49 protein-coding genes (2 of these 49 running past the window's edge) are annotated in these 57,671 nt (G+C 47.7%); 16 read left to right on the top strand and 33 right to left on the bottom strand.

Annotated features, from left to right (window positions below):
* Positions 1-944: the 5' portion of a zinc metallochaperone GTPase ZigA gene (gene zigA, locus ACOQOZ_RS16975; RefSeq protein ID WP_420592429.1), read on the bottom strand. It extends 265 nt beyond the left edge of the window; 944 of the gene's 1,209 nt are visible here — the first part of the coding sequence; it begins with the start codon at positions 942-944; its stop codon lies beyond the left edge, outside the window.
* Positions 945-1,101: 157 nt separating this feature from the next.
* On the bottom strand, positions 1,102-2,151 hold the full coding sequence (locus tag ACOQOZ_RS16970) for a lipin/Ned1/Smp2 family protein (RefSeq protein WP_420589340.1): 1,050 nt from the start codon (positions 2,149-2,151) through the stop codon (positions 1,102-1,104).
* A 386-nt stretch (positions 2,152-2,537) separates the two neighbouring features.
* On the opposite strand from ACOQOZ_RS16970, the gene ACOQOZ_RS16965 reads away from it, so the two are divergent.
* The gene (locus ACOQOZ_RS16965; RefSeq protein WP_420589339.1) at positions 2,538-4,790 is read left to right on the top strand and encodes a ricin-type beta-trefoil lectin domain protein; all 2,253 of its coding nucleotides are present in this window, start codon (positions 2,538-2,540) and stop codon (positions 4,788-4,790) included.
* Positions 4,791-4,869: 79 nt separating this feature from the next.
* Here the strand turns inward: ACOQOZ_RS16965 and ACOQOZ_RS16960 are convergent, their stop codons facing one another.
* A complete protein-coding gene (locus tag ACOQOZ_RS16960; protein ID WP_420589338.1) occupies positions 4,870-5,913 on the bottom strand; it encodes an AraC family transcriptional regulator in 1,044 nt (347 codons plus the stop codon).
* A 594-nt stretch (positions 5,914-6,507) separates the two neighbouring features.
* The gene (locus ACOQOZ_RS16955) at positions 6,508-8,259 is read right to left on the bottom strand and encodes an alkaline phosphatase D family protein (RefSeq protein ID WP_420589337.1); all 1,752 of its coding nucleotides are present in this window, start codon (positions 8,257-8,259) and stop codon (positions 6,508-6,510) included.
* Between the two features lie 271 nt (positions 8,260-8,530).
* On the opposite strand from ACOQOZ_RS16955, the gene ACOQOZ_RS16950 reads away from it, so the two are divergent.
* From ACOQOZ_RS16950 to ACOQOZ_RS16925, 6 genes are all read left to right on the top strand, one after another.
* Entirely contained in the window at positions 8,531-9,418 is an 888-nt protein-coding gene (locus tag ACOQOZ_RS16950) for an MbnP family copper-binding protein (RefSeq protein ID WP_420589336.1), read from the top strand.
* A 140-nt stretch (positions 9,419-9,558) separates the two neighbouring features.
* On the top strand, positions 9,559-10,818 hold the full coding sequence (locus ACOQOZ_RS16945) for an MbnH family di-heme enzyme (protein ID WP_420589335.1): 1,260 nt from the start codon (positions 9,559-9,561) through the stop codon (positions 10,816-10,818).
* On the top strand, positions 10,815-12,062 hold the full coding sequence (locus tag ACOQOZ_RS16940) for a hypothetical protein (protein WP_420589334.1): 1,248 nt from the start codon (positions 10,815-10,817) through the stop codon (positions 12,060-12,062). Before ACOQOZ_RS16945 ends, ACOQOZ_RS16940 begins: the two co-directional genes overlap by 4 nt.
* A gap of 55 nt (positions 12,063-12,117) precedes the next feature.
* Positions 12,118-13,494 carry a leucyl aminopeptidase family protein gene (locus ACOQOZ_RS16935; RefSeq protein ID WP_420589333.1) on the top strand — a complete coding sequence of 459 codons (1,377 nt, stop codon included), beginning with the start codon at positions 12,118-12,120 and terminating at the stop codon, positions 13,492-13,494.
* Positions 13,494-14,153, top strand: a complete 660-nt coding sequence (locus ACOQOZ_RS16930) for a trimeric intracellular cation channel family protein (RefSeq protein ID WP_420589332.1) — start codon at positions 13,494-13,496, stop codon at positions 14,151-14,153. Before ACOQOZ_RS16935 ends, ACOQOZ_RS16930 begins: the two co-directional genes overlap by 1 nt.
* A 73-nt stretch (positions 14,154-14,226) precedes the next feature.
* Positions 14,227-15,126 carry a hypothetical protein gene (locus tag ACOQOZ_RS16925; RefSeq protein WP_420589331.1) on the top strand — a complete coding sequence of 300 codons (900 nt, stop codon included), beginning with the start codon at positions 14,227-14,229 and terminating at the stop codon, positions 15,124-15,126.
* Between the two features lie 151 nt (positions 15,127-15,277).
* Here ACOQOZ_RS16925 and ACOQOZ_RS16920 read toward each other — a convergent pair whose 3' ends face one another.
* Both ACOQOZ_RS16920 and ACOQOZ_RS16915 read right to left on the bottom strand, forming a co-directional pair.
* Complete coding sequence (locus ACOQOZ_RS16920; RefSeq protein ID WP_420589330.1) at positions 15,278-15,955, bottom strand: carbonic anhydrase; 678 nt, start codon at positions 15,953-15,955, stop codon at positions 15,278-15,280.
* A gap of 248 nt (positions 15,956-16,203) precedes the next feature.
* Positions 16,204-17,139 carry a sodium-dependent bicarbonate transport family permease gene (locus ACOQOZ_RS16915; RefSeq protein WP_420589329.1) on the bottom strand — a complete coding sequence of 312 codons (936 nt, stop codon included), beginning with the start codon at positions 17,137-17,139 and terminating at the stop codon, positions 16,204-16,206.
* Between the two features lie 120 nt (positions 17,140-17,259).
* Between ACOQOZ_RS16915 and ACOQOZ_RS16910 the strand changes: the two genes are divergently transcribed.
* Both ACOQOZ_RS16910 and ACOQOZ_RS16905 read left to right on the top strand, forming a co-directional pair.
* Complete coding sequence (locus ACOQOZ_RS16910; RefSeq protein WP_420589328.1) at positions 17,260-18,213, top strand: LysR family transcriptional regulator; 954 nt, start codon at positions 17,260-17,262, stop codon at positions 18,211-18,213.
* Between the two features lie 377 nt (positions 18,214-18,590).
* A complete protein-coding gene (locus tag ACOQOZ_RS16905; protein WP_420589327.1) occupies positions 18,591-21,011 on the top strand; it encodes an SIR2 family protein in 2,421 nt (806 codons plus the stop codon).
* A gap of 320 nt (positions 21,012-21,331) precedes the next feature.
* Here ACOQOZ_RS16905 and ahpF read toward each other — a convergent pair whose 3' ends face one another.
* The 13 genes from ahpF to ACOQOZ_RS16840 form a co-directional block, all read right to left on the bottom strand.
* Positions 21,332-22,885, bottom strand: coding sequence for an alkyl hydroperoxide reductase subunit F (ahpF, locus tag ACOQOZ_RS16900; protein ID WP_420589326.1), 1,554 nt, complete (start codon positions 22,883-22,885; stop codon positions 21,332-21,334).
* A gap of 377 nt (positions 22,886-23,262) precedes the next feature.
* The gene (ahpC, locus tag ACOQOZ_RS16895; protein WP_420589325.1) at positions 23,263-23,820 is read right to left on the bottom strand and encodes an alkyl hydroperoxide reductase subunit C; all 558 of its coding nucleotides are present in this window, start codon (positions 23,818-23,820) and stop codon (positions 23,263-23,265) included.
* 178 nt (positions 23,821-23,998) lie between these two features.
* Positions 23,999-24,784, bottom strand: coding sequence for a potassium channel family protein (locus ACOQOZ_RS16890; RefSeq protein WP_420589324.1), 786 nt, complete (start codon positions 24,782-24,784; stop codon positions 23,999-24,001).
* Between the two features lie 45 nt (positions 24,785-24,829).
* Positions 24,830-26,329 (bottom strand): carboxypeptidase M32, encoded by a 1,500-nt coding sequence (locus tag ACOQOZ_RS16885; protein ID WP_420589323.1) that lies wholly within the window; start codon positions 26,327-26,329, stop codon positions 24,830-24,832.
* Positions 26,330-26,342: 13 nt separating this feature from the next.
* Positions 26,343-26,891: a hypothetical protein gene (locus ACOQOZ_RS16880; protein WP_420589322.1), complete on the bottom strand. Its 549-nt coding sequence runs from the start codon at positions 26,889-26,891 to the stop codon at positions 26,343-26,345.
* Between the two features lie 14 nt (positions 26,892-26,905).
* Positions 26,906-32,332 carry a DNA repair ATPase gene (locus ACOQOZ_RS16875; RefSeq protein WP_420589321.1) on the bottom strand — a complete coding sequence of 1,809 codons (5,427 nt, stop codon included), beginning with the start codon at positions 32,330-32,332 and terminating at the stop codon, positions 26,906-26,908.
* Positions 32,333-32,448: 116 nt separating this feature from the next.
* Entirely contained in the window at positions 32,449-34,395 is a 1,947-nt protein-coding gene (locus ACOQOZ_RS16870) for a hypothetical protein (protein WP_420589320.1), read from the bottom strand.
* A gap of 59 nt (positions 34,396-34,454) precedes the next feature.
* Entirely contained in the window at positions 34,455-35,126 is a 672-nt protein-coding gene (locus ACOQOZ_RS16865) for a DUF1449 domain-containing protein (RefSeq protein WP_420589319.1), read from the bottom strand.
* 37 nt (positions 35,127-35,163) lie between these two features.
* On the bottom strand, positions 35,164-35,415 hold the full coding sequence (locus ACOQOZ_RS16860; protein ID WP_420589318.1) for a hypothetical protein: 252 nt from the start codon (positions 35,413-35,415) through the stop codon (positions 35,164-35,166).
* 11 nt (positions 35,416-35,426) lie between these two features.
* Complete coding sequence (locus ACOQOZ_RS16855) at positions 35,427-36,116, bottom strand: PspA/IM30 family protein (protein WP_420589317.1); 690 nt, start codon at positions 36,114-36,116, stop codon at positions 35,427-35,429.
* Positions 36,117-36,134: 18 nt separating this feature from the next.
* Entirely contained in the window at positions 36,135-36,782 is a 648-nt protein-coding gene (locus ACOQOZ_RS16850) for a YjfI family protein (RefSeq protein ID WP_420589316.1), read from the bottom strand.
* Positions 36,783-36,879: 97 nt separating this feature from the next.
* A complete protein-coding gene (locus tag ACOQOZ_RS16845) occupies positions 36,880-37,950 on the bottom strand; it encodes a mechanosensitive ion channel family protein (RefSeq protein ID WP_420589315.1) in 1,071 nt (356 codons plus the stop codon).
* 26 nt (positions 37,951-37,976) lie between these two features.
* Complete coding sequence (locus tag ACOQOZ_RS16840; protein ID WP_420589314.1) at positions 37,977-38,855, bottom strand: LysR family transcriptional regulator ArgP; 879 nt, start codon at positions 38,853-38,855, stop codon at positions 37,977-37,979.
* Between the two features lie 116 nt (positions 38,856-38,971).
* Between ACOQOZ_RS16840 and ACOQOZ_RS16835 the strand changes: the two genes are divergently transcribed.
* The 3 genes from ACOQOZ_RS16835 to ACOQOZ_RS16825 all read left to right on the top strand — a co-directional run bounded on the left by ACOQOZ_RS16835 (position 38,972) and on the right by ACOQOZ_RS16825 (position 43,073).
* Positions 38,972-39,598 (top strand): LysE/ArgO family amino acid transporter, encoded by a 627-nt coding sequence (locus ACOQOZ_RS16835; RefSeq protein WP_420589313.1) that lies wholly within the window; start codon positions 38,972-38,974, stop codon positions 39,596-39,598.
* A gap of 202 nt (positions 39,599-39,800) precedes the next feature.
* Positions 39,801-41,627 carry a phosphoethanolamine transferase gene (locus tag ACOQOZ_RS16830; RefSeq protein ID WP_420589312.1) on the top strand — a complete coding sequence of 609 codons (1,827 nt, stop codon included), beginning with the start codon at positions 39,801-39,803 and terminating at the stop codon, positions 41,625-41,627.
* 297 nt (positions 41,628-41,924) lie between these two features.
* Complete coding sequence (locus tag ACOQOZ_RS16825) at positions 41,925-43,073, top strand: AraC family transcriptional regulator ligand-binding domain-containing protein (protein ID WP_420589311.1); 1,149 nt, start codon at positions 41,925-41,927, stop codon at positions 43,071-43,073.
* On the opposite strand, the gene ACOQOZ_RS16820 is transcribed toward ACOQOZ_RS16825, so the two are convergent.
* From ACOQOZ_RS16820 to ACOQOZ_RS16805, 4 genes are read right to left on the bottom strand one after another with little or no spacing between them, the layout of a single operon-like run.
* Positions 43,021-43,269, bottom strand: coding sequence for a hypothetical protein (locus tag ACOQOZ_RS16820; protein WP_420589310.1), 249 nt, complete (start codon positions 43,267-43,269; stop codon positions 43,021-43,023). The genes ACOQOZ_RS16825 and ACOQOZ_RS16820 overlap by 53 nt on opposite strands.
* Positions 43,244-43,921 (bottom strand): DUF6160 family protein, encoded by a 678-nt coding sequence (locus tag ACOQOZ_RS16815; protein ID WP_420589309.1) that lies wholly within the window; start codon positions 43,919-43,921, stop codon positions 43,244-43,246. Before ACOQOZ_RS16815 ends, ACOQOZ_RS16820 begins: the two co-directional genes overlap by 26 nt.
* Positions 43,908-44,810 carry a hypothetical protein gene (locus ACOQOZ_RS16810; RefSeq protein WP_420589308.1) on the bottom strand — a complete coding sequence of 301 codons (903 nt, stop codon included), beginning with the start codon at positions 44,808-44,810 and terminating at the stop codon, positions 43,908-43,910. Before ACOQOZ_RS16810 ends, ACOQOZ_RS16815 begins: the two co-directional genes overlap by 14 nt.
* On the bottom strand, positions 44,810-45,730 hold the full coding sequence (locus tag ACOQOZ_RS16805; RefSeq protein ID WP_420589307.1) for a hypothetical protein: 921 nt from the start codon (positions 45,728-45,730) through the stop codon (positions 44,810-44,812). Before ACOQOZ_RS16805 ends, ACOQOZ_RS16810 begins: the two co-directional genes overlap by 1 nt.
* Before the next feature lie 316 nt (positions 45,731-46,046).
* Between ACOQOZ_RS16805 and ACOQOZ_RS16800 the strand changes: the two genes are divergently transcribed.
* Positions 46,047-47,360: an acetyl-CoA hydrolase/transferase family protein gene (locus tag ACOQOZ_RS16800; RefSeq protein WP_420589306.1), complete on the top strand. Its 1,314-nt coding sequence runs from the start codon at positions 46,047-46,049 to the stop codon at positions 47,358-47,360.
* Positions 47,361-47,400: 40 nt separating this feature from the next.
* Here ACOQOZ_RS16800 and ACOQOZ_RS16795 read toward each other — a convergent pair whose 3' ends face one another.
* Entirely contained in the window at positions 47,401-48,678 is a 1,278-nt protein-coding gene (locus tag ACOQOZ_RS16795; RefSeq protein WP_420589305.1) for an ATP-binding protein, read from the bottom strand.
* Positions 48,679-48,776: 98 nt separating this feature from the next.
* Positions 48,777-49,496, bottom strand: coding sequence for a winged helix-turn-helix domain-containing protein (locus ACOQOZ_RS16790; protein ID WP_420589304.1), 720 nt, complete (start codon positions 49,494-49,496; stop codon positions 48,777-48,779).
* 121 nt (positions 49,497-49,617) lie between these two features.
* Here ACOQOZ_RS16790 and ACOQOZ_RS16785 point away from each other — a divergent pair, with 121 nt between their 5' ends.
* From ACOQOZ_RS16785 to ACOQOZ_RS16775, 3 genes are all read left to right on the top strand, one after another.
* The gene (locus tag ACOQOZ_RS16785; protein WP_420589303.1) at positions 49,618-51,075 is read left to right on the top strand and encodes a S41 family peptidase; all 1,458 of its coding nucleotides are present in this window, start codon (positions 49,618-49,620) and stop codon (positions 51,073-51,075) included.
* A 78-nt stretch (positions 51,076-51,153) separates the two neighbouring features.
* The gene (locus tag ACOQOZ_RS16780; RefSeq protein WP_420589302.1) at positions 51,154-52,038 is read left to right on the top strand and encodes a hypothetical protein; all 885 of its coding nucleotides are present in this window, start codon (positions 51,154-51,156) and stop codon (positions 52,036-52,038) included.
* Between the two features lie 140 nt (positions 52,039-52,178).
* Entirely contained in the window at positions 52,179-52,844 is a 666-nt protein-coding gene (locus ACOQOZ_RS16775) for a hypothetical protein (RefSeq protein WP_420589301.1), read from the top strand.
* 2 nt (positions 52,845-52,846) lie between these two features.
* Here the strand turns inward: ACOQOZ_RS16775 and ACOQOZ_RS16770 are convergent, their stop codons facing one another.
* From ACOQOZ_RS16770 to ACOQOZ_RS16735, 8 genes are all read right to left on the bottom strand, one after another.
* Positions 52,847-53,887, bottom strand: coding sequence for a hypothetical protein (locus ACOQOZ_RS16770; protein ID WP_420589300.1), 1,041 nt, complete (start codon positions 53,885-53,887; stop codon positions 52,847-52,849).
* A gap of 106 nt (positions 53,888-53,993) precedes the next feature.
* Positions 53,994-54,620, bottom strand: a complete 627-nt coding sequence (locus tag ACOQOZ_RS16765; protein WP_420589299.1) for a class I SAM-dependent methyltransferase — start codon at positions 54,618-54,620, stop codon at positions 53,994-53,996.
* Positions 54,621-54,636: 16 nt separating this feature from the next.
* Positions 54,637-55,080, bottom strand: a complete 444-nt coding sequence (locus tag ACOQOZ_RS16760) for a hypothetical protein (protein ID WP_420589298.1) — start codon at positions 55,078-55,080, stop codon at positions 54,637-54,639.
* 110 nt (positions 55,081-55,190) lie between these two features.
* Positions 55,191-55,592: a GFA family protein gene (locus ACOQOZ_RS16755; protein WP_420589297.1), complete on the bottom strand. Its 402-nt coding sequence runs from the start codon at positions 55,590-55,592 to the stop codon at positions 55,191-55,193.
* Entirely contained in the window at positions 55,589-56,167 is a 579-nt protein-coding gene (locus tag ACOQOZ_RS16750) for a transglutaminase-like domain-containing protein (RefSeq protein ID WP_420589296.1), read from the bottom strand. The genes ACOQOZ_RS16755 and ACOQOZ_RS16750 overlap by 4 nt, the downstream gene beginning before the upstream one ends.
* Before the next feature lie 2 nt (positions 56,168-56,169).
* Entirely contained in the window at positions 56,170-56,574 is a 405-nt protein-coding gene (locus ACOQOZ_RS16745) for a hypothetical protein (protein ID WP_420589295.1), read from the bottom strand.
* Between the two features lie 162 nt (positions 56,575-56,736).
* Positions 56,737-57,084, bottom strand: coding sequence for a hypothetical protein (locus tag ACOQOZ_RS16740; protein WP_420589294.1), 348 nt, complete (start codon positions 57,082-57,084; stop codon positions 56,737-56,739).
* Positions 57,085-57,141: 57 nt separating this feature from the next.
* Positions 57,142-57,671: the 3' portion of a hypothetical protein gene (locus tag ACOQOZ_RS16735; protein WP_420589293.1), read on the bottom strand. It continues 139 nt past the right edge of the window; 530 of the gene's 669 nt are visible here — the last part of the coding sequence; the start codon falls outside the window, past its right edge; its stop codon occupies positions 57,142-57,144.

The following is a 57,671-nucleotide window of genomic DNA, read 5'->3' as shown; positions in this document are numbered from 1 at the left end:
TGGGCAATACCACCGGCCTGACTCCACTGACCAGCAAATTGCGGACGTGTTGCTAACCAGAAAAAGCCTTTAGAGCGAATCAACTTACCGTCTGGCCAATCCTGATGCAGGAAGTCATAAAACTTCTTAGGATGAAACGGTTTACGTGCTTCATAACTGAAACTGCTGATGCCGTATTCTTCGGTTTCAGGCACATGTTCGCCACGCATCTCTTTCAGCCAGCCCGGCGCCTGTTGTGCTTTATCAAAGCTGAAAGAATGAGTTGCCAGAATTTTACCGGTATCGATACGGCCGAATTCCGCTGTCATCTGCTCAGCATCCGGGTTAAGACTGCCAAGGATGCTTTTCAGCTCGGCAAGCTCAGTTGCACTGACACGGTCGGTTTTATTGATAATAATTTTGTCGCAAAACTCGACCTGATCGACCAACAAATCAGCAACACTGCGTTCATCATCTTCCCCCAGAGATTCTCCGGTTTCCTGTAACATCCGTGCTTCGCGGAAGTCTTTCAGAAAATTAAACGCATCCACCACGGTCACCAGCGTGTCCAGCCGAGCGATGTCGGCCAGACTGGTGCCATCTTCATCAGCGAAGGTGAAGGTTTCTGCAACCGGTAACGGCTCAGAAATACCGGTCGATTCAATCACCAGATAATCAAAACGCTCGTCTTTTGCCAGGCGACTGACTTCCAGCAGCAAATCTTCCCGCAGGGTGCAGCAGATGCAGCCGTTGCTCATTTCCACCAGTTTTTCTTCGGTGCGATTAAACGATATTTCGTTTTTGACCTGGGCCGCATCGATATTGATTTCACTCATATCATTCACGATCACAGCCACCCTGAGCGCATCGCGATTATGCAGAATGTGATTCAGCAAGGTTGTTTTACCAGCGCCGAGAAAACCGGATAACAAGGTCACCGGTAAGCGTTTATCGACAGTGTTCATCATCGTTCTCTTCAAGCTTATCTTATAGTAAATGTTATATTATAACATTTACTATCCAGATCCAATCGCACAAAAAAACCCCGGCTGACCAGGCCATTAAATGGCGAGGTCAGCCGGGGCTGATGTGCAACCGCTTTCCGGGAAAGCTGAAGAGAAGTTAGTTACAACCGCTGTGTGGCGTGCTCAGAACAACATCAGAGATGTGCTGCTCATAACCTTCGGTCGTGATTGGCTGAGTGCCGTTGATACCGGCTTTGTCACCGATGATGTAAGTCTGTGATAGCGGAATGCCAGCATTGTTGAAGGCTTCGGCATCGGTATCGGCGTTACCGTAAGCGCGGAAGAACTCAAGGCCCGCAGCCTTCATTTCATTCATCACTTCGGTTTTATATTGTGCCGTTTCAAACAGGCCCTGTTCGTTGGCCAATGTGGTACGCAGAGTGAAGTCCGGCAGATTCAGGGTGTCGCGTAACCAGCGACGGCTGTCTTTGGCGTACCAGTAGCTACGCGCAGTAATAAATACCGGATGGTAACCACGATCCAGATATTCCTGAACTAACTGACCCGCAGCCGGGCGTGCTTCGGCAGCTTCGATACCGGTGTAATCGAGAATCTGTTCCAGATCACTTTTGGTCAGAGTTTCATCGATATCAAATACCACGGCTTTTTTGCCTGGCTCAATCGCAGTGATATAGGCATCGGCGTAGGTCAGATCACCCATCACTACCATACGTAATACGTACTGGCCTTCCTGCTGACCGTCCACCGGTACGAAGATTTTGCCATCGCTGTTGGTGGTGAACTCGCCCAGGTAATCCCAGCCGTCTTTGCCTGTGCCACTGAGGTAAGCACGTACTTTTTCGTCTTCCAGATCTTTGTGCAGGATGGCGCCATAATCGAACTTACCGGTAACGGTTACCGCTTCACCGGCTTTGGTCACACGGTCGTGGCCCATGTGATACGGGGTGCTGCGCGCCGTAATACGGCTGCTGAAATGATCGAAGCTCTGTTTCGCCGGAAACTGGAATGCCGCCGGATTCTGACCAGCATCGAAGTCGGTACAGTTAACCACGCCGTCCAGTACGATATCGATATCATCGCCGGAAATATCATCAACGGCTTTCGGATCAGACATGGCAAAGCTGCTGCTTGCTGCCAGTGTCAGAGCGGCAGCCAGTGTTGTTTGGGTGAGAGATGGAACACGCATAAAAAACCTCGGGTTGTTGTTGTCGAACGGTTGGTTTGGCGCTTTTTCGTGAACCGTTATTATCTTTATTGTTGTGACAGTTACATGACTGTTTTGTGGTTCGGCCGACATTCTGTCAATAAAAATCATTCTCAGATAGGAACGATCGCGCCAAAACAGCGTAAAGTTATCCCGTTGCGTCGCATCCAATTGAGCCAAGTTGTTAATGAAGCATCGCTGACTTATGCAGTAATGAGCTGTTTAGATAAGCCACTGACACAACAAACCCGCAACCCCGGTTAAAACCTGTTGTTCCGCCACCGAAAAGCGGACTGATCTGCACTCCGTTCGATACACCCGGAGAGCTACCCTTGGCGCAGCCATAACAAAATAACAACAGGTGATTTATGAAGTTCCCCTCTCTGAAGCAGCTACCGCTGCTGGCTGCATTGAGTGGCTGTAGTATTGCAGCCGTCGCGTTTGATTACTCCGATAGCCACACGTTCAGTATTCCCGATAGCCTGCATGACAAGCCGATTAACCAGATTACTCTGCCAGGCAGCCACAACAGTTTTAACCGCAGCGGCACCAGCCCGAGTAGCTGTGCCGACAATAATTTTTTATTAGGCGACAATAAAAACGTACACCGCTCCATCGCTGAGCAGATTGATATGGGCTTACGTTTTCTGGAAATCGATGTGTATCAGGAAGGCGATCGCTGGTGCGTTTATCACGGCAGTGATGGTCGTCCATGGCTGGACGGCAATTCCTATTATTTCAAAGATATTCTGAAAGAAATCACCGATGGCCTGAGTCGTATCGGCAACGAAGTTATCTTTATTAAAATGGATGGCTTTGGTCACTGGGAAGCGCCGCAGGAATTTGAAGCACGTCAGGAATATATGTTCCGGGAGCTGGAAAAACTCGGTTATGGCGACGCCGTATATAAACGCGAAGATTATGAAACCCGCCCTCCCACGATTAATGAACTGGCGGCACGGGGCAAACGCCTGATTTTTGTTTCCGGTACCCGAGGTCATTCCTGGGGCTGGAAAACGGCAGGCACCTCCACCAAACACACCGAACGCAGCGGCCCGTTTGGCGACCGTATCGACAACCCCAACGGTGTCGATTTTATTCGCTTTAACGCTTTTGCTTTAGCCGACGCGGCGGGCTGGGGCTCTACCGGTGACGCTGATTTTATTCACGCCCGGTTAGTTGGTCACAGTATTGAGAAATGGATTGAAGCAGGCCACCGGATCAGCCACTTAAATGTCGACTTCCCCAGTCGTCGCAGTGTGAATATGACGGCAATGCGGGCCGCCAATATTCTTAATCAGGTGCCATCGGCTTATGGTGAGGTCAAAGATCCGGACGGCAACGTTTTAAACAAAGTGGGTTATTCGGTACGTCTTGATAATCTGAATTTGAACGATGGTGAAAACTGGTTTGACTGGAACGGTTACCATGGCCGCACCGTTGTTACTCCAAACGGGCCGGGGAAATTTGATTTTCCACGTCCGCATGGTCAAACCGTTTCCATCCGTCCATTCAAAGAAGGCTTCCGTTTCGAACCCGAAGCCATCTATATCCCGTCAGAAAGCGTGGCCACCGATATTGAACTGAGCTTCACCGCAATTCCGTCGCGTTCATTACAGGACATCGCCGAGTCCAGTAGTTTTATTTATAAAAAAGGCCCGGTAAAGCTGGCAGCTGGACTGGGGCTGGACCACAACGGTGATGTCGTTGTTAACGATGTTACCCGTCAACCTGGTTTTGCCATTGTTAATAAAGGCTCGGGGCTGTGTGTCGGCCTGAGTAAAGGTCACCTGAGCAATGGCACCAAAGTGTACATGCAACATTGTGACGCTTCGATCGAGCAGCGCTGGAGTTACAACCCGGACAACGGCTACATTAAATCGATGAAAGGCAATTATTGTCTGGATACTCAGGGCAATGGCAACAGCGGTCATCGTATGCAGGTGTATACCTGTTTGAGTAACCCTCACCCGAATCTGCAATTTAACGTGATTGGCCAACAGCTGGTTCCGTCTCATACCGACGCCAACGCACTCGACAGCCACGACACTCAGGCCGGCGCTCCGTTAATCGTCTGGAATCGCAGCAGTGAACACAACAATCGTAAGTGGATTTTCGAAAAACATTTTGCCGTCAGCAGCACCGGCGAAAATCAGGTAACGGATGCCAGTCGTGACCATAAGCATCAGTACTTTGCTCTGGTAAACCACAACCATCATTGCTTAACAGCCGATGGTGGCTGGCGAACCGCCTACATCAAAGCGAAAAACTGCCGTACTCATACCATTTCCGGCAACGCCGATAATATGTTGTGGTTCGAAGAAAACGGACAAATCAAATTAAAAGCTAATCATGGCGCCTGTCTCGATAATAAAGGTCAGCTATGGGCAGAAACCGAACCACATATCTGGGACTGTATTGCCAACCACGCCAACATGAGCTGGAAAATTAATATGCCGTATTGGGGTGGTTATGCCCGCACCCGCGAAGCGTTATCCATTTTCCCGGAGAATAATCACAACGTTGTGCTGGATCATCCACGCGACAACCTGGTGCGCCTGGCCAATTGGGAAAACAAGGTAGGAAATCAGGGCTGGCATGTTCTTCCGGTTGAGCGTTAATTTATTGCCAGAAATAAACACTCATTAAGGCTCGCTATAAAATCTCCCCCGCAGCAGCGGGGGTTTTTATTATGATGTTTTAACACGCTGTACGCCGATACTGATCGCGATACTGTTGCGGCGACATATTGGTCCACTGACGGAACGCCCGTGAAAAGGTGGATGGCTCCTGATATCCCAGGTCGTAACAGATTTCTTTAATCGATTTATCAGAGTTCTGTAAATAATCGACTGCTATTTCCATACGTACTTCGTTGAGAATTTTCTGATACGACGTATTGTACTCACGTAATTTACGTTTGATGGTACTGGTGCTGGTATTCATCTTTTCAGCGGTCAGCTCCAACGACGGAAATTCATGTTGTGGCGCCACCAGCAGTCCACGAATTAAACCAATAATACCTTCGTGATTGGCAACCCGGCGAAACAATTTGCGTACCTGCTCTTCCAGGGCCTGTGCAGCAACGCTGTTTGAGATCATAATCTTCCGCTGAAAATAAGCGGCGTCGGAACGCATACGATTGCGGGGCTGTGAAAACAAAAGCTGAGGGCCCAGATATTTCTGATACTCTTCAATGCCTTTTTCGTCGACTGTGTACTTAAAATAAAAACGAATCCAGCAATTCTCGTCACACGTCAGTGTTCGAAATCCCGTCATAAAGCTGGAGTACAACACTTCGGTAAAAAACTGCTCCAGTTCTTTAAAACCTAATGCTTCTTCAACCGCAACTTCAACCTCGTCAGCCGCAGGTAACAGCGACAAAGTGGTGATCGGCGAAACCGCTTTTTTGTATTTAATGGCGGTATTAACTGCGTCAGCAACGGTTGGCTGATTCAGTACCGTAAGGCCAATTAAACCATGACTATGAACACTTAATTCTTTGCCGAATGCCAGCCCCAGAAACGGATCACCGGTTTGCTCAAGACAGTTTTTTACCAACTGTGCATATTGCTGGTAACTGATCATTAAGTCGGGGTTTTGAAACTGGGAAACAGTGATTCCACTATTGTCGAGAAGTCTTTCGATATGACCGTTGCGGTCACGCAGAACGTAATTAATTAAGGTCAGTGGATGGTGCTGAAAAGGTATGACCTTATCGTTCACACTGATAATTCGTTGCATAATAACAACCAGTTTTTATTTTTTGGGATTATTACATGTGGCATCGGAGCCACATAAATAAGCGCTATATTCTACATGCAAATTAGCTATTCAGCTTGCAGATCAGCCTGACATTCTGACCGGAAATACACTGTTACGGATTTGCGACAATCATCTGGCCGCAGTTAACAAGCCCTTCTCCAGCAGCACACCAACCATTGTTGATAAACCCTTCAGCCGAACTGCATAACATCCACAAGAATTTAGCCAAACCCCTTGCAGAAAGTTTATCTACAACAGATTCCACTGTATTTCCCAAGAATAATCACAGACTTTTCCACAGCACATCTGATATCCGTGAAGAAATCATCAAACACTTTTGAAGCGCCTCAAGACATTGATTTTCTTTGATAAATTGCTTGCAAGGCCAGACGGGGTGTGCACTCCGGAGAAATGTGACAGATAGGTTAAAATTTCACCGATTTAACAAAAGGGGCCATGTTATGCGGGCTGGCGACAACTACCCCAAACTTATCCAAAATCTTATCCACAGAAAGGGTGGAAAACTTGAGTTATTCAATACAGACCTGGGCACACATCAGCCTGAGTGGATGACTATCGGCTGACAGAACTCAGTAAGAGCTCATTGCCAATCATTTGTGTAGCGGTTGGCTTTGTTATCCGTCCTCCACGCCACTGCCGCAAATAAGCAAAGGATGATGAAAATGCAGGCGCCAGCGGCGCAGAAGATTTGGCGCGGCTTATGTCTGCTACGGGCTGCAACTGTGACTTACCCGCAGGAATGGTCAGAGCACGCAGGCAGTCACTGGCGTAACGCGGACTTTCAACCGTATCCACAACCCACCATTCGGCCTGAATACGTTCGGGTTTAATATCCAGCAGCACATAACCACGGTGGAAGAATTCAACAAAGTTAAGATGAGGCAGGAGTGATTCCAGTGAAGCCGCTGCAAGTGCGGCTCGGGTCTGACTTTCAATACCTGGCGACGTTACCGCTGGGGTTACTAATTCAACGCCAAACGCTTCACCGCTGCTTTCATTGAACGGATCATCTTTTAACTCCAGCGCCCAGCTGGAATGGATGTCGCCGGTCAGTACCACAAAGTTGTCGATGTGGGCTTGCCGAATATGATCAAACAAACGCTGGCGCGCCGCCGGGTAACCATCCCACTGATCATGGTTGAGCGGTGAATTACTCAGCTGGAATTGCGCCATCATCACCTGTTGCCCCAGCAGCTTCCAGATAACTCCGTCTTGCTGTGCCTGAGCCAAGTTGTTCTCCAGCCAATGCTCCTGCTCATAGCCCAGCAACGTACGATTCTGGTCATCGCGAATATCCGGATCGTCCGACTGAACATCACGACCGGCCAGTCGGGTATCCAACATATTCAGATCTAATAAATCGCCAAAACGAAAGCGACGATACACCTGATGCTGACCCTGTTGATTAAATTGCTCGCGAATCGGCATCCATTCCATATAGGCACGCACTGCTGCTGATAAACGCTGACGCCAGTCGCCTTCATGTTGTTGATGGTTATCGGCACCACCGTCTGTCGTGCCAAGATTATCCAAGGCGCCCCAGGCATTGTTCGCCACTTCATGATCATCCCAAATCACAATAAACGGATGCTGGCGATGCACTTCCTGCAGATCTTTATCGGTTTTATAACAGGCATGGCGCAAACGATAATCCTGCAGCGTTCGGGTTTCATGTGCTGGCTGATGTAACCGGCCTGTCGTCAGGCTTTGTTCGATATTGTCGTATTCATAAATGTAATCTCCCAGGTGGAGCACCACATCAAGATCTGCACGTTTGGCAATTTCCTTATAAACGTTGAAATAACCACGGGCGTAATTGGAGCAGGAAGTAAACGCCAGCCTCAGATGCTCAACCTTTCCCTGTGGCAGCGTTTTGGTACGACCGATGTCCGACATCTGCCCCAGTGCTTCAAACACATAATAATAACTCTGGCCCGGAGCCAGACCACTGGCATCAACTTTTACGCAAAAATCCCGGCTGCTATCGGTACTGCCATGCCCCTGATTCACCAGCTGAGTAAATTGCGCATCGAGCGCGATTCGCCAGCGATAATGAATCGGATAATCCGGCAGCGGAGAAAAATCGCTGCGTGGCGGTGTGATACGAGTCCATAAAATAACCCGGTCGGTTAACGGATCACCACTGGCCACGCCGTGCTGAAAAGGAAAAGTATTCTGAGACTGACGGTGCTGAAACTCAGCGTATTCCGGTGAATCACTGTAAGCCGTGTAAGAAATCGCGGAAGCAGCCACACTGCGGAACATAAATTGTCGGCGTGTCAGCGGCGTTGGGGATAGCGACATAATTAGCCCGGTTAAGCTGAGTTATGACGGCTATTTAGCGTGGCACTGATGACATCTGCGTGGCTGTTTTCTGACCGTAAGATTGCGCTTTTTTTGCACCAGCATGACAGGGGTATCGATGCACAAGCATTTATAACCTTGAGCAATATCAAGTTTCACCCGTGTTTGGCGGCAAAAGTTCCCCTGGTGCGACATCCTGTCACACCCCAGACGCCTGACGAACACCGATAATTACGCCCTATATTCACAGCAAGGTATCAGGGGGAAGATCATGCAGGTTCACACATTCGGTAAGTTAGCGCTAACAGCGGTTGTAACGGCGGCTTTAGCAGCCTGTGGCTCAGACAGCGACAGCAACTCAGGCGATAACAAAAGCAACAACAATTCAGGCAATGGCTCTGGCACAACTCAGAATATCAATCTGGAATTTGCAGCACAGTTAAACAGCAGCGAACTGAAGTGTGACGCCAACACCGAAACCGTTGGTACCAATAATACCCCTGCAGATATCAAATACTTTGGGTTGTATATTTCTGAACTGGAAGTTGCGACAGCCAGCGGCGATTTTGTACCTGTAAAACTGAAGTCAGCCACCACCGCCGATGTTGAACGTGGAATCAGCTTACTGGCCTTCTGTGGCACCAACCTGAAAAACAACACCATTCAGGGTACGGTCGATAAAGCCGACGACTACAGCCGGGTACGTTTCACCATTGGCGTTCCGGAAAAATACAACCACCTCGACGCAACCAAAACCAGCGGCATTCTGGCGAAAGAAATTGCCATGCACTGGAACTGGACTGCAGGCTACAAACACGCTCGTATGGATGTCGCAGGCTGGAATATCCACCTGGGTTCAACCGCGTGCAGTGGCAACGGTAAAGCCGATCCGACTTCGGTGTGCAGCAATGGCAACCGCCCAACTTACAGCTTCCGTAATATCAATCTGGCAGAAGATAAAATTATTCTCGATTACGCCAACCTGGTCGCACAAAGTGACATCAGCAGCGATGCCGGCGGTGCTCCGGGTTGTATGTCAGGCACCAGCGACCCGGAATGCAGCAAGGTGTTTTCAGCACTGGGTCTGAACCTGGCGGATGGTCAATGTAAAAACAATGACTGTGACAGCCAGAGCTGGGTTCGTACGGCGAAAAAATAACCGCGAAACAGTATCAGTACTGAAACGTTACAACCGCGGATAAAGCAGGCTTCGGCCTGCTTCAGAACGCATCCTGCTTTCCGTCACACGATTAATACCACCATTTAGCGGACTATTTGCTCACAACGATGATCACCAAGATGAATAACTCACGTAAATTGCCGATGATCATTGCCACGATTGCCAGCATACTGGCACTGAGTGGCTGTAAAGAATCCCAATACCAACGCAAGCAAACCGTTGATAAGCAGGAAGGCCTTACCCTGCTGCAACTGAGTCAGGAAGGTGGCTTTGCCATGCCGGTAATTCCCGACAATAACCCGCTGACTGATGCAAAAATTGAATTAGGCCGCCACCTGTTTTACGACAAACGTCTGTCGGTTAATGAACAACAAAGCTGTGAATCCTGCCATGAGCAGAAATCCGCGTTTACCGATGGCAAAGCACTGCCCCATGGCACCACCAACGATTTATTGGCACGTAATTCTCAGACGTTAACCAATGTCGCCTACAACATTAATTACACCTGGGCTAACCCACAGCTGACCACACTGGAACAGCAGATTTTAATTCCATTAACGGCCGAAGCACCAAACCCGGTAGAGATCGGTATTAATGGCAACAACCTACAACAGATTCTGCAGCGTTTTCGTGATCAGGTGTTGTATCAGCAATTATTTGAGGCAGCGTTTCCACAAGAAGCCGATCCTTTTACCCTGGCGAATATCATTAAATCACTGGCGTCATTTAATCGTATTTTAATTTCCGATCGTTCCGCGTTTGATAAAGGGCAATTATCTGAATCCGCACAACGCGGCCGCGATTTATTCTTCAGTGAAAAAGCAGATTGCTTTCACTGCCACGACACATTTAATTTCTCTTTATCAAGCACCACCGCCCGCTCCATTGCGATTCCAACACAACGCTTTTTTAACAATGGCCTGTATAACCTGAGTCAGGATGGTAATTACCCGGCAAACAACCAGGGCGCCTTTGAAGTAACCGGTAAAGCAGAAGATAAAGGCAGCTTCCGCCCACCTACTCTGAGAAATATCGAACTGACCGCGCCTTATATGCACGATGGCAGTATTCAAACGTTAGAAGGCGTCATCGAGTTTTATGCCAACGGTGGTCGTCAGATTCAATCGGCGGGGGACATCGATAATCTGGCCATTATTAACGAGTCACTGGGGCAACCGGCAAACGCCATCAGTCACCTCGCCGGAGATGGTCGTGCTAATCCGAATAAATTAGCCAATGGCTTCGTATCCGGTTTTGAAGCAACGGCGCAGGAAAAGGCCGATCTGGTGAACTTCCTGAAAAGTCTGACGGATCACGAATTTATTAACGATCCTCGTTTCGCCAATCCATTTACCACAGCACAGGACTCGTCGTTATGAAGTCGGCTTTGATGATTATTCTGACCTGCATCAGCGGCCAGGCACTGGCGTCGGCGGGTCATTTGTCTGCTGCACCTTCTCAGGGCTCTGTAAACCATCATGGCTCTGCAAACTCTGATCAGTCGACGGCCACAATCTGGCAGCTGGACACGGATCTGGTTTATCGCCAAAAATCCGGTCCGAATATGCTCGGCTTTTTACCGACCAATCAACATCAGGAAAGCGCTGGACTGCGCCTTGATCACGCCGATCTGAGTGTACAGCGGCCACTGCCGGAAACCCTTTCCCAGGCGATCAACAGCGATGCGATTTTTGGCAAACTGGCGCTGGCTTACCACAGTGGCAGCAGTGAATTATCCGAGGCCTGGGTTCGTAACGACTGGCACACACATAAGCTGCAACTGACGGCGGGTAAATATTTGCCGCGTATCGGTTTTTTAAATCATCAGCACCAACACGCTCAAACCTTTATTCAGTCGCCGCTGGTCAATAAAGTGTATTGGGGAGATCAACTGGCCGATGCGGGTATTAACCTGCAACTGCAGCAGCAATTCGCCGGTTGGCAGATCAACCATTCACTCAACCTGCTGGGTGGCGACCATTTAAACAGTAAGAAAAATACCCTTGCAGGTTTGTATCAACTGGAGTTAAACCAGCGTTTTGCCGGACTGGAAGTCACAGCTCTGGCGAATGGTTACTACGCCGATGTTAATGATCGCGGTATGTTTCTGTTTGATCTGAGCAGCAACACCCATGTTCACACCAATTCAGGGTTCACCGAATTTTTTGATGGCAAAATTCAGCACTGGGGCGCCGGTATTCAGCTCAGCTACCCGATGAACCATCTTGGCCAGCTGAGTTATCAGGGCGAATACAGCCAGCGTCAGGAAGATGGTCGCTTGTACAGTCGCAGCAACAGTGCAAGCAGTGATATTGCCGAGCTGACATTAAACAGCCAGGGTCAGTACCACCAGCTGTGGTGGTCTAACAGCAGTCAGCAGCTGCAACTTGGAATGCGTTACGACTATCTGTATTCCGATACCGAAGTGAGCAACACCAGTGATAACAAACTGGATGACTCACGTCTGAACAACGCCGGTAATAAGCCACAACGACTGACCTGGATGGCAACGATGCAACTTTCCCGTTTTCAGAAACTGCAGCTGTTATACAGCGATGGCCAGGGCTGGCAATCCTACCCTGCGCGACTGGAAATTCACCTACAACAGTCATTCCGCTTTTAAGCGCCAGCCATTCTTTTCTATACTGTGTGGATTCACATTCAGGAGTCCACACCTTATGTCCGCTGTTTTATTAGCCGCCGATCAGGCCAGCTCGATTGTACCTCTGACGATTCTGGAACATTCCGCTTACGACGGCTGGCTGGAAGCACAAACCGACGCCTGCAAAACCTGGCTGCAAAGCTGCGGTTACACCGGCAAAGGCACACAGCTGATTCCGGCAGCGGATGGTTCAGCCTCACAGGCCCTGTTTGTATGCGACACACTGGATAACTTTTTTGCTGCCGGTGACCTGTCTTCTCAGTTGCCCGCTGGCCAATATCAGATTGATAACATCAGCGACACCGACCAGTTAATTGCGATTGCGTTTGCCTGGGGAGCCGGTGCCTACCGTTTCGAAAAATACAAAAGTAACGATAAGCCGCAGGCTCAATTAGTACTGACTGACAGCGACGCGCTGAAAATATCCCGCGATATGGTGCAAGCCGTCAGCTGGACCCGGGATCTGATCAACACTCCGGCTGGCGATATGATGCCGCAGCATTTAGCCGCTGCCACCGAAACCATCGCCGAACAATTTGGCGCCAGTGTCACTCAGGTTGTTGGTGACGACTTATTAACTGAAAACTACCCAACCATTCATGCCGTTGGCCGTGCCAGCGATCATGCACCGCGATTAATCGATCTGCGCTGGGGTAAAAGTTCAGACCCGAAAGTTACCCTCGTAGGTAAAGGCGTTTGCTTTGACAGCGGCGGCCTTGATTTAAAACCCGCAGCTGCCATGCGCCTGATGAAAAAAGATATGGGTGGTGCAGCGCAGGTATTAGGCCTGGCGTATTTAATTATGTCGCAGCAATTACCGGTGAATTTACGGGTATTAATTCCTGCGGTGGAAAATGCCGTTAGCGCTAACGCCTTCCGTCCGGGTGACGTGATTACCACCCGCAAAGGCACTACGGTCGAAATTGATAACACCGATGCTGAAGGTCGCCTGGTGCTGTGTGATGCACTCACCGAAGCGGTTAACGATAAGCCGGAAATTATGTTTGATTTTGCCACCCTCACCGGCGCCTGCCGGGTGGCACTGGGTACCGAATTGCCAGGCTTCTTTACCAATCAAATGCAGCTGGCCGGTGATTTAATGCAGCACGGCAATAAAGTGACGGACCCGGTTTGGCAACTGCCGTTGCATAAGCCATACAACGACATGTTAAAAAGCGACGTCGCCGATATGGTGAACTCGGTACCCGGACCATTTGGTGGTGCTATTACCGCCGCCCTGTATCTGGAGCACTTTGTTGACGATACGCCGTGGGTACACTTTGATGTGATGGCCTGGAACCAGCGTAAATTACCTGGCCGCCCGACCGGTGGTGAAGCCATGGGAATCCGTGCTGTGTTTTCTTATCTGCAAAACCGTTTTAACGCTGAATAATGCCCGATTTAACTCAACTCCTTTTTGGCCAACAACACCTGAGCACCGAGCAGGTGTTGTACTGGTCGACCATGTTTGCTTCGGTATTTACTGCGGCAGCTGCCGTACTGGACGCCCGTGGTAAACAATTCGATTTATTCGGCGTGATGATTATTGCCTTCAGTGCCGCCTTGGGTGGCGGTACTTTGCGTGATGTGATTCTTGATCGTGATGTGTTCTGGGTACACGACGACAGTTATTTAATTGTCACCTGGCTCGGGGCTATTTTTACCTTCTACCTGGCACGCTCCATCCGCCTCTCCAGTCGCTGGTTTATTGTGCCGGATGCGGCAGGTCTGGGTTTATACACAGTCGCTGGCACTCAGGCAGCGCTCTCGTTAGAAGTCAGTTGGCTGGTTGCCAGCTTTATGGGGGTATTAACCGGTGTCGCCGGCGGTATTCTGCGCGATATTTTATTAAACGAAATTCCGGTGGTGTTCCGCAGCGAACATACTCTGTATGCCACCGTGGCCTGGATCGGTTCATTAATATTAATTGTGATGAACGAATATCAGATCAGCCAGGCAGTTTCAGCCGCGGTAGTGATTGGCTTTATTTTTATGACCCGCCTGATGGCGATTCGCTGGAATCTGGTTTTACCGGAATACCGCGAAAAATAGGCCGTTGGAGATCACTGTTATGACCAAGTTGAAATCGCCCCCTTTTTGTTTTTCCTGTGGTGCCGTATCACTTATGTGGACAGCACTGATCTCGTCAATGCTGTCGCTACCTGCCAATGCCAATCAGGCTGAAAACGTACTGCATAAACTGCACAACGATGTATCCTCAGACCTGAAAACCTTTATCGTCGATATCGACAGCTTTTTTGGGGATGCCGGAGAGCACGAGGACAATTCGCAGCTGGTGTTCGATTTTACCGTGAATTCCCTCTACAGCCGCGAGCAGAAACACAGCTTTAACCATAAGCTGCGCACCAAGGTACGGCTGGATAACCTGAACAAGGCCGTCTCGCGCCTGAATAAGCGAATTAATCTGGTGATCGAACCGAACGATCCCCTGCCCGAAAACGATAAAAGCCGTAACGTTTTAACCAAAAAACAAACGTCTTCGATTCACCTGGATGTTTCTGGCTTTCACTGGCCAAGGCTTAAATATCAGTTAGGCCATAACGGCTTTAAGGCGATCTTTGCCGGCGTTTCTTATGATCACAAATCCCGGTTTAATCAGAACCAGTTTGAACTGGATAGCGCCTATCGTTACACCAGTGAAGACGTCAGCCAGCTGGTAATCGAGCCATCATTGTCGACCCGCTTAAGCCAACTTTGGCAGCAAACTCTGTACGCCGACTACCGCTATTACTCGAATCAGGACTTCCAGAACCTGGCGTTTGGAATTAACTGGCGGCGCAAACTCAATCATGCTCAAGGTATTTCACTGGCGGTTTCCAGCTACGCCACCACAGAAAAAGGTTACGAAGCCAAACAGCATGAAATTATTGCCGGGCATCGCAGTCGCGTTTATTCCGATTGGGTATTTTTAGATACACAGGTATTTGTTCAGTGGCAGAAAAGCCATAGCTTTAAAGCAGATCCGGGTATCGCCCTGGGGATGAATGTTTATTTTGGCCGATAAAGCTAAAGGAAAGTCGTGGATATATGGATTTTTAAAGCAGCGACAGGAAGTCGCGTTAGGATAGCAGGCACAGGGATGTGCCTTCTATCCGGCGGATAAAAAGCCATATTTCTGCGGCTTTTCTATCCAGCTACGTTATATAGGAGGCTTGTTACTTCGAGAAAAAACGCTTTTCGTTAACCGCATCAATTTCAGCTGCATACTGATCCTGAAAATCGACAAACGGACCGCCATCGCTGCAGCGCATATCGCCTTTTTCAATATCGTATACCCAGCCGTGCAAACGCACTTTACCGGTTGCTAATTTAGCCGCAACCGCCGGATGAGTACGCAAATGCTGAAGCTGCTGTAACACGTTTTCTTCAATCGCTTCACCCAGATGCTCATGACCAATACAAGCTTCTGTATCGATGCCGTTACGCTCACGAACAATTTCCATCGCACTGCGGCAGTGGCTTAACCACTCTTTAACGTGTGGCAGACCTTTCAGCTGCTCAACATTTAATGCGCCTTTTATCGCACCACAATCAGTGTGACCACAGATAACGATATCTTCCACACCCAGAACTGCCACGGCATATTCTACCGATGCGGTCATACCGCCGGTTTCGTTGCTGTGCGGAGGGATAATATTGCCAGCGTTGCGGCAAATAAACAGATCGCCCGGGTCGGCACTGGTTACCAGGTTAGGGTCGATACGGGAGTCGGAACAGGTAATAAATAAAACGTGTGGGCTCTGACCGGTTGCCAGTGTGCCGAACAGGTCTTTGCGCTCCGGATAGACTTTCTCACGGAAGTTCAGAACGCCTTCGATAATCTTTAAATCCACAGTGTTCTCACCTTTTGTCGCTGTTATTTCCCCTAGTTTTTAAGGGATATTTTTATCTGTGGAGAACAAGCATACGTGATTTTACTTAGCGAACCCAGCGACATTAGTCCAACTTCATTAAAGTCAGGGAAAGAGTGAATTGTTAAAGCCGCTAGTTAAAAACTGTGCGTTAAAACCAAATCGTTAAAACCTCGCCATTAACAACAACCGGGAATCCCCTTCAACTTAAACTTCAGGTGTGCCCGGGATTAAACAAACGCCTCAATAAAAGCATGATACAAAGGAATACCAACCATCACGTTAAACGGGAAAGTAACGCCCAAAGATAACAACATGGCTAAACCAATATCGGCGCTTGGAATCGCCGTTCTGACGGCTGCCGGTGCAGCAATATAAGAAGCACTGGCCACCAGCGTTGCCAGAATCAATAGCGAACCGGTTTCAAGACCCAGCTGTGAACCCACCAGGATACCAAACAGCGATAACACCAGCGGCGCAACCAATGCGAATACCAGTAAGCGCCATTGCTTCCATGGAATCGGCCGTAATGTCTCGGCGGCGGTTAAGCCCATCTCCAACAGGAACAGTGCTAAGACCGCTTTAAAGGCACCGGTGAATAACTCAGTAACACCAGCACCTTCCACCGGACCGTACATCCAGCCGATTAATACACCGCCGGTTAGTAGCACAACACCACGATTGGTTAATGTTTCGTGCCAGAGTTCAATCCGGCTGGCGGTGACCGTGTCTTCACTGAAGCGGCGATATAGCGCCAGTGCGACAATAATCGCGGGCAGTTCCAGCATCACCAAGTACAAGGTGGCCTGTGGACCAAAACTCAGGTTGTTACTTTCGGCATAAGCCAACACAACGGCGAAGGTACCGGCACTCACCGAACCGTAATGCGCGGCCAGGCTGGCACTGTCGGACAAGTTAACGCCTAACACCCGTAGCAACGGCAGCAAGATCAGAGGAATGACGGCACCTATGGCAGCAACCGCCAGCAACTCAATGACCAGCGACCATTCAATCGCTCCGTGTAACGCCATCCCACCTTTCAGACCGATGGTTAACATCAATAGCAGACTGAGGGTGTCGTAAGCCGCCTTGGGAATCGTCAGGTCAGAACGTAAGACACCGGCAACCAGACCCAACAGGAAAAACATCACAACAATATCTGGCATAACCGGCTCCTGACCACAGCGACTGCAAATGGCGCCACTGTAACCAAAGAGATTCATCAGTTGTAATAAATAGTTCTTCTGAATAGCATAAGTAAAAACTTATGTATTCCGGGAGCCGCTATGCCTCTGACCGTTCAGCGTCTGGTTAATCGTTTAAGCCTGCGCCAGTTGCAGCTATTTCAGGCCGTCGACCAGCAAGGCGGTTATGGCAAAGCGGCAGAGTTGCTTGGTCTGACACAGCCAGCAGTCAGTGCTCAGGTAAAACAGCTGGAAGAAGCTCTGGGTCAGAAGCTGTTTGAATACGTTGGCCGCAAACTCTACCGCACCGAGGCCGGTGACGTGGTTGCCCAAAGCGTGAATGAAGTATTCGAAGAGCTGCGTAATATGCAGGCCAACCTGCACGCACTGGAGGGTAATATCTCCGGCGATTTACGTATCGCTGCGGTGAATACAGCACAGTTTGTGGTGCCTTACCTGTTGCAGCCTTTCCTCAAACAACACAGCAACGTCGCAACCCAGGTACATGTTGTGAACCGCCACAACGCCATTGAGCGACTGAAGAACAATCGCGATGATCTGGTGATTATGGGTATGGTGCCGAGTGAGCGACCATTCACTTCGGTTCCCTTCCTCGATAATGAGCTGGTGCCGGTGTGGCGCCATGATCATCCCATGGCAAAAAAACTGAAGAAGTCAGGAAAGTCGCTATCCGCTCAGAAATTTCTCGACCTGCCCCAACTGGTAAGAGAGCAAGGTTCAGGCACCCGTCTGGCACTGGAAATTCATTGCCAGGAACACAAACTCAACTTTAAGCCCTATATGGAACTCGGCTCCAGCGACGCACTGAAACACGCGATTCTTGCTGGTTTAGGCGTCTCCGTGGTACCCAAACTGGGGATTCAGGCAGAACTGGAACTGGGGTTATTAGAGATCGCTCCGGTGACGGACTTTCCACTGGTACGATCATGGTGCCTGGTGTATCCGTCGGCGAAACAACCCAGCCCGGCGGCGCAGGCGTTTATTAATTATGTGCAGGAGAATTCGGCAGTGATCGAGCAAAGTTTTCAGCGCTAGCTGAGGAAGGCTCAAATAAGGGCTTAGGAAGAGTTAAAGCAGAAGCAAATAAAAGTTGCTGATAATTTAAATATCAATAAAATCTATCAGGCTGCGGCAACCGAAATAGCGTGTGCGCACGAATTTTTGAAAGGGAATGATCTTGCTAAGGAAGGTTTCAGAGCGAAATCAGTTGTATATCCGAATGTAAGAAGAGCCTCTTCAACCTTGTAAGGTGTTGTAGCTTGCAAGGCAGGCAACCTTGCAAGGGCGCACTATTAAAATGTTAGCTTATATGTAGCTCCTCATTACTATTTTGCGGAAGTCAAAAGTTTAGTTTACCGGGCCGCTCTAGAGAACGGCTGTACTTATAATATAGATGGATAAGGGATAGACATATGACCTTAGAAGAAGCAATTATTCATGCGTTGCGTGGAGATAGTGTCTTATTCACTGGGGCAGGGTTTTCATTTAATGCAGAAAACTCTTATCCTGAGCTTGACAATAAAATTCCTGATGCCAGAGAATTTTCATCTCATCTTGCCAGCCTAGTAGGTTCATCTGGAAATTATGATTTGCCTGTAATTGGACAATATTATGTATCTAAGAAAGGTGAACATGGTCTTTTAGCAGAGCTCTCTCGTTCATTCACTACAAGGAAAGTTCAGCAATATCATGTTGATGTTGCTAGTTCTCCCTGGAGGCGAGTCTATACCACGAACTACGACGATTGTCTCGAATATGCAGCTCTCCAAAATGGGAAAAAGTGGGAGCCAATTACGATAGATTTAGCACCGACAGCCGCAAAAAAGTTATGTGTTCATATTAATGGTCACATAACGAACCTAACAATAAATAGCCTATTGAAACAAATTAAGCTTACTCACTCTAGCTACTCATCCGAATCATTTTCATCAAATAAATGGGCTCAACAACTTAGGCAGGATATGAATAATGCTAAGAGCATTATTTTTATTGGTTATTCTTTGGCAGATATTGATGTAACAAGAATTTTATATGCGTCTCCAGAATTAAAGAAAAGAACCTTCTTTATTGTCGCACCTGGAGCTGACGAAATAACAACCTCACCATTGGAAAGTTACGGAGAGGTTCATGCTATAGGTATTGAAAAATTTGCAGAGATACTTAGAAATTCAGAAGTACCTAAAGACGTTTCCGAGTATACGTTCTCATGGCTAAAGAAGTACGATTCTAATCTAAAACCCTCCAAGCCAGAAGATACAGATTGCATAGATTTTCTAACAATGGGAGTGGTAGAGCAATCTCATGTAATATGGTCGTTAGCTGAGCAGCAATCAAAAGCATTTATAAGAAGGAATGAAGTAAATGAAATATTAAGAGAACTACATAATGGAAGGAGTTGGTTTCTTATCCACTCCGATTTAGGGAATGGAAAAACAATCCTAAAAAATCAGCTATCACATATTTTGTCACTTGAAGGATACACGGTATTCTGGGATTCAGATTTTGATCTGAATAGAGAATCAGATATTCGGAAGGTCGCATCAGAAGAAGGGAAAGTCGCAATATTCATTGACGAAAGTTCCGATAGATTTGAAGTGGTTGATGGGTTACTAAATCTAAATGTAGATTCAATTACTGTCTTTATATGTGTCAGGACTACCTTATATGAGCTAGGTGAGAATAAATACGAAGAGTATTTGCCAAGTGATTATTTCCCTATAGATATTAATCGGTTGAACGAAGATGACGTCGAGAGTTTTTCGCATTTACTTTCTGTGCACGGCTTGTGGGGCGAGAGAGCAGATTTATCTAAGGAGGAAAAGAAATCGTACATCAGTGTTGACTGCGGAGGGGCCGTATCAAAAATTATATTGTCAATTTTTGAACAGTCAGAAGTTGGAAAAAGGATAGAGAGTGCTGCAAAAGATACTATTTGCAGGGAAGGGGATGCTGCTTCTCTTGTTATATTGAGTTTCCTCTTAAATCAAATTGGCCATCCGCCTAGGTTAACATTGTTGTCCGATATCTTAGGTGAGGATGCATGGAAGATTGTTCGGTCTGATGATTTTATTGAGGCTGGTGAGTTTGTTAGGTTTACTAATGGTAAAGTAAAGGCTCGTTCATCGGTTGTCTCTTCTTATCTATTACGACGAGCTATAAAGCCCGAACTATTACTTGCTAACATAAATCGATATGTTAGAAATCTCGCATCACTAAAGAGAGATCGCACATTACATCATGTATTCACCGAACTTCAACGGTATGCTGTGATTGAAAAGATCATAGATTCACCAAAGAAATACGAATTAATCATAGGGTATTACCAGTCGTTAAAGGATCTTTCATTCTGCCAACGCAGTGCCCTTTTTTGGCTTCAGTACGCGATGGCGCGTCTGGCCTACGGTGAGTTTAAGGAGGCATCTCTATATTTTGAACAGGCTAAAGCTCTAGCTAAAGGGAATTATAAAGAAACTACAGATGTAAACAATCACTTTGCCCGTCTTTTACTAGATAGTCGTACTAATAGTTCTGACTACAGTGACTATTTTGACGCTTTTATTATGGCTCATCAAATTCTTCTCGATCAAATGAATAGAAATACGAATAGACACTTTCCTTTTAGACAGGCCAGAAAGTACGTAGACTTTATTTCATATAGAAAAAAGATTTTAACTGCCGAGCAAACATCTAGATTTACCAACTGTTGTGAGCAAGTCATATCTGCAATTGAGCATTTAGCAGGGAAAATTAGTGGGTCAAGAGAGGTAGTGCAGTGCCGTGAGTCTATGTTGAGAGCAATTGAAATATCCAAGGCCTCAAATGAAACATCGTGACAAAGCTAACAAGCGGCTGCATAGCGACGTTTTGAACTTTGTCATTTTTGTGGCCGTTCGCTACGCTCTATTTTTACCACAAAAATGGCAAAGTTCAAAACGCGCGTGAGCCGGGCGTTATAAATAGTCCTAAGAAAAAATCACACTCTCTATTAAAGACAGCGCCAATAAAAAAAGCCCGGGATCTTCATGATCGCCGGGCTTTTTATTGCCCACGTTTCTTGCGCTAACAGCGTGTGGGCCGGGCGGTTAAACCCTTAGGGTGCTGCTGTTAATTTGTTTTACTAACGCCTATCTAAAGGCTACCCCCAAACTCTGACTTAGTTACGAATCAGGTAATCAAATGCTCCCAGTGCGGCGGTGGCACCCGCGCCCATGGAAATAATGATTTGTTTGTACGGCACCGTAGTACAGTCACCAGCGGCGAATACACCCGGTACATTGGTTTGGCCGTGCTCATCAATTACGACTTCACCACGTTCGGATAAGTTCACCGAATCTTTCAGGAATTCAGTATTCGGTACCAAACCGATCTGAACAAAAATACCTGCCAGATCCAGTGTTTTCTCTTCGCCGGTTGCACGATCCTGATATTTCAGGCCAGTGACGCGCTCACCATCGCCAATCACTTCAGTCGTCATGGCTTCTTTAATGATGGTGACGTTTGGCAGCGATTCCGCTTTTTTCACCAGTACCGCATCCGCACGCAAGGTGTCGGCAAATTCCAGAACCGTCACGTGTTCCACGATGCCCGCCAAATCAATCGCGGCTTCAATACCTGAGTTACCACCACCAATTACCGCGGTCTTTTTGCCTTTGAACAGCGGACCGTCACAGTGTGGGCAGTACGCCACACCTTTGGCTTTGTATTCCTGCTCGCCCGGTACGTTCATTTCTCTCCAGCGTGCGCCGGTGGCCATAATCACGGTTTTACCACTGACCACTGCGCCGTTGGCTAATTCGACTTCGGTCAAACCAGAGTCAGTCTTACGCACACCCACCGCTTGCTGTGCCTTCATCACATCCACGTCGTATTCTTTAACGTGTTCTTCCAGATGGGCCACCAGCTTCGGACCTTCGGTGTACGGTACCGAAATAAAGTTTTCGATACCGACGGTGTCAGACACCTGACCGCCAAAACGATCCGCCACAATACCTGTACGAATGCCTTTACGCGCCGCGTAAATCGCCGCTGATGTGCCCGCCGGGCCACCGCCTACAACCAATACATCAAACGGATCTTTATCAGCCACGGCCGCAGCGGCTTTGGCATCGGCGTCGTCATCCACTTTGTTGAGAATTTCCGCCAGTGTTTGTTTGCCATTGGCTAATGGCTCACCGTTTAAGTACAGCGCCGGTACCGCCATGATGTTTTTGTCGGTGACTTCCTGCTGGAACACACCACCGTCGATCATGGTTGCGGTCACGTTTGGATTCAGTGCCGCAATCAGGTTAACAGCCTGAACCACGTCCGGGCAGTTGTGGCACGATAGCGATACGTACACTTCGAAGTTCAGCTCGCGAGTCAGGCTTTTCGCCTGATCCTGTAATGCCTGATCTTCTTTCGAAGGGTGGCTGCCCGCTTGTAACAGCGCCAGTACCAAAGATGTAAATTCGTGACCCAGAGGTACACCAGCAAACGTAACGCGTGCAGGCTGACCCGCCTTCGCGACAGTCATCACTGGCGAGCGACCGTTAATTTCGTCTTCGGTAACAGAAACCGAAATATCCTTGTGTAACTCGGCGATTTCGCGCGCTAACTCTTCTAACTCACGTGCTTTATCAGAACCGTTAACCGATACCTGAAGCTCAATCGGATTACGCAGATTAGCCAAGTAAGCGCCCAGTTGTTGTTTCATAGTTGCGTCAAGCATGACGAGCTCCTTATGTTGTTTGTTTCAGTGCGTCTGAGGCCGTTGATGTATGCCTGGACTCAGTGATGTGCACTGCTTAATTCAAAGTACGAAGTTATAGTAGCGAGCTGCTGTAAATTATTTAAATCAATCTTTTCAAAGACATTGATAGCTATTTACTAACAAAGGGTCATTAAGAAAGTTAATTGCCCGGCAAGAGCAGAGCTACAGATACAAAAAAGCTCCACTATCAGAGCGGAGCTTTTTAAGGCTAAGAAAAGCCGGTGCAATCGATGAGTTTCGGGAGCAGCCACAGGATGTGGCGGTCGCATCTAGATACAGGGACGTATCACAGATGCGGCGGCAAGAAACTTATCGGTTGCTTAGGTGTGTAAGATTTAAATCTTACCAACTAAGTCCAGAGACGGAGCCAGAGTCTCTTCACCTTCTTTCCACTTAGCCGGGCATACTTCACCTGGGTTGTTGCGAACGTACTGAGCCGCTTTCACTTTGCGCATCAGATCGTCTGCATCACGGCCAATGCCTTCAGCAGTGATTTCCATCGCCTGGATAACGCCATCCGGATCGATCAGGAAAGTAGCACGGTCTGCCAGGCCCTGGCCTTCACGCATGACACCGAAGTTGTTGGTGATGCTGCCGTTCTGGTCGCCCAGCATGTAGTAGTTGATCTTGCCGATGGTCTCAGAAGAATCGTGCCATGCTTTGTGAGTGAAGTGAGTGTCAGTCGATACTGAGTACACTTCTACGCCCAGCTTTTGCAGCTCTTCGTACTTGTCAGCTACGTCGCCCAGCTCGGTAGGACATACGAAAGTGAAGTCAGCCGGGTAGAAGAAGAATACTGCCCACTTACCTTTTACGTCAGCTTCAGTAACGTCTACGAATTCGCCTTGTTTGAAGGCAGTTGCGCTGAATGGTTTGATTTCAGTGTTGATCATGGTTTGCTCCATAAATACTAAGTGATTTATTTGCCCGAAGGCCTAATAACTAAGAACAGGATCTATAGTAGGGAGCGGCGGGTGATTCGTTAAATTGATCTTTTCAAAGGGGCTAATTAGGTTTTTTAATCGTTGATTAAGGGAGGCTATCGACGACTGATATACCAATACCTAGACTTCACTCATCTGGAATTTTTTCTCGCTTACTTATGAATAGGCTAGTTTGGATAAGTTCTTTTACTTGCAGGCATATATCGTCATTTGAAGGCCAATTAAGAGAACCGCCCTCTTTGGTGGCCTCTATCGTTCTTTCATATTGCTGCTTAAGATTCCGTACGTTACTAAGAAGCGAGCTCCATTCCAGAAGGTACTCGCTTGAAATCTCAGCAGCGACGGGGGTTAAACTTAAAAGGGTGTCATAGTTTTGATCCACAGTTTCGAGGAGCATTTTTGTACGCAACTCATCCACTTTACTCTGCTTAGTATTAATTGTTGAGTATGTAGACCTGCAAAAGTCTTCGAGGTCATCCATTGGAGTGCTATATTTCGCATGTTTGTCCCAAGCAAAAGGGTTTGCTGATTTAAAAACGTCGAGTAATAAACAAGAGTGCATTTCTAAACTCTTCCTCAGCTCTTCCTTTCTATTTTCTTCAATTTGATTTTCAGTTTCGGATAGAGACTTGCTTCTTTCGTGTGAAAGAGAGTTTAAGAATAGACCTAAAATCATTACTCCAAAGAAAGCTTGTGAAGAAACTATTATCTTACCAACGTCGGTATTTGGAGTTATATCTCCAAATCCCAGCGTAGTAATAGTAACCAAGCTTAAATATGCACTATCCACCCAGGAGCTAGGCAACCCAAGATCATAATGAAAAAAGCAATAAATTAAAAAGTAGGCAATCACTAAAATAATGTATGCCCAACCATAGAATTTAGGCTTTTGTTCTATCAGTTTACTTATCATTTCTAAATTATATCCCCAATATACTTATAAGCATGTGGGTTCAGATCACCCCAAATACCTTTGCTGCAAATGCGCTTTAAAGTGTTTGGCGTTTAACACATCACCCGTTGCCTGCTTCACCAGCTCATCCGTGGCTAATAAACTGCCTTTACTCCACAGATTTTCCTGAAGCCAGCTAAAGATTGGTGTCAGATCACCAGAACGAATCGCCACTTCCACATCAACGGTTTCACGCATGCTAGCCATAAACTGTGCTGCATACATCGCACCTAAGGTGTAACTCGGAAAATAACCAAAGGCACCGTCAGTCCAGTGAATATCCTGCATACAGCCATCGCGGTAATTACCCGCTGTCGTTAAGCCTAAATAATGCTGCATTTTGGCGTCCCATAATTCCGGAACGTCTTTATGGGAGATTACGCCATTAATTAAATCGCGCTCAATTTCATAGCGCAGAATTACGTGAGCCGGATAGGTTAATTCATCAGCATCGACACGAATAAAGTCCTTTTTCACTCGCGTGTAAATCTTCTGCAGATTATCGATTTCAAATACGGAACCCTGTTGTCCTGTGGAATGAGGCCCGGTGAAGTGCTGACCACATAATTTCGCTAAATGTTCGATAAACGCCGGACTGCGACCTAACTGCATTTCAAAAAATAACGACTGGGATTCATGAATACCCATCGAGCGTGCTTCACCCGCTGCGGTACCCGCCAGATGTTTTGGCAAACCCTGCTCATAACGGGCATGGCCGGTTTCATGCACTATGCCCATTAATGATTGAACAAACTCATCCTGGCTGTAACGTGTAGTAATACGCACATCGCTCGGCACACCACCACAAAACGGATGAACACTCTCATCCAGACGACCGTGATTAAAATCGAACTGCAGCAGCTTCATCACATCCAGACCCAGCGCTTTTTGCTGTTCCGTTGGGTAGGAACCACTTGGTGCTACAAAGGATTCTGACGCTTGCTTTTCAATCGCCTGATCAATCATGTCAGGCAACCAACTTTTTACATCGTCGAAGACGATATCCAGCGATGCGCTGCTGGTACCCGGCTCATAGATTTCCAGCATGGCGTCATATCGACCCAGGCCGGTGGCTTCAGAGCGAATCTGCGCTTCCTCCTGGGATAACTTAACGACTTCGGCCCAGTTCTTTTCGAAACCGACCCAGTCGTTTTCTTTACGCTGGGTACGCCAGGCGTGTTCACACTTAGAACCCGCCAGTGATTGTGCTTCTACCAAGGCTTCTGGCAGAACATTAGCCTGCTGCCAGCTGCGTTTCATTTCCCGCAGGGTGGCTTGCTGCTCAGTATTTAACGCTTCATTTTCGGCGTCGTTAAACCACTCTTCCAACTGAGGCTGAGTTTGCAAACCGTGAATATGCACCGACAATTCTGCCATGGCTTCAGAGCGTGCTTCTGCGCCACCGGCTGGCATCATGGATGCCTGATCCCAACCACAGATCGAAGACAGGTGGCTGAAGTTAGAAACTTTTTTAGCGTGTTTAACGAGTTTTTCGAAAGCAGACATATGGATTTATCTTCTACTCAAAATTCAGATACTGAAGGATTTGTGCTCTTTGAGGCTGGTCTTTTAACCATTCACGTACTTTATCAGCTTCCTGTATGGCTTCTTCACCAACCAGGCTAACAAAGCGCTGGCGGCGCAGGTCTTCAGAAGCTTGTTTACGTACCCGCCGTTGCCATTGTTCCGTAAATACCAATGGCATCTGATCGCCCAGATTCAAAGATTTAAGCAGCTGCCATTCACCTTTATCTAACCAGGCTTCATCACAATGACCACAGAGATCCAGACGATTATTGTGACGACTGGATACCCGGTATTTGGTCATGATTCGGGAGCATTTAGGGCAGGATAACGCCGCAGCGCTATCGCCTGTTGCTTCTACTGCAGCTACTTCAACGTCTGTAACTGCATCAGCCTCGGTTGCTTCACCACAACGCTCCGCCCAGTCACGGTAATAAAGCAAGGATACCGAGCTGCCTTCACACTGATTGCAGCTCAGTGTTGGTAAACCTTGCTCCAGAATCGCTGGGTGAAGAGGCTCAGTTTTACACTTAGGACATTGCATATTCGCCTCCGCTATTAACTTTTATTGAGTGCTTTTAATTCATTTAACTGGGTCAGCACATCTTTCATTTTTTCGTGCGTTTTTAAATCGATATCGATTTTCTTATCCATCGAACGAACCAGCGGATAAATACTGTGTTCAATGGTGTCAGCCAGAGTTGATAGTATTTTATCTAAACCGGGTAGCGGTTGATTAACCACCTCAATGTTCGGTGCATTATCTGCTTTACCCGAGAACAGTTTGATGCCATTAGCTACCATGCTGTTCAAGCGCAGCAAGGTGGTATTTAGCGCCTGCAACTGTTCCGCGCTGGCGCTTTCCTGAGACGCAAGCTGCGCGGCCTGAGCCTGTTGCTGCATTTGTTGCTCTGCCTGACTGAGGGCATCCTGATTGCGGCGTAACTCTTCTTTTGCCTGCGCCAGCTGCTCATCCTGTTCACCGGATTCACTCAGCGAGCGCACACTTTCGACCAGATCATATAGCTGGGTAACCACTTTACTGCCGACATCGGCGTCCGCTCCGCCCATGGATTTGGCACGAACAAAGTCGGCTTTGATTTTCTGCCAACGTTGTAAATCATCACCTTGCAGCTCGCCGCGTAACTCGGCCAGTTTCAGCAGGTTTTCTTCAGAGCCGTTTGTCAGCAGCTGAGATTCGCCAACATAATGGTCGGCAATCATTTGCATCAGTTCACTCTGATTCATTACCGAGGATACTTTTTCGGCCATTTTATTCATATTCCGATAACTACCCTGTAACCGGAAAGCCGGTTCGGTACGGTATTCATCAGACTGTGCCGCCGAAGCAATGTATTGCTGGTTAATTTTCAATACGACGTCCTGAATAACAAACAGCTTTTTCAGCACTTCGGTAATTTCGTTAATTTCCGCACCGCTGTACTGATGGCTCAGATCCGTCGTGGCGATATTTTCGCCATTCACCATACGGACTATTTTATACAAGTCATTCAGATCCCGCGTTGCCAGCGGTGCCAGGACGCTATTCGAGGTTAAACAGTTTTCGATATAACTCAGCGCAAACTGCTCATCCATACCGCCGAGGATATCACCCAGGTTATAAATATCCGCCCGGTTTGCCAGCATATCAGGCACCTGAAAGGCTTCACCAGTTTCGGTATACGGGTTACCAGCCATCACCACGCAGAATTTTTTACCGCGCATATCGTAGGTTTTGGTTTTATTTCGCCAGACACCTTCAATACGCCGGGTGCCATCACACAAGGAAATAAATTTCTGCAAAAATTCCGGATTGGTATGCTGAATATCATCCAGGTACAACATCACGTTGTTGCCCATTTCCAACCCCAGATTCAGCTTTTCCAGCTCCTGACGCGACGTTGCATCCGGTGCCTGCTGAGGGTCCAGCGAAACAACATCATGGCCTAACGACGGGCAGTTGATCTTCATAAAGATCAGACCTAAGCGGCTTGCCACGTATTCCATCAATGTGGTTTTACCGTAACCCGGTGGCGAGATCATCATCAGCATGCCCATTAAATCTGAGCGTTTGTTATCGCCAATGGTACCCATTTGTTTTGCCAGGTTGTCACCAATTAACGGCAGGTAAGACTCGTTGATTAAGCGGTTACGGACAAAAGAACTCAGTGGTTTGGGTTTAAACGAATCCAGATTTAACTGATCTTTTTCCTGTTCTACGATGGTTTGACGTAACTGGTGATAACCACGATAGCCCGGAATCACCCGATGCTGATGGTCAGCTATACGCTGCAGAAACTCATCCACGGCAACATTAAGTTGTTGCGATTCAATATTGGCATGGTCACCTAATAAACCGGAAACCGACAGCTCGGTATCCACTTCCGTGGCACGACGTTCAATCTGTTTGCCACAGGTGATGATCGCAGTGGCTTCGGGAATATAACGTGCGGCGTCTGTGAGACCTTTGCCATCCACCAATGCAGACAACCAGGACAGAGTCAGCTGCCATTGCTGTTTTACCTGTCCTTGCAGTTTATCCAGACTGGCCTGCAGTTTTTTCCAGCTGGCGGAGTCCAGTGACCGTTTGAATTCTTCTGCTAACTGCTGAGCGTATTTACTGGTAATAAATTCGGTACGATCACGGCCTAATTCATAAACCAGATATTCCGCAGCACGCTGATTCTGAATGGCATCGGAGTCAAATTGATTGTTTTCAGCAAACGCCGTCACTGCTTCAGCGATTTCTTCAGTTAATAACGTAAATGCCTGATAGCTATTAAATATCTTGTGCATTTGCAACGCAGATTGAGCACGCTCGGACCAGCTTTGGCTCTGAGCTGCGATGGCCTTAAGCCTGTCATCCGCTATTTTACGATCAGTGATAGTTGCCCAGAAAATCTGAGCCAATGAGCGGCATTGAGGATCAAAGCGTAATAAATCTGCGCTCTCCATCGCGGGCAACAATTGCTGCAGGATTAATGCTGCATCATGATCATGAATGCCTTTTTCATAACCTTCTTTATAACGAGGAGTGGCAAACTTGCGCACCAGCGTCAGTAGGTTGTCAGAATCCAGCAGAGCCTGGTGCAATATCTGATTACTCAGATCATCTTCACCTTGTTCAGCTGCCTGAATAATCAGAGCGGCAAGGTACTCTCCGCGATACAGTTGAGCCGTTTCAGATTCCAGCGCCATTTCCCAGTAGGGTTTTAAGCTGGCTAATTCATCGTTACGAATGGCTTCAAAATAGTCCGTCCCTGTCAGGTGAATATTTAACTCACCATCACGCGGCACAATCGTCAGATCCAGATCCTGGGTATTCACACTGAATTTATGGCGTGGCCCCAGCTTAATAACGTTGCCACCGTCTTCATAAATTTCAGTTTTATCGCGTAGTGACCGTTGTGCCTGTTCTTTCACCGCTTTAAAACGAGACTCAACATCATCCGCTTTTACATTGCTGTCGAGCTCGCGCAGACGCTCAACCATATCCCGGACTTTTAATACCAGCGAGTCGGAAGCAAAATAGGTATTCAGTTGCTCAGCATCGGTAAACTTCAGCGAGCGGCGTTCAATACTGTCGATAATTCGCGCGGCTGCATCGCTAACGGATTGTGCTTTGCGTAAACGCTCATCCAATAATTGTTGCTTATGGCTTTCGAACGACTGATACACCTCATCACGTTTTGCCATAATGTCGCTGAGAAACTCTTCATAGTCACTGAACTGACTTTCGAGTTCTTCCAGCTGTACTAATAAGCGTGATAACTGCTCATCACAGCGCTCCGGCGTGGTTGCCATCCCCAATGCATTGGTAATACTTTGTGAAAATAATTTGAACTGGGCTGAGAACTGCGCAACCGCTTCTTCTGACCCGAGGTTTTTCTGTTTATGTTTAGCCGCCGCTTTGCTCTGATTGAGCTTGGCATACACTTCAGAAATCGAATCAATAATGCGTGTTCTGACGTTCGCATCACTGACTTTCAGCGACGCCATTAATTCCGACAGTAAATCCAGGCCAGAAGCTGTTTCTTCAATATTTTCAACAATGGGTGATAAGGTCGCGATGCTGTCAGCTTGTTCCACCTCATGATTAAAGCTGTCGATTTTATCGAAGTAAGGCGATAACGCGGCTTCACCGGATAAGAAAGTGACGGTACGTTCGCTCAGGCTTTCCTGATTCTGAATCAGCGCTTCGTCCAGCTGCTCTAAACGTGCGGTATCGATATAACGGTATTCTTTAATTGTGGCGATATGACCACGTTGCTTACGCAAGCTGTGTAACGCCACAACATATTCTTCCGCCGTCTGGAAGTTATCCGGGCGAACCGCTGCCAGCAAAGCTTGCTGTTGTTCTTCTGCTTCCTGCATCGCCTTTTCTGACTGACTACGGATACTCTGAACTTTTTCAAATTCATCGATAACCAGTTCAGCCGTATTGGCGACTTGCCGGATTAAAGCCGCAATACCCGAGTCGTCTGCAGCACCTTCATGCTCGCGGGAATATTCATCAATCCAGTAGTGCGCATCAAAAAAGCGATTGGCCGTTTTACTCAGCTCTTCATATATACGGGCCGACACGCTTTGTTCGGCAATCATGCGGTGCAGGCTGTATAAGTCGGAGACACCACGAACCAGTGGCGCATTACCAACACGACCAAAAAAGCTCTGGGACACTTCGTTACGGCTGGCAAAATCATCACTGACATAAGCGGTTTGCCAGATCTGCATCGGATGCACCCGGGTTGGTTCATTTTCCGCAGAAAAAATAACCAGCTTGCCATCTTCTGCCAACGCATAACCATGACCATAAATCGGGTTTTGCATCGATTTACTGATCAGGTTGTAAGACAACAAGGCAAACAGGCCATCTTCCGGCTGATAAAAGATAAACAGCACATCTTCGCCATTCGGAGAACGAATGGTGCGTTTGTATTTCAGCTCTTTATCATCGTCAGGTAAGGCTGAGGTATCAAAGGTTTTTACTTCCCCTGATTGCAGGTAATAACCGCCGGGAAAAACGATACCGTGATCTTCCGGCAACTGAACACAGGACTGTCCAATACCATCAATTTTTTCAACCGCGTCGGTTAAGGTATTGAAGACAAAATAGCGCCATTGCTCCTCACGATACGGCTGAATTTTCAGCAGGATCAGATTACCCACGCTGGCATAAAAAAAGCGACCGTCATCAATTGACTGGGTTTTATCCTCAACCGGTTCGCTGTATATGCCCTGACCATTTTCAGTATTGTTTTCAATCTTAATAGTCAGGTCGCCATTAATGGTTTCAACAAATACCTTGTCGAGAATATTGATGTGTGGGTGACGGCCATTAACCGTATCTTCCCGGCTGGTCTCCTGCCACTCAAAGTCATAACTATCCGGCAGCTGGATATCCCGCTCACCACGATTATCAATATATTGGATATCCTGGCCATCAGGAGAGACGGACCAACGGAATACCCGGATATCTTCCAGCCGATCACCAATCTGGAAACCAGCTAATAATTTACCGTTACGCTGTGTCAGCTGGACCAGCTTAGTTTGTTTGTAATAACGATAGAGTTCGAGAAAATCACTGCGGAAGGATTCGGCATCCAGAAAACTGCTTGCCAGCGGTACCGATTCCAGAACATAACTGTCGTCCTGCTCTTTTAACCTGAATAACGATAAAACATCTTCAATACGGGTTTCTTTTTTCAGACCAATAAATACGTTGTAACCAAACAACAGGTATTCACCAACCTGAACCATATCCCGGGCAATGCAGTTATTTTCGGTACGTACCCGCACACGGGAGATGACGCTCAGTTCCGACGTACCAAACTCAGCTAAGCGGGCTTCGTTTAACGCCTGAGTTTGCTGATACAGGCTTTTTCCCTGCTCGACTAACCGTTTACGAATGACTTCATACGCGCCGCCTTCGGCAACTGCGTTTTCAACCTGACCTGTTGCTGGCACTGAATCTTGTTCCGTCATAACAGAATCCTTGTGATAAATCTCAAACTGACGCAGAGCAACTGCCCGTCAGATACAGGCAGCCTCTGGAAAAGAAATCAGAGAAGCTGAATGATCAGCTCCCCAGAATCAGCCGATCAGGCTTCGTCTTTTACAGGCTTTTCCTTCGCCTGCTGCTCCATAAGCTTGGTTAATAAACCGCTGACAGTGCTGCTCTTCTGTGCAACACCATCGATGGCTTTACCCAGCGACAGAGACTTGGCAAAGGTATCGAAGAAGTGACCTTCACCACCAACAATATCAATGCGGGCTTTCTGCAGAGCTGTCGACAGAACTTCTGCATTATCGCGAGCGATGTCTTTGCCTGCTTCAATCGAAGCCATGGCTTCTTTTAATGCCGTTTCCAGACTCATACGGAATTCTTCGTGATCACGTGCCTGTTCGCTCATTGAGCCCATTGCATCGAATTTCTCCACCAGACCTTCGGCTTCGGCTTTGAATTGTTCGCGAGTCACATCCGCTTCAGCCAGACCAACTTCTTTGGTTGCCTGTGCTTCGGCGCTGCCTTTGGCAGAAATAACTTCAGCATCGGCCAGACCGGTTTCACGTAACGCCTTACCTTCCGATTCACCTTTCGCAGCAACAACGGACGCTTCTGCCAGGCCTTCTTTCTCCAATGCATCAGCACGGGCTTCCTGTACTTTAGCGTCGGCTAAACCAGGTGCTGCACGTTCCGCCTGAACACCTTCTGCCAGTTTCTTCTTGGCGTCAGCTTCTTTTGCTGCGGCATCCAGGTTAGCCTGGGCAATGGTGGTGATTTCTACAGCACGGAATTTCGCAGCCTGCTCTTCAGCTTCAGCGGCTTTCACCTGCTTCACTTTTTGCTCATCGGCTTCTGCTTCGGCTGCCAGTACCTGAATCTGTTTCTGACGATCGGCTTCAGACACTTCACGAACTTCTTTAATACGTTCTTCTTCAACCGCAACGGTCTTATCCACCGCCACACGTTCACGAATCACGTTAGCGATTTCTTTCTTCTCTACTTCAACCGCTTTTTCAGCTTCAATCTTCTGCAGATCCACTTCACGTTCACGAGCGACGACTTCCAGGTCTTTAGCGCGGGTAACCTTTTCAACTTCAATCACAACCGCACGCTGACGGTTTTGTTCAGCTACTTCAACTTCACGCTTCTGATTTTCTTCCTGAACCGCCAGATCCTGCTGCACCTGAATACGGGCTGATTCAAATTTCTTGCGCTCTTCTTCCTGAACTTTAATGGTCTCGGCTTCTTCACGAGCACGAATGGTGGCTACTTCACGTTCCTGTTTGGCTTCTGCGTCCGCTTCCTGACGCTCCAGCTCCAGCATGGCTTCACGTGTTTCAACGTTTTTCTTCTTAATTGCTAACGATTCGTTTTGTTCCAGTTCATTGGTTACAACATTCTGGGTTGCCGTCAGCTCAGTGATTTTTTTGATACCTTCAGCATCCAGAATATTGTTTGGGTCTAATGCACCTTTTGGTGTTTGCTCCAGATAGTCGATTGCAACATCTTCCAGCACATAACCGTTCAGATCATCACCAATTACTTCTACGATCTTTTCACGGAATTCCAGGCGGTTCTCAAACAGCTGAACAAAGTCGATCTGCTTACCCACAGTTTTTAACGCTTCAGAGAATTTTGCTGCAAACAGGTCATATACTGCTTCACGATCGGATGCACGTTCAGCACCAATCGATTTAGCAACCCGCAATACATCTTCCTGAGTTTCATTCACACGAAGGTAAAAGGCCACCGTAATATCGGCACGCATATTGTCGGCACAAATCAGGCCGTCTTTGCCACGACGATCCACTTCAAGTGTGATCAAAGATATTTTCATTAATTCTTTGCGGTAGATCACCGGAATAACCATACCACCGGTAAACTTCACCTTAGGTGTACGACTCAGGTCGTTAATGATCAGCGCAGTACCCTGATCGACTTTGACATAGAAGGCTTTAAACAAAACGGCAAAACCAACCAGAAAGCCGATAACGACAAAGAGTACCGTCATCAACACACCCATATTTGCTAAATCAGCCATATTAATAACTCCTTAATTAATTGCTGTTTGTGCCTCGCAGCACGATATAAATTTAAAAATCAGTTAATAAACTCTTCTTCAGAAATCACTCTGAACAAATGCTCGTCTTCTTTAAATTCCAGTAATACGACACGATCGCCTTTCTTAAAAGAAACACCACTGTCTGCCCGTGCTTTGAATATCAGGCCTGCACCGCCATCCTCGAGTGTTACTTCACCGAAGCTATCGTCGAGGCGCAGAGTACGAACGATGGCGACTTGTCCTAACACATCTTTATTGGATGGCTGGTCCAGTTTGGCGAAAAAAGGACGTAGCGGTCGAACCAGTTTCCCGGTCAGGTAGGCAGAGGTATATAACGCCAACATAAATATGCCAACGCCAGTTATAAATCCTAAAATGCCGTCGGGCACAACTGGGAAAATAAAATCCACCAGGTAATAACAAATCAACCAGCCAGTTAAGGACCACAAGGTGATAATGATGGTTAATGGCACACCATTAAAACCAAATTTAAGCAGCACGCCGGCAAGCCCTTCGTGAGCAACATTACCGGAATTTCCAGCCTCATCGGGAAGGTCGATATCAATAAAATCCAGATCTACCAGCCCCAATACGGCCACAAGCCAATAAAAAGCAGACAGAAAGAGAAAGAAAGTAAATATTACCGTCGGGAAGGAAGATATATTGAGGTAAAACGGGTCCATTTTATCGGTCAGAAATACCGCAAACATATATCTTCTTCCTTATAGAACTGGTGGGTAAAACAGGTTAAGCACTAATCGTGTTTTTAATTTCTTCCAGCATGGACAACATCGCGTCATCCAGCTCTTCCGGCTTGATTCGGCCGATGATATTGCGTAATACGCGTTTTTCGTTGTCATCGACAACACCATCACGTAATGCAATCTCCATAATGCTTTTCAGCTCGCTGGCAACGAGCTTGCCATCATCGGTAAAACAATGAATGGACTTAAAGCTCATCTCCAGATAGTCACGGCTTTCCTTAGTCATATCATCCATACTTCACTCCTTTATTTTTGCTTGTTCTTTATCCGTTCCAGAATATCGCTTGCCTGGGGACCTGAAGAGGTAATCCCGGCTTGTTGCAGTTTTTCCTGCAGCGTTTGTTCCTGGCCGCTGTTATGTAATTCTTCCGAAGCCTGTAATTCCGCAGCTTTTAACGCCTGCTTTTCTTTTAAGCGTTCCAGCGAATCCATCGCCGTCTGCAACTTGCTGTTAGAACCGGCATAACGTTGTGATACCGATTCCTGGGCACGCTGAACGCTTTCCGTTGCCTTAACCGTGTCAACCTGCTGCTTCATTCTCTTAATGTTGTTGTCAGCCAGAGAAATCGACGCTTTTAACTTGCTGGCATTCTGCTCGAAGCCCTGGGCTGCGCTGGCTTCAGAAGCCAGAGCCGTTTCCAGATCTGCAATTTTTCCTGCCACTTCCAGTGCTAACGCCTCATCGCTCTTTTCCAGAGCCTGGGCGGCGTAACCTTCGTACTCTGCAATTTCCTGATACAACTTGGAAACTTTTTCTTCCGCGACCTTTTGTTGCGCAATAATTGCCACCAGGCTTTCGCGAGAGCGCTTCAGCTCGTCAGAGGCATCACGGATTTCCTGATCGAGAATACGCAGAGCCTGGGTATCAACAATCGCTTCGCCCGCTTCATGAGCCCCGCCGCGCAATGCCGTCAACATTTTTGACCAAAGATTCATAATATGTCTCCCGCGGCGTTACGCCGTCTCATTTGCGACTGGTTGGTTTAAAAATTCGGCATAAGCCTCGGTTGCCTGGATAACGTTACTGGCAAGCATATCAATTTCGAACAGGACATTCGATAACAATGACGTCGCACTTAACGCACCAAACATGTGGTAATAACTTTCACCATTCGACATCAGATCCAGGCTAATGGTCGACAGTGGAAAATACTTATGGGTTCGCAATACCGCATCATTAAACCCGGCGACATCGGCTACTTCAGACAGTGGCCATAAAACCGATTCAACAATGATCTGCTCCCCGGCAATCGTCAGAAACAATGGCAGATCGCCAAATGCTTTCATCTCAATCAACAGGGAAGGCGAAGCTCCCTCAATCAACTCAATAGTGGCTTCATTCAGGCTGAATGGCGGCTCTTGTTCGAGCGCAGCCTTCAGGCTATGAACAGTCCATAGCTCCACAGTGTTTTTAACATCTGTCATTACTAACTCTCCTTCGTTAATGGCATCAGCCGGAATCACCTCACGCAACCGCTTTTCAGCCTGCGCAAGCAACCGGGCATTCTCTGGACGAATCCAGACTTCCTTTTTAACCAGGCCCGACTCGCGCAAGCGACGGCGGTATTCACGCTGATAGTGTGCTGATGATTTCTGAGTCATGAGTTCACAATAACCATTACATGTAATAGAGTCAAGAGAGTTACATGTAACAAATATTTGTTACATGTAAGAGAAAATCTTGCAAAGAAAAGAAGCCTCAGGAGCCAAAGCCTTCCGGCAAACTCTCCACCTGCAAAGTCCGCGTAGGGAAGGCACAATCAGCATCGTGCTGATGAATAATATCGAGGATTTCCAGCAACACTTTTTGTTTTACCTCGTGGTACTCCACCCAGTTGGTGGTTTTAGTAAAGGTATAAACAAAGAAGTCGAGGCTGGAAGCACCAAAGCTGTTGAAGTTCACAATCAGCGTCTGGTTAGTATCGATATCCGGGTGATTGCGCAGCATGGTTTTTACCGCTTCAATCAGCTGCGGTAATTTTTTCGAATCCTGATAACGCACGCCAATGGTTTCGTAGATCCGGCGGTTCAACATACGCGATGGATTTTCCACCGAGATATTGGTAAACACCGAATTCGGTACATATAACGGACGTTTATCAAAAGTACGAATCAGGGTGACTCGAAAACCAATCTTCTCTACCGTGCCTTCGATCGAACGATCCGGCGAACGAATCCAGTCGCCAACTTTAAACGGGCGATCGAGATACACGATGATGGAGCCGAAGAAGTTGGCCAGCAGATCTTTGGCGGCCATACCCACTACTAAACCGCCCACACCACCAAAGGCAAGGATACCGGAAATGGAAATGCCCAATAGCTGGAACACGGGCAGAACAATTAATACCGTCACCGTCAGCTTGGCGACCTTACCCACCAGCTGCACTGTGGTTGGATCAGCACCCTTGTCGATCTGACGATCTTCGACCCGGTTAATTAACCGCCAGATGGCCCAGGCCACCAGAATCACCAGCGCCAACTGGCGCACCACCGGAATGCTGGTTGCCACTTCGGAGGAAAAATGACGGGCAGAGATGTCCGCCACCCAGGTCATACCGATGGCAAAAATAATCCAGTTAATCGGAATACCAACGGATTCGATAACAACGTCGTCCCAACGGTTTTTGGTTTTTTCTGCCAGTATCAAAATGCGTTTACGCGCCATGCGCCAGAACAGCCCGGCAAATAACGTAATGCCCAGGGCAATCGAAACATCCCAGAACCAATCGTAGTTTTGCGAGAGCAGATCATTCCACCAGTCGAATTGCACATCCATCTCCTGTTAGCTGAATACTGTTATTTCTGAATTAATGTGTGTGCCGCTTGGGCAGCAACCGCATGACGTAACTGCGCCATATATTCACTTTCGGTTTGCCAGTAATGCCAGTACAAAGGCACGTCAATCACCGTTTTGGGCGCTACGTTGATCAGCTCACCCGACTGCAGATAATCGCGCACCTGTATTTCCGGCATCATACCAAAGCCCAGCCCGGCACGGGCCATTTCCACAAAGCCACGGCTTGACGGCACCCGCTGAAAACGACTGGGGGCCGCCAGCTTCAGTTTATTTAAAAACTGATGCTGCAGCTGATCGTCACCACTGAATAATAAACACGGCGCCTGCTGCAACCATTGATGGCTTCGGGGCTTACTCTGATAACACGCAACAAAGTCGGGGCTGGCCAGCGCTAAGTATCGTAACGTTCCGAGCTTTTGCGCCATACCGCCATTCACCGGCTGAGCACTTTCGCAGATACAGGCCATCACTTCGCCGTTTTTCATACGTTGCAGGCCCACTCGCTGATCTTCAATCACCAGATCAAAGTTCATACGATTGCTCGATTCACACGCTGCCAGCGCCGGTGCCAGCCAGGTATCAATCGAGTCGGCGTTCACCGCCAGGCGGATATTCAGTTCCTCAGGCTCTTCATCCTGCAACAACACTCCCTGCTCCAGCTGCTTAACCTGCTGCAGGTGGTTGCTCAAACGCTGCCCCAGATCCGTCAGTCGTGGCGGCGAGGTACGTAACAACACCGGCTGGCCTAATTTAAACTCCAGCTGGCGAATACGCTGGCTTACCGCCGACTGCGAGATATTAAGCACCCGCGCTGCCCGTTCAAAGCCCGCGTGTTCTATCACCGCCGCCAGGGCTTCCAGAGCACGATAATCAATCATTAGATTTACTTATATCCCATAAGATTAATGAGTTGGACTAATAATAGATCCGGCCGTAATGTTCGCGCAAATCCCGCTGCTTTCAGCCCACCGTATTTGTATTTCAGGAGACCTCTGTGCCCGCTCAGCTTATCGATATTTTAACCACCGTCAGTACCGGCTTAATGGTGAGCTTTGGGTTGATTGTGGCGATTGGTGCGCAAAACGCCTGGGTGCTGAATAAAAGCCTGAAAGGTGAACACCCGTGGGCGATTACTACCGTGTGTTTTATGCTGGATGCCACTCTGATCACGATTGGTGTATTCAGCATCAGCACCATTCAGAAACTGATGCCGCCATTGATTCCGGCCATTACCCTGATGGGAATTGGTTTACTGGTCTGGCTCAGTGCCCAGACGTTTTATCGCGCCTGGCAAGGCGGTGGTAGCCTGGTGACCGAAGGTGGTGCCGATATTGGCAGCCCATGGCGCAGTGTCGGTCAGGCTCTGGCCATCAGCCTGCTGAACCCCCATGTCTACCTCGATACTGTGATTCTGATTGGCAGCGTAGGCGCACAACAAACCTACCCTGGCTGGTTTATTGTCGGTGCCGGTAGTGCCTCTGCAATCTGGTTTTACAGCCTGGCCATTGGTGCTAAATACCTGCGTCCGAAACTGAGCGAACCGCATCACTGGCAGGTGCTGGATGCACTCACCGGTTCCTGTCTGTTACTGGTGGCTATCCTGTTGGTTCAGAAGTTGTAATCACTGAGCCAAAAAGCAACTTTTCGCGAAGGTAATACCAAGTCAGCTAAGGCAGGAGAAATCCTGAGTTTTATTCACTGAACAGTCTGTTTCACTGCCTTGTAACTCTGCGGCCGACTGAGCTTATCCGCTATAATGCTCGGTTAATTCTGGCCCGCAGGAAGCGCGCCGCGCCTAAAGATTTCGCTGGTACCCGCTCGATATGCTGACACACACCCTAAAACAGGTTTACGCCACCCTACAAGCTAAAGCTAACCGTTCACCTTTTCTGGCAACCTTGCTGATAAGTCTGATTATTCTGCTGTGTGAATTAACCCTGGTAAGGGATTTACCCTGGGTGAGTGAGCAACTGATGGGCGAACGTTTTCAAACCAACTTTGCCCTTAGCGGCGCTATTTTATGGCTGTTCTTTCTGACGCTCCTGCCTATCCGCAAACCGGCAGTGCGTCAGTTGATACTGGCCCTGGTGTTTATTCCACAAATTGCGCAGCTGTCTTATTTTGCGGTTTATCAGGATTTTATCAGCGTGTTTGATCTGCGCTTCGCCGGCCAGGACACCTTACTGACGTTGCAACTGGGCATCGAGAACACACCCTGGTTAAAAGTCATTGCACTGACCCTGATCGAATTGCCGCTGTTAATGATTCTGCTGCAACTGCCAATGAAATCGCGTTGGTGGTTACGTGCTCCGGCGGCATTTTTTGCCTTTGTATTATTTGGTCTGGCCAGCCTCAACTGGTACAGCACCTCGAAGTTTCAACAAAGCAGCGTGGCTTATTGGGCGGTATTCCCAAGCCTGATTGAGCACCAGAACTTCGCCAGCGAAAAACTGGCGGAAAAACCGCAACTGGATTATCGCCAGGCTCACGACGATGCACCCAATATTGTGCTGGTGATTGGTGAGTCCCTTACCGAAAGCCATATGGGTCTGTACGGCTACGGGCGCGACACCACACCTAATTTGGATCAGCTGGAACAGCAGGGCCGTTTATTAGCATTAAAAAATGCAGTGAGTATCGGTACCCGCACTATCAGTTCGGTGCCGCATTTATTAGTGGGTCTGCAGGGCATTGATCCGGAAGGTAAGCTGTTTGCCATGCCGAGTATTTTTAACTACGCCAAAGCGGCAGGGTATCGCACCGGTTTTATCACCGCTCAGGAATTTAAATGGCGCGATGTCGATCAGCTGTTTATCGACCAGGACGTTAACGTTTATAAAAATGGCAGTGATTTCTCGGCCGACGTCGATATTCTCACCGGCGCCGATGATATGGCCGTGCTGGAAAAAGGCATTCTGCCATTCCTGAAAGAAGCGCTGCAAAAGCCACAACCTTACCTGTTAGTGGTGCAAATGAATGGCAGCCACTACCCATACGACTTACACAGTCCGGAATCGGCAAAGCGCTTTCTGCCTGAAGAAAGCCGCAACAGTCTTAACGCTTACGACAACACCATTTCGTACACCGATGAAGTATTAGCGGCACTGGAGAAGAAATTACAGCAGCAAGATCCGAATGCCTGGATTTTCTACACCTCGGATCATGGCCAGGTTGTGCATAAAGAAAAAAGTCGCTTCAACCGAGGTTTCCATCCGAACGTAATTAATAACGCCCTGCTGGTAATGTCTTCGCCAGAGAATCTGGCCAGCGTTGCGGCAAATGAACACAGCCCGGTTAGTCAGGCAGACGTATTCCATACCATTCTCGGGTTAATGGGCAGTAAAACGGTCACTCCAGCAACCGGCCTCGATCTGCGTAGCGCGATTGATCCACAACGTCTGCGTCTGGTGTCCCGTTATACCCAGGTGCTGGATAACGACCCGTTTGCAGCATTAATCCTGCCGGATCGCAGCATGATTGAAGTCGACTTTGAAAAACAAAGTGCGCTGGATACTGACGGAGAAACACTGATTCCTTATCTACAACTGCCGCAGCACTATCGTGATTTTGTTGAGGGCAAAACCTCCAACAGTAACGACCTGCCAAGTCCCGATAACCTGGAGAATCCTGCAAGCCTGTCGGCAAATTAACCGATAAATCGCTTATCCGTTCAGGCCATTTAAACTCACGAATAAAATAACCCGATTGTTTTATTCGTGAGTGTCCGATATTACCGCTTTCAGTCTTCAACGCCATACTAATACTCCAGCCAAAACCCTCAACGTATCAATTCAGCTCAATGAATTGCGAATAAATCCAGCACAACAGATCCAGGTCGCTATTGGTCTTTAATCTCTGTTTTCAGCGCTTACAATTCGAGTCGTTTTTGCAAGGATTTGTTGTGGAAAAGTTGTTGTTATTTACGGCCATGACACTGGTATTAAACCGTGGCTGTTTTAACATCCGAATATGAATTTGATCTTCTTTTGGTGCTGATTATTATGGTAACGCCAACATCAACCAACCAGGTATATCAGGTTAAAACCCTGATAAACGTTATCGAACAAATTGATAGTTTTGGTCTGACCTCACAACAGATATATGAAGGTACCGAACTGAGTTTCGCTAAACTCAGAAATAGCCAGGCCGATATCTCCAAGGCCGATCAGTATCAGATTTTCCGCAATATTCAGAAGTACACCCGCGACCCATTGATTGGTTTAAAGATCGGCAGCTTGGTACGTATCGAACATTTAGGTGTTTTAGGTTTTGCCACACTCAGCGCCAATACCCGTGAAGAAGCACTGGCGGTATTCAGCGAATATTATGAACTGGCCGGTTCAGATTTTCGTTTCGAACAACAAACCGTCAGTAATCGTTTATACATCAGCTTTTCGCCATGTGTGGATATTCCCGATGACCTGAAAAGCGCCTATTTCGATTTACAGGCAGCGGGCTTAGCATTCAGCGAAGGTTCACGGGAAGAGACGGAAAAATACCTGAAAGAGGTGCGTCTGATGCACCAGCAATACCATTTAAAAGCGGCTTATGAAGCATTTTTTGGTTGCCCGGTGAGCTTTAATCAGCCCACCAATACGCTGGTGTTTGATCCGGCGTTTGCTGAGTTGCCGATGCCACGCTCAGATAGCGAAACATCGCGCCTGTGCCAGGAAGAATGTCGCCGTGCGATTGCGGAATTACATAACCGTCGCCCGATTCACCACAAAGTCCGTGAAGTGATTCTGCAGAAAACCGGTTATTTCCCAAACATCACTGAAGTATCAAAACAGCTGGTAATTCCGGAACGCACCTTACGGCGTAAGCTGGATAACGAAGGCACCAGTTACAAAAAATTATTAGCGGAAATACGCTTTGGTCTGGCGAAAGAATATCTGAGCACTAACCTGGCCATTGAAAAGATTGCAGAGTTAACCGGCTACAGTGAAGCCGCTAATTTCTCCCATGCGTTTAAACGCTGGGCTGGCGTATCGCCGCGACAATATCGCCAGCTGTTCAGACAAGGGATGAATAACGACGAAGGCACTAATAACGACGCTCAACCTCAGTTCCTGAAAATACCTGAAGCGAGCCAGTGAAATCGAACGACCCGGTCAGCTCAGCAGAAATATAAAAATTGCTGCCGGGCTGATCAACTACCCGCCTTGGTGCGACCGCCAGGTTATTCAGTTGAGTATTGGCTTGATCCGGGCTGCCGGCGCGTCCCACCAGATCGCCCTGCTCATCAACAATAATAATCTCGCCGCGGTCACAGCCCCCCCTGAAAGAATCCACAACGGCCATCATCCGATACCAGAGACAATGACACCTCTCGCGGATTGGTGACGGTGAAACTGATCGCAGCACCATCAATATTGCTGTTACTCTGATTTTCAATATAACGCGCACGATATTGCTGCGAATTATTGCTGAACTGAGCACCTGAGATCGATAACGTAAAATCGTCAAATTCAGGATCAGAACTGATGGTATTAACGTAAGCCGTGTAGGTTTGTGCCTGGTTACGATATTGGGTTTCACGAATCTCCGTTGTTTTTGACGCGTATAATTCCAGATAGATTCCCTGCTCCAGTAATCCTGTCTGGCTATCGCGCAGGCCAATGGTCAGTTGCTGTGGTAAAGAGATGGATAATTTTCCGGATTCAAGCACATCCAGATGTAAACCGCTGAATGATGTATTCCACAACAGAGCATCATTGGTATGATCGGCATCACGGCGATTACCACTGATAATCGCCAGCGCATCACTGCCGTTCAGATCCATCTGAATATCTTTGGCCGATAACAACATACTCTGGTCAAAACCAATACCATTCTGACCATCAACCTGCTGCAATTGCTCGTCCGCTAATTGGGTTAATTCTGCAATAGATGTGGATGATATAACCAGGCTGCTGATCGCTATTAAAAACTTAAAATAAATCATGAGTTTCTACCCTCAGATATTGCAGCTTTAATCCCTCAATTTCGACGCCACCTAAGTCATAACCGTTCAGGGAAATATTGTCGGCCCGAATGTGCGAGCTGGAGGAATGATTATCAAACTCCTGCGCCGAAGCGAGATTAATGGCCTTAAGTTCCAGTACCACATTAGTATCTTCTTTTATTTTCAGCGTCAGTGGCTGATATAACGTATTACCTAACGCCAGAGAAATATCAGGGTTTTCCACAATCCACTGATCATCCGGATTATCACCGGGGGCAGCAGTAATCTGATTATCAGCGTCCAGAATAAAACGCTCTGCTGTCAGGTTAACCTGTCCAGACAGATTTAATCCGGTATCCGCATCCACCCAGAACTTCACATAAGTGTCATCCAGGCTGGCGCCCTGCAGCGATAACCAGGTGTGTAGCTCGTTACCTGAAGAATGCTCCAGCGACATCAGCGTTGTCAAATTAAAGCGGCCGCTGGCGCCGTCGGGTAAATCATCTAGATAACGGCCACGCGGAAAAGCAATCACCAGGCTTCTGGTTTCCTGCGTCTGATTAAAATAGTCGGTAAATTGCTCATCCTGACTGGCGATGGTAAACGGGTCCTGATCCGAGCCGAGATAAAAACCTTCGGTATTATCAAATGGACTATCAGAGCCACTGCCGACCAAAGATAACTTTCGAAACTGAGTTGGCACTCCGGAATCAAACCCCAGCTCCAGATAAAAATCATCACTCACCGCCGACACATCGGTGGCGGTAAAACTGATCAGACTTTTACCCTGGGCGTGAACCTCTACCAGATCCTGATCGGATAATGCCTGCATATCGGCCACCGCTGGAGCAATCAATAAAATTGCGGTAATTAAAATCACAGCTTTCATTATGGCCGCCCCCACTGGGTATACGGACTAAAGACATTATTCGCTCTGTCGTTTTCCGATATCAGCCCCTGACTGAGGTTGCCGGTAATGCTGAGTTCTGGCGCCGATAAACCATCCTGCAGATTTAACCAGAAACCGGGTTTTGCTGTTCCCTGTGGTCCGGGTCCGACTTTGGGATAATTAATGGCCTGTGATTGAAAGCCAAGGTACAGGTTGCGCGAGTCCTGTAATTCGGTGCGCCCAAGCCGACCAAGAAATAGCGTCAGCGTCGGCGACAAACCACCCAGCAACTGCAACTCAGTACTGATGCGGTTGGTACGGCTGGCATTGTTATAAGGAAACTCAGTGAGATTTAACCCACCAATGGGCAGCCCGATAATTTCGTCAACAAACGCCTTGGCTGTGATGTCACCGGACAGTGCGACAATATCGTGACTGACAACACCATTGGCCTCTTTAAATCCGAGACGTAAACCAATCAGTTCGTTATCAGCGTTGCGGGCAATTTCGATATAAGGATCACGTACAGAAAAGTTTTCCATAATTGGATTGCCCTGATCATCGGCCATAATCCGGCCAAGCGATAAGTTATTCAGAATAACGTCGGCTTCCAGTTCGGGCATTTCCACTTCAGAGGCTGGCCGTGGTCGGCGACCAATAACGGTGCGATCGATATTGGCATTTAAATCGACATCCGCTCCCAGAGTAATGCGGGTAAAGGATAAATCTTTATCCGAGCCGTCGAGGCGCACGCCCGACATATCATTAAAATCGATTGGTATCTCATCGATTTTAATCGCCGATTGCCCGGTCATTTCAGCCAGAAACGCATCGTTTAATGGTTTCAGTTCAGCCACACTGTGGCTGCTTATTCCCAAGCCAACCAGCAACATCAGACAAACAATAAAGGTGGTATTCACACACTCTCCACGCCTTCACGGCATTCAGATTACGCTGAATAGTTTGCGTAAATACGTACCTGGCTGAATGTTGCTGCGGGTCAGAAATTGGGGGAAAAGGCCAACGGCCAGAGTTTTTCTGGTACGTTAATTCAGCTTTGAAAAGAAGCTTGTTTGATCATGCCAGCAGCTTGCCAAACTGCACAAATCGGGCGCAGTCAGTGACAACTGAGATTCACTTGATGCAGCTCACGAAACTGTCATGCGCTGGTAATAGACAAGCAACGACTTCCTGCTAAAGTTCTCAACAAACTTATTCTTCAGTTGGGAGACGCAGATGGATATTGCCAGCCTTTACGACCAGAAACGGATTGAACCGGGTGCCGCCGCAGACTACCTCAGTGATGACCAGAATCTGATTCTGGGTATGAGTGTCGCCATGCCACCGGCACTGATTAAAGGCGTTGCCAGCGCATTGCAGCAAGGCCAGCTGAATAAACTCAACCTCTACTACATGCACGGCAGCCAGGTGTTGTGCGACAACCTGTTAACGCCAGAGCTGGCCGATAAGGTATGTCCGCGTCCATTGTTTATGAGTGGCCACGACCGCGAAGCGTTAAAACGCCTGAAGCAACATTCGTTACTGGAATTTGTGCCCTCAACGTTCCACCAGGTGGGCCGACTGCTGACCGAAACCATTGAACCACATTGTTTTATGGTGACGGTTTCACCAATGGATAAACACGGTTATTTCAGTCTCGGAACCAACGCCGATTATGGCGCCAGCGTAATCCGCAAGGCCAAACGTGTAATTGTCGAAGTTAATGAAAATATGCCGCGTACGTTTGGTGAGTGCTCGGTGCATATTTCTGAAGTTGACGCGATTGTTGAAAATACCACGCCATTAATTGAAATTCCGGCCGGTGCCAGCAGCCGCACCGATGGTTTAATTGCCGAGCAAATTGTATCGCGCATTCAGGATGGCGATACCCTGCAAATGGGTGTGGGTGGTGTACCAAATTCGGTGTTGAGTTATTTAACACATCACAAAAATCTCGGCCTGCATTCCGAACTGTTCAGCCCGGCCATGGTGGAGCTGATTAAAGCCGGTGTGATTAACGGTAAATTAAAAAACTGGATGCAACACAAACATGTGTTCACCCTGGCACTGGGTGATAAAGCCATGTACGACTTTATGGACGACAACCCATCCATTGTTGGCTATCCGGCATCCTGGGTTAACAATCCCAATATTATTCTGAAGAACCGTAATATGGTGTCGGTGAACGCTGCGATTGAAGTGGATTTAACCGGCCAGATTAACGCTGAGCAGCTGGCGGGCCATCCATTTTCCGGCACTGGTGGCCAGCTCGACTTTGTTCGTGGCGCCTACGCATCCAACGGCGGCCGCTCATTTATCGCACTGCACTCAACGGCTAAAAAAGGGTCGCTCAGCCGTATTGTGCCGCAGCTGCAAGGTGGGGCTGTGACTGACACCCGTATGGATACCCAATTTGTTGTTACCGAATACGGTTGTGTCGATTTAAAAGGTTTATCGCTGCCGCAGCGGGCAAAAGCCTTAATTGGTATTGCTCACCCGGACTTCCGTGATGACCTGACCATGAAAGCCCGGGCGCTGGGGTTGCTGTAGTCTGTAGCTCCAACCAGTCATTATGTTCTGAACCAGACCATTAACGCTGCCAGTGTAATTCAATGCTGGCACCACCCAGATCACTATCGGTAATTACCACCGAACCCTGGTGACGCTGCATAATCTGATGAACAATGGCCAGCCCTAAACCAAAACCACCTTGTTGTTTATTACGGTGCTGATCAGTGCGGGTAAATGGCATCAGCAGGTTTTGTCGTTGCGCCTCCGGAATTCCAGTACCATCGTCTTCCACCGCAATTATCAGCTGCCCGCCTGCGGTGTCCAGACGCAGCCGAATCGTCTGATGGGCATAACGCAGCGCATTCGCCACCAGATTACTCAAAGCGCGGGATAACGCCTGTGCATCAAATGCCAGCATTTCCGGCCCTGGAGTAACGATACGCAAGTCAACATTACTGTTGGCCGGTAAACGATACGCCGCTAACCAGTCAGCCAGCCAGGCACTGATGTTCTGCTGCTGCAGTTGTAACTCGATATTATTGCGTTCATAACGGGCATAAGTGAGCAATTCTGAGATTAACGCATCCAATTCCCGACTGTCTTCGGCAATGCTGTCGAGAGATTGGTGTAAGCCATCAACCGAATTAAGTTCTGCCGCGAATTCCAGCTCAAACTGAATACGGCTCAGCGGTGTTCGTAATTCATGGGAAACCGAATTGGTCAGTTCCTTATGGCTGCTGATCAGCTGCTCGATGCGGTCTGCCATGTGATTAAAACTGCGATTCAGGCCACCCACCTGGGCCTTACTGTCGGTAGACGCCCGGACACTGAAGTCGTCTTCTCCAAACGCTTCGGCAACATCCGACAGCCGTCTGATACGTCGTTGCAGGGCAAACGCCCAAAGCAATGTCAGCACTACCAGAATCATCGCACTGCCCAGGGTAATCATCAGTTCTGTATCCTGGTATTCATCCACGGTATAAATCGGACCAATGACCATGACATCTTCACTGTGAAGAAACTTTTTATAAATTAAATCTTCACCAATCTGGGCAACCCAGATATCACCGGCCAGTAACAGTTGTTTTGCTGCCGGGATAATCGCGGGATTATTCAGATCAGTTGCACGTATCTGAATATTTTCTGACGACATTTGGCGAAGCAGATCCGGCCAGTCAGAACGAGGATTGTCACTGAGAATTTTCTCCACCATAAACGTGGCGCCACTTAAATCTCCCAGAACATCCGCCTCTTCACTTTCCGGTGCCAGCGAGCGCAACGTAAAATCGACAATTTCACTCTGAAACAGAATAAAAACAAACAATAATAAATACAGGGGAAAAAACAGTCGTAGCATGGTTCAGTCCTGAGCCGCCCTTGTTTTTAACAATGAGCCGGTATTTTTCCATAAACCGTGAAAATACAAATCAACCCGTCTGTTATGGATTGTTATGATCACTGCCAGGCATCTTCAGCAAACAGATACCCTTTGCCACGTACAGTAATAATTCGCCGGGGACGTGCGGTGTTGTCTCCAAGCTTTTTCCTCAAGGCAACAATTTTCACGTCCACCGAACGGTCGAGGCCATCGTATTCAATGCCACGCAATGCCTGAAAAATAGTTTCACGGCTAACCACCTGCTCGGATCGCTGTATTAACAGCTGCAGAATATCGAACTCAGATGGGGTTAAATCCACTTCCTTTCCAGCCAGTTCCACCCGACGCTGCAACGGGTGCACACGCAGTTGAGCAAAACTTTGCCACTTATCCTGAGCGGGTTGTGGTTCAGTCTCCACCGGGGCTGTTAATGTATTTTTTTTGCGCAGCAATAAACGAATATGTGCCAGCAACACCCGGGGGTGAATAGGTTTTATTAAATAGTCATCAGCACCCGACTCAATACCGGCAACGTGGTCCATATCATCTTCGCTGGCGGTGAGCATCAGAATACTGCCGTAAAAATCCTGACGCAGCTGACGGCACGCTTCAAAACCATCAGCACCCGGTAACATCAGATCCAGGATCAACACACTGGGCTGTTGCAAACGGCATTCGCGAATCGCGGACAGGCCATCGGCTACACGACTGACATCAAACTGGTACTGCGTTAAAAACCGCTCAATCTGCATTGCCAGCTTGTCGTCATCCTCGGCAATCAGAATTCTGTCACTCATGCGCCCCTCTCATAACATTCCATAACATTTGCAGCAGCGGCCATAACACAGCCACCAAAGAGTTTTCAGCCATTCGACGCCACACTGCAGCCATTGGTTAATCGACTCCACAGGAGACTTTATGAAAACTCTGGCTTCTTCCTTTTTTACGTTGGTGGTTTCCAGCGTACTAACCGCCTGTGGTTCAGGCGATAGTGATAATAACAATAATTCTGACCCGGGTCAGAACAGTGCCGATCAAGGTCCTTATCAGGGAATCTGGCTGGCTCCGGCTTATGGTGAAGCGAAAAAAATCGACGGCAAAAAGCTGACGGAATACCAATACACCAGCGATTATTGCCGGGTCAGCCATTCCGATAACGATTTCACCGAGCAAGATGCCCGCGATGCATTTTACAGCCTGAACACTACCAACGAGCCCGCCACTTTACAGGCTCGCCTGACCATTCATGGTGTTGATTTCCGCGACCCTGCGTTCAGCCAGACGACATCATTACCCGCCAGCTGTAACCAACCACTGGATGACAGTAACGCCAGTATTGAGTTTGCCTGGTTCAGCCAGCTGTTCGAGGAATACTACCCGACTTTTAATGAACGTAATGTTAATTGGCAGAGTGTGGTTCAGAGCGCCTCACAAAACCTGACCGACAGCAGTACCGCACTGCAATTAATTCAGGCGATGGCAAAATCCATTCAACCTCTGGCCGACAGCCATGTGTCGTTAGTTATTGAAGACCTTGAAGTTAACTTTGAGCGGCAGGATTCAACTCAGGAACAGCGCCTTGCGAAGGAGTTTATTGCAGCCAATGGTGAGATAGACAGCGAAGCCAAAGCCCAGGCAATGGCCAGTTACATAGAACAGCAGACTGACCTGACCAATAGTATCCGGCTCAGTTACGCCGCTAATGAGGATGAAATCAAACTGGCTGGCAACAATCGGTTTGGCTGGTTTATTACCGACGATAATATCGGCGTATTAATCATCGAAGGCATGGAAGAATTTACCAGCGCTGAAGATAACCCGGTGGCAGATATCAACAAGGTTGCAGAACTGATGCCTCAGATCATTAACGATCTGCAGGATACCCAGGGATTAGTTATCGATATTCGCAATAACGAAGGTGGCTTTGATGGTGTGAGTCAGCTTATTGCTCGCCATTTTCTCGATAGCGAACGTGCTTTATACCGCAAACAGGCCCGGCTTGGTTCAGCCAGAACTCCCGCAGAAACCTATCGTCTGGCGCCTGCCAGCAATACCTACCTGAAGCCGACTGTGGTACTGACCAGCGGCACAACCGTCAGCGCTGCCGAAGTATTCACTTTAATGATGCGTGAGCTGCCGCAGGTCAGTGTTATTGGCGAAGTCACCCAGGGAGCACTATCTGACGTATTGGAAAAAGAGCTGCCAAGTGGCATTAAGGTTAATCTGGTTAACGAGTATTACCTCAGCATGGATGGCGAACTGTTCGAAGTGAGCGGTATTCCGGTGGACAAAAACGTTGCTTATGCCACTCAGGATCAACGTCAGAACCGGCGTGATGATGGTCTGCTGGCGGCATTCAATCAGCTGCGGCCTTAACCTGAAACTTACCCTCACCGGCTTAACTTATCTGCCAACAGCGACTATGCTGATGGCAGATAACCCCGGGAGAACCTGATGAAACTTTTACCACTGGCCAGTGCCATTCTGGCTGTTTCCGCCAACAACGTGATGGCCGAAGAAAACTACGTTCCTAAACCGTCAGCCGGTTCTCTTGCGGTCACCTATTTCGATAAAGCAGCGATCAATAACCTTAATGGCGTCAGTAATGATCCGGAAGCGACTCAGCTGGATACCCATCTGAAATTGCCGTTAGGTGTTAAAGGTAATATCGACGACGGTTTATTTGTCTTTCAGTTTAATTTGCGAGAACGTGAATTCCGTATCGACAATGCCGACAGCAGCAGTAAACAGCGCTTATACGATATTGCTTTTCCGATCAGCTACATCGTTAAAAACGATAATGAATCACGCTGGATCTTTAACCTGACGCCCGGAGTAAAATCGTCGCTGGAATATTTCGGCACCGATGATTTATCGGCTAACGCCGTTGCGCAATACAGTAGCAGTAGCAAAGGTCACGGCTACAATCTGGGGATTGTTTACACCCACCGTTTTGGTGAAGGTCAGTTTGTACCGCTGGCGAATTACCAATACAACAGCGGTAAAACCTTAAAAGTTATTGCTGGTTTTCCTTTTTCCCGTCTGAGCTATGCACCTACCCCGAAACAGCACTACTTTGCCAAACTGACTCCGGAAGGTGGCAGCTGGCATGTGTATAACAACGGCAAAGAAGATCAGACGTTTGATTTCCAACAAAAAGGCATTCGCTTTGGTTTAGGTGCCGAATTCCATGTTGGTGGCCCGGTATGGCTGGGAGGCGAAGCAGGCATTCAGTTTAATCAGGAGCTGGAGCTGGATAACGAACAAGGTGATAAAGGCACCCTCAAACTCGACGACAGCAAATACCTTCAGCTCACCGCTAAGCTGCGCTTCCGTTAAGCAAAAAAGTTCAGCAACTGATAATCGGGCTTATTGAACACAGAAAATCACTCAGGATACGTGTTTCATAGCCCGATTTTTTGCACTTACTTCCGCTTGTTTTACACTGAATTCTACATTCACTATTAAGCGGTAATCGAATGAATCGTACCCTCTTCCAGTTTTCCCTCGTTGCTGTATTGACCAGCCTGTTTCATGTCGCTCAGGCAAAAGATAAAGAAACCATCGAACTGCCGGTAACCGCCGATCTGGGCCTTGGTGTGGGTGAACTACACAGCCATTCTCAGCTGACCGCCTCCGACAAAAAAGTCTGGCTTTTTAAACCGGAGCTATCTGCTTCTGTCAGTGGTGAAACGCTGACTAAATATAAAGATAAATTACCGGACAATGTGCCTGACTGGCTAACTAAGGCTGATATTTCCTACAGTCCGTATGCTTTGCCAACCATTTATTTTACCGAGTCGGATGATAGTGACGAGTCTGTGTATGGATTCAGTATTGGTCCGGGTCTGGATGTCGCAATTGGTGGAGATTATCTGACACTGGGTGGCGGTATTGGTCTTGATCTGACCTACCTGTATATGGAAAGTGACCGATTCGACGACAACCATTATGTAACGCTGGGCGCCAACGCCAGCTGGAAATTAACGCTTAAACCCATCCGCTATTTTCATCTGGAAGTAGGCCAGCGCTTTATGCAACATATCGAGAAAGAGACCTCTAACGGCCAGTACCTTGGACGCTTCCGTGAGGATTACGCAATGCTGCATTTCCGCTTCCCTTTCACAACCCAGGTTAAGCTGTAACTCTATTGCTGTGAGCGCCACTGCTCCAGGTCAAGGCGGATTTCTTTGATCCGCTCCATCGCCTGCTCAGGTAACTTCCAGGGCAGGTCGCTGGTACGACGCGCCAGAATCACTTCAGGTTGCAGTTTATCCGGCAGCACTTTCAGCCCTTCCTTATTTAAAATCTCATGCCCGATGCTGCCGTAATGTTTGGGTAGCTGGTCCACTCGACATACAGGCTGATGCTGAATAACTTTCTGCAATAATTGTTCGGTACGAAACGCTGAACAATTCACCGCTTCGTTCCAGCCATTATCGACATAGCTGTTAAACTCAAATTTGTTGTTCACCACCCAACGCTGGTTATCGCAGCGAATATAAGGAGTTACTGATTGCTGATTCAGAGGGTCAGGTTGAGTGGCTAAAATCCGGTTCCAGAAACGCAAGCCATTAAAGTTGGCGGTTAAATCAGCGTAAGAAAACACACCGGTGGTTTGCGCACCGTAATACAAGGACTCCGACCAATCACCGAACAAAAAGCCCGCCTCCGTACCATCCTGCAAATGATTGGTAACCTCGAAATAGCTGCGACCTTCGGTGAAAAAATGGCCAAGCTTATCGCTACCCACTTCAACGCCGTTAATTTTGATAACGGCAGCGATGCGTTGACTCAAAACCAGCGTGGGTGCTTCTTTTTTATGATAGTCGCGATAAACCGATTGCGGGAAGGATACCCAACGCCGATCGACCTGTGGTGATGCCTCGGCAAAACTTTCCAACTGGCCTATTAATGGCCGCGCCAGTTGAAACTGTAGCTGACCATACAAGCGGTCAACGTCGCACTGTGGTCGCTTTCTGTGATGTACTTTTTTGTGCTGTAGCGGTCTGGGGAAAGGAGAGTTGGCTTTATCGACCGCCAACCGGATGCGGCGGTTTACTTCACTGGCAATAACTTCGGAGCTGTCGTTAAGATCACTCGCTTGAGTAAACTGATCTACTTCTGCCGCTTCAACTGCTGTCAGACCAAACAGCCCTGACAATCCCAAAGATAACCAATACTTCATAACCACCTCTTTAATATGAGGCAGTATACCGTGAGAGCTGACTAAAGAATGTACAAAAAGGTAAAAGCGCCCTGGTTAGAGTTGTTTTCACCGGCTTTGTTTAAGTTCACATCGCTCCGCTTTTCTTAGCCACAATAAACACAGACTCATGACTGGTCTGCCATTCTTTTTCGATACTGAAACCGGATCGTTTCAATTTTTCGATCAACTGCTGTCGGGTAAAACGACTGACATAAGGTGCCAGACCAAGCCATTGCATAGCAGAGATTAACCAACGAAACACGATATTCACTTCACCAATTAACGAAGTGCTGGAAATAAATACGCCATCGGTTTTTAACAGCTGGTGAACCTGGTCGATGGCGTCATCGACGTCTTCCAGTAAATGCAAAACATTTAGCCCCAGCACCATATCAAAACTGCCGTCAGCGTTGTGAAGCTGATCTAACGTACCCTGCTGAAAGCGGATATTTTCTACATTCGCATCTTTAGCCCGCTGTTCAGCAATAGTAATCATATTGTCGGAGATATCGGTCGCGACAATTTGGTTTACATAAGGAGCATGCAGTATTGCCGTGCCACCGCTGCCACAACCAAATTCCAACACCTGGCTTTGTGGTGTTAAATATTCGCGGGTAATGTCTAACTTCTTCTGGTAGGTCACCTGATCTTTGATTGGACTTTTAACGTACTTTTCTGCACTGTCATCCCAGAACTTTTTTGAATCCTTCATATCCCTATCACCCCGGTTAACCTAGCTGCGCCCAGCTATTAATAATGCCCAGCAGATAAAACCCGGCGAAGATACAACAGATGATCGAGCTTACGATCCAGAAGGTGGTTGAGTTATCTTTGACTGCCGGATGGTTTGAAACAAAGGGCAGTACAAAACCGGCCAGGCCTCTTAACAGGTACACCGCGGTAATCAGACATAAGCCAAGCTTTAATAACGGCAATTCCAATATTATTCCGGCACCAGACAGTGCGTACAGACCAAATACGGTTAAAACGCCAGCGATAAACAGGGTGATCACTGCAGGCTGAAGACTTCCTTCCTCGGCCAATACAGCCATCTTTTCCCCGGCACCAAAAAAGCGGTACCAGTTGGCTCCGCCCCAAATAATCAGAAGATGCATAAAAGCGGCAATAAAGCTGAGGGATGCGGCGATGGTCAGTTGGGTCGTTCCAGTCATATTGATCTCTCCTGAATCCAATAATGCTGACATAACCCATTACAAGGTATTGGAGGTTTCACGTCCAGGCTAAAATGCGTCGCCAGGCTGATCGGTACCCTGATGTTGACCTATGGCTCAAACTCATCGTGACCAGGAATATCTGAATTCAGCTGATACCAGCTGGCTTTGTCTGACAACCAGATATGGCAACGCTCTGGGATGGTGAGATTGGTATCAACGGTACCCATTCTGAGCACCAAGTGAGCTGTTCCGGCTTTCTTAGCGTAAATCTGTGAGCCGCAGTTACTGCAGAAGTATCGTTGTTTGCCTGGTGAGGATTCGTAAGACTTCAGCAATTCGATACCGCTGTGAATTTCGAAATCCTTGTCCATGATTTTCGCCACACTGGAGAAGGCTGCCGCATGAGCTTTGCGGCAGGTCTGACAGTGGCAATGCACAACTTCCTCAATGCCGTTTATTAAGGTGTACGTCACCTGGTTACACAGGCAGCTGCCGGTTATCGGGGTCATGATTGAGCCTCATTAATATCCGGTAAATTATCAGCCACCTTTTGGTAGGTTGAATAACTGGTTAGCAGATCGACAATCTCTGGCATCGGTTCTGCCCATAACTCCGGTAAATCAGCCTCTCCTGGCGTAATGATAGGGAAAGCCAGTTTTTCGATTGGTGGGCAGAACTCAGCATTCACACCGTCTTTATTGCCTCTGGCATCGATCCGATACCAACCGTGTTTTTCCAGGTATACGGTGTTTAAGCCGTGAATACAGAAAGGCGGCACATCGGTGATGGTCAGGCGCTGATAACACAGAGCTGTAGGAATATTGTTCGCTCGTAACAGTGCCGCCAATAAATGGCTTTTAGCGTAGCAGTATCCGGTGCCGTGCTTTAAAACATCGGACGCTTTACAAGTAACCGGGTTTTGCTGGTAATCCCAGCTGTGGTTAATTTCGTCGCGTACAAACTCAAAACAACGGCGCGCGATTTCTTCCTGGTCTGAAGCATTTGCTGCCAGCTGTTTGGCTTTGGCAAGCACTTCAGGTGCTTGCCAGTCGATATAGATTGAGGAAGCGAGATATTGGTTCATTGTTATTTATAATCGTCTTTATGCCAGACACTTTGATAACGCAGCTCACCAGTCGCTGATTTAAAAGACTGGGCATAAACCAGGCGAAAGCCCCGATTGTTGTACTCGGCAGACTTTTGAGAGAAGTCACTGTAGTCCTGGTTAATGTGCCAATACCAGGAGTACCTTCTGCTCGGGCCATTACTGTATTTCACCCGATATTCGAAATTGCCTTCGTGCCAGCGCCCTTCTACAGCAGTGATCCAGTAGCCTTTTGCAAAGAAGTCGTTGTCTTCGTCAAAGTTATTGAGAACCTGGAAGTAGCTGTCTAAATCGGACTTTTTCATCCAGGATGTGAATTCTTTTTCATCAGCCTGAACGCTAGTGATGAGAAAGAGTGAAATGATGAGTGTGATGGTTATTTTCATGATGTCCCTTTCTTTAGCTGGCGCCTTCCGGGTTGGTTAAGTTAGCGAAAGGATGCGAGTACCTAGGTAAACTGGAAATTTAACCGCCCCGCACAGGGGCAGATAAATAAGCGTAGCGTTTTGGCTACTCCAGCGAGTAACAGAAGCTATTGATGCGGTTTATTAGGGCTGCTCATACAGAATTTCATAATCACTCGATATAGTAAATTCAACACTGGGGTAATTTTTAGACATAAAATACTGTATTTTCGATTTTGCGGCCTTAAAGTCTCTGACGTCATAGTAATTAAAATCAAATTGATAAGCCCCGCTACTATGGCCATCCAGATAACCTAAATTGGCACCTTCGATCATGTCAGTAACTTGATCCACTACGTTTAGATCATCCAATGTGCGGAAGTAGGTATCCATTTTTATCATAATCCACAGCTGATCATTAGCTGTCGTCTCTTCTCCTGTGGAGTATGAAGTTAATCCCATCAAAGAAAATAGAATTGTGAATATATTCATTACGTCCTTACCGCCCTAGCGCTACCAACAGCCGTCTGGCTGTCGCTCTGGCTAACATTACTGAACAATTAGCTTGTATTGAATATCCTGAGCCATTTTACTATAGGCTCCTTTATCGCGGTTGTACTGTGCGTTGAATTTTAGAATATGCTCACCCTTTGGAAGGGGCTTTAACATTATCCAGAATCCATCGGTAGCCGCAGGATAAACTCTAGGTGCACCATATTCCTCAGGAATCATACCTAACAAGTCAAAACACTCGTTCGATGCAAGTCGAGCATGGGTCGGATTTGAATAAACTAAACCATTCAGTTCAACCTCAATTGTAATGAGTTGATCGTTATTCAGTGCTGCTAAAGATTTTGCCTCTTCACAAGAAAGTCCACCTTTTTCCCGTGGGTAATACACCATGTTTATAATTGGAAAGAAAACATATTTCCCTTCAGGAATCGTACATGTCCTGGATATTTTAGAACTTCCGTAGCCGCCGGCTAAGAACCAAATATCACCTTGTTGACCAATATGGCAGTTTACTCCTGCGTTATCTCTTACAGGACTGACTTCTCGGGGCATAGTATAAGTCCACT

The sequence above is a fragment of the Bacterioplanoides sp. genome (assembly GCF_965219715.1).
Taxonomy (GTDB): domain Bacteria; phylum Pseudomonadota; class Gammaproteobacteria; order Pseudomonadales; family Oceanobacteraceae; genus Bacterioplanoides.
Note: the sequence above shows the minus strand (reverse complement) of the source record. Positions and strands in the feature narration are given on the sequence as shown.

What these genes read in the sequence shown, in the direction of transcription:
- ACOQOZ_RS16875 (WP_420589321.1), bottom strand. Translation starts at nt 32,332, where the DNA reads ATGACGGAACAAGATTCAGTGCCAGCAACAGGTCAGGTTGAAAACGCA.
- ACOQOZ_RS16925 (WP_420589331.1), top strand. Translation starts at nt 14,227, where the DNA reads ATGTGGACAGCACTGATCTCGTCAATGCTGTCGCTACCTGCCAATGCC.
- ACOQOZ_RS16955 (WP_420589337.1), bottom strand. Translation starts at nt 8,259, where the DNA reads ATGTCGCTATCCCCAACGCCGCTGACACGCCGACAATTTATGTTCCGC.
- ACOQOZ_RS16915 (WP_420589329.1), bottom strand. Translation starts at nt 17,139, where the DNA reads ATGCCAGATATTGTTGTGATGTTTTTCCTGTTGGGTCTGGTTGCCGGT.
- ACOQOZ_RS16940 (WP_420589334.1), top strand. Translation starts at nt 10,815, where the DNA reads ATGAAGTCGGCTTTGATGATTATTCTGACCTGCATCAGCGGCCAGGCA.
- ACOQOZ_RS16790 (WP_420589304.1), bottom strand. Translation starts at nt 49,496, where the DNA reads ATGAGTGACAGAATTCTGATTGCCGAGGATGACGACAAGCTGGCAATG.
- ACOQOZ_RS16905 (WP_420589327.1), top strand. Translation starts at nt 18,591, where the DNA reads ATGACCTTAGAAGAAGCAATTATTCATGCGTTGCGTGGAGATAGTGTC.
- ACOQOZ_RS16795 (WP_420589305.1), bottom strand. Translation starts at nt 48,678, where the DNA reads ATGCTACGACTGTTTTTTCCCCTGTATTTATTATTGTTTGTTTTTATT.
- ACOQOZ_RS16810 (WP_420589308.1), bottom strand. Translation starts at nt 44,810, where the DNA reads ATGAAAGCTGTGATTTTAATTACCGCAATTTTATTGATTGCTCCAGCG.
- ACOQOZ_RS16970 (WP_420589340.1), bottom strand. Translation starts at nt 2,151, where the DNA reads ATGCGTGTTCCATCTCTCACCCAAACAACACTGGCTGCCGCTCTGACA.
- ACOQOZ_RS16840 (WP_420589314.1), bottom strand. Translation starts at nt 38,855, where the DNA reads ATGATTGATTATCGTGCTCTGGAAGCCCTGGCGGCGGTGATAGAACAC.
- ACOQOZ_RS16935 (WP_420589333.1), top strand. Translation starts at nt 12,118, where the DNA reads ATGTCCGCTGTTTTATTAGCCGCCGATCAGGCCAGCTCGATTGTACCT.
- ACOQOZ_RS16960 (WP_420589338.1), bottom strand. Translation starts at nt 5,913, where the DNA reads ATGCAACGAATTATCAGTGTGAACGATAAGGTCATACCTTTTCAGCAC.
- ACOQOZ_RS16870 (WP_420589320.1), bottom strand. Translation starts at nt 34,395, where the DNA reads ATGGCTGATTTAGCAAATATGGGTGTGTTGATGACGGTACTCTTTGTC.
- ACOQOZ_RS16775 (WP_420589301.1), top strand. Translation starts at nt 52,179, where the DNA reads ATGAATCGTACCCTCTTCCAGTTTTCCCTCGTTGCTGTATTGACCAGC.
- ACOQOZ_RS16780 (WP_420589302.1), top strand. Translation starts at nt 51,154, where the DNA reads ATGAAACTTTTACCACTGGCCAGTGCCATTCTGGCTGTTTCCGCCAAC.
- ACOQOZ_RS16850 (WP_420589316.1), bottom strand. Translation starts at nt 36,782, where the DNA reads ATGACTCAGAAATCATCAGCACACTATCAGCGTGAATACCGCCGTCGC.
- ACOQOZ_RS16830 (WP_420589312.1), top strand. Translation starts at nt 39,801, where the DNA reads ATGCTGACACACACCCTAAAACAGGTTTACGCCACCCTACAAGCTAAA.
- ahpC (WP_420589325.1), bottom strand. Translation starts at nt 23,820, where the DNA reads ATGATCAACACTGAAATCAAACCATTCAGCGCAACTGCCTTCAAACAA.
- ACOQOZ_RS16890 (WP_420589324.1), bottom strand. Translation starts at nt 24,784, where the DNA reads ATGATAAGTAAACTGATAGAACAAAAGCCTAAATTCTATGGTTGGGCA.
- ACOQOZ_RS16950 (WP_420589336.1), top strand. Translation starts at nt 8,531, where the DNA reads ATGCAGGTTCACACATTCGGTAAGTTAGCGCTAACAGCGGTTGTAACG.
- ACOQOZ_RS16815 (WP_420589309.1), bottom strand. Translation starts at nt 43,921, where the DNA reads ATGATTTATTTTAAGTTTTTAATAGCGATCAGCAGCCTGGTTATATCA.
- ACOQOZ_RS16750 (WP_420589296.1), bottom strand. Translation starts at nt 56,167, where the DNA reads ATGAACCAATATCTCGCTTCCTCAATCTATATCGACTGGCAAGCACCT.
- ACOQOZ_RS16760 (WP_420589298.1), bottom strand. Translation starts at nt 55,080, where the DNA reads ATGACTGGAACGACCCAACTGACCATCGCCGCATCCCTCAGCTTTATT.
- ACOQOZ_RS16855 (WP_420589317.1), bottom strand. Translation starts at nt 36,116, where the DNA reads ATGAATCTTTGGTCAAAAATGTTGACGGCATTGCGCGGCGGGGCTCAT.
- ACOQOZ_RS16930 (WP_420589332.1), top strand. Translation starts at nt 13,494, where the DNA reads ATGCCCGATTTAACTCAACTCCTTTTTGGCCAACAACACCTGAGCACC.
- ACOQOZ_RS16880 (WP_420589322.1), bottom strand. Translation starts at nt 26,891, where the DNA reads ATGCAATGTCCTAAGTGTAAAACTGAGCCTCTTCACCCAGCGATTCTG.
- ACOQOZ_RS16755 (WP_420589297.1), bottom strand. Translation starts at nt 55,592, where the DNA reads ATGACCCCGATAACCGGCAGCTGCCTGTGTAACCAGGTGACGTACACC.
- ACOQOZ_RS16865 (WP_420589319.1), bottom strand. Translation starts at nt 35,126, where the DNA reads ATGTTTGCGGTATTTCTGACCGATAAAATGGACCCGTTTTACCTCAAT.
- ACOQOZ_RS16885 (WP_420589323.1), bottom strand. Translation starts at nt 26,329, where the DNA reads ATGTCTGCTTTCGAAAAACTCGTTAAACACGCTAAAAAAGTTTCTAAC.
- ACOQOZ_RS16965 (WP_420589339.1), top strand. Translation starts at nt 2,538, where the DNA reads ATGAAGTTCCCCTCTCTGAAGCAGCTACCGCTGCTGGCTGCATTGAGT.
- ACOQOZ_RS16785 (WP_420589303.1), top strand. Translation starts at nt 49,618, where the DNA reads ATGAAAACTCTGGCTTCTTCCTTTTTTACGTTGGTGGTTTCCAGCGTA.
- ACOQOZ_RS16770 (WP_420589300.1), bottom strand. Translation starts at nt 53,887, where the DNA reads ATGAAGTATTGGTTATCTTTGGGATTGTCAGGGCTGTTTGGTCTGACA.
- ACOQOZ_RS16745 (WP_420589295.1), bottom strand. Translation starts at nt 56,574, where the DNA reads ATGAAAATAACCATCACACTCATCATTTCACTCTTTCTCATCACTAGC.
- ACOQOZ_RS16860 (WP_420589318.1), bottom strand. Translation starts at nt 35,415, where the DNA reads ATGGATGATATGACTAAGGAAAGCCGTGACTATCTGGAGATGAGCTTT.
- ahpF (WP_420589326.1), bottom strand. Translation starts at nt 22,885, where the DNA reads ATGCTTGACGCAACTATGAAACAACAACTGGGCGCTTACTTGGCTAAT.
- ACOQOZ_RS16765 (WP_420589299.1), bottom strand. Translation starts at nt 54,620, where the DNA reads ATGAAGGATTCAAAAAAGTTCTGGGATGACAGTGCAGAAAAGTACGTT.
- ACOQOZ_RS16800 (WP_420589306.1), top strand. Translation starts at nt 46,047, where the DNA reads ATGGATATTGCCAGCCTTTACGACCAGAAACGGATTGAACCGGGTGCC.
- ACOQOZ_RS16740 (WP_420589294.1), bottom strand. Translation starts at nt 57,084, where the DNA reads ATGAATATATTCACAATTCTATTTTCTTTGATGGGATTAACTTCATAC.
- ACOQOZ_RS16945 (WP_420589335.1), top strand. Translation starts at nt 9,559, where the DNA reads ATGAATAACTCACGTAAATTGCCGATGATCATTGCCACGATTGCCAGC.
- ACOQOZ_RS16910 (WP_420589328.1), top strand. Translation starts at nt 17,260, where the DNA reads ATGCCTCTGACCGTTCAGCGTCTGGTTAATCGTTTAAGCCTGCGCCAG.